This window comes from Pseudomonas jilinensis (assembly GCF_003586265.1).
Classification (GTDB): domain Bacteria; phylum Pseudomonadota; class Gammaproteobacteria; order Pseudomonadales; family Pseudomonadaceae; genus Halopseudomonas; species Halopseudomonas phragmitis.
Genome location: NZ_QJSA01000004.1, coordinates 167090 through 224760, shown reverse-complemented (window position 1 = coordinate 224760; position 57671 = coordinate 167090). Strand labels below are relative to the sequence as shown.

Below are 57671 nucleotides of genomic sequence, written 5' to 3'. Positions count from 1 at the left end.
TTGATCAGCTCAATGACCGGGTCGATATTGGACAGGGCTACCGCCTGACCTTCAAGGATATGGCCGCGCTCACGGGCCTTGCGCAGCTCGTACACGGTGCGCCGGGTCACCACTTCACGACGGTGACGGATAAAGGCTTCGAGCAGTTCCTTGAGATTCAGGATCTTTGGCTGGCCGTCGAGCAGGCCGACAATATTGATGCCGAACACGCTCTGCATCTGGGTCTGGGCGTAGAGGTTGTTGAGTACCACTTCCGGTACTTCGCCACGACGCAGCTCGATCACCACCCGGATACCGTCCTTGTCGGACTCATCACGCAGCTCGGTGATACCTTCGAGCTTCTTCTCCTTGACCAGCTCGGCGATCTTCTCGATCAGCCGCGCCTTGTTCAACTGATAGGGAAGCTCGTTGATGATGATCTGCTGACGCCCACCGACCTTGTCGATATCTTCGATTTCACAGCGCGCCCGCACATAAATGCGCCCGCGACCAGTGCGATAGGCCTCGACGATACCGGCGCGGCCATTGATGATGCCGGCGGTGGGGAAGTCGGGGCCTGGAATGTACTCCATTAGCTCGTCAACACCCAGATCGGGGTTGGCAATCAGCGCCAGACAGCCATTGATCACTTCGGTCAGGTTGTGCGGCGGAATATTGGTAGCCATGCCCACGGCAATCCCGCTGGAACCGTTGACCAGCAAATTGGGGACCTTGGTCGGCAAAACCTCGGGGATCTGTTCAGTGCCGTCATAGTTGGGCACCCAGTCGACGGTTTCCTTGTCCAGATCGGCCAGCAGCTCATGTGCCAGCTTGGCCATCCGCACTTCGGTATAACGCATGGCGGCGGCATTATCACCGTCGATCGAGCCGAAGTTGCCCTGCCCGTCAACCAGCGGGTAACGCATGGAGAAGTCCTGCGCCATCCGCACGATGGTGTCATAAACGGCCGAGTCGCCGTGCGGGTGGTATTTACCGATCACGTCACCGACCACACGGGCGGACTTCTTGTATGCCTTGTTCCAGTCGTTGCCCAGCTCGCTCATGGCGAACAGCACGCGCCGGTGTACGGGCTTGAGGCCGTCACGCACGTCCGGCAGTGCCCGGCCGACGATGACGCTCATAGCGTAATCGAGGTAGGACTGTTTCAGCTCGTCTTCGATATTGACTGGAAGGATTTCTTTGGCCAGTTCACCCATGAAACGGCATTCCTTTATTAGTCGGCAACCTGCTGATGCCTATAGCTTTGGTTCAGTGCGCGAAGGGGCTCTCGGCGCCCGGCGAAACTCTGTGTCGAGCGATCCGGACCACGCCCGATCAAAGCCCAGCAGCATACCACAGACGAGGTAAGGGAGGGAGCGCGAAAGCGCCCGGCGCCAAGAACCAGTCAGTGCAGGCGTCGGGTACTCATAAGCTCGGCCAGCTTGCGGGCGTCGGGGCGCTCGACAATGCCCTTTTCGGTCACAATCACGTCAATCAGGTCGGCCGGCGTAACATCGAACACCGGATTGAACACCTCGGCACCAGTTGTCAGATCCTGCCCACCGACCTGCAACAACTCATCACCCGAGCGCTCTTCCAACGGAATCAGCTCACCCTCTTCCAGACTCATGTCGATGGTCGAGGTTGGCGCCACCACCATGAACCGCACCCCATGATGCATGGCCAATACAGCCAGCGAATAGGTGCCGATCTTGTTGGCCACATCGCCATTGGCCGCGATCCGGTCAGCACCCACGATGACCCAACTGATCGCTTCGGTCTTCATCAGATGGGCTGCAGTGACATCCGCCAGCAACGTGACCGGCACCCCTCCGCGTACCAGCTCCCAGGCCGTCAGCCTGGCACCCTGCAGCCAGGGCCGGGTTTCATCGGCATAGACCCGCTCAAGCACTCCGGCCGCATGAGCAGCCCGGATAACCCCAAGCGCTGTACCGTAACCGCCAGTGGCCAGGGCTCCGGCATTGCAGTGGGTCAGCACTTTCTGTTTGCCACGCCCATGCCGGCGCAGCACCTGCAAGCCCAAGCGCGCCATGCTGAGATTGGCTTCACGATCACCGGCATGGATTTCCTCGGCAGCTTGCAGCAAGCGGGCAGGCACATCGGCATCAGCCGGCAGGCGTCGCAACTGTTCTCGCATCATGCGCAACGCCCAGGTCAGATTTACCGCAGTTGGCCGAGCCACCTCCAGACAGGCAAAGTCGTCCGCCAGGGCAGATTCCCAATCGTCAGCCTGAGCAATCCGCCGGGCCGCCAGCGCAATACCATAAGCAGCAGCCACACCAATCGCCGGCGCACCACGCACCACCATGTCACGGATCGCCGCCGCAACCTGTGACGCATCGTCGCAATCCTGATACAACTCCTGCCCAGGCAAATGCCGCTGATCCAGTAAACGCAGGCAGTCAGAGCACCACTCAACCGCCTTGAACGTCTCGGGCAACAACGTGAAATCCGGTGACATGCACATCTCCAGCCACTGCCGACAGGAGGCCGGCATGATCAAAGTCGCTGATTATACCCTGCATACACACCTCACCGGGCAGCAATAACACCTTGTCGGAGGGTATACTGCGCCACACCGCAACCCAGGCAGGTATTGTGCCCATGTTCCAGATACCCAACGAATTCGACCTGCTGATCAGCGCACGCTGGATCGCTCCGGTAGTACCTGCCGGCCAACTTCTGACGGATCACGCACTGGCCATTCATCAGGGCAACATTCTCGCCATTGTGCCGCAAAGCGCCTGCGGCGACCTACGCCCACGCGAGTGGCGCGAGCTCGGCAATCATCTGCTAATACCGGGCCTGGTAAATGCCCACGGTCATGCCGCCATGAGCCTGCTGCGCGGCCTGGCCGACGATCTGCCCCTGATGACCTGGCTGCAGGAGCATATCTGGCCAGCCGAAGGCCGCTGGGTCGACGAACAGTTCGTGCGTATCGGTACCGAACTGGCCGTAGCGGAGATGCTGCTGGGCGGCACCACCTGCTTTGCCGACATGTACTTCTATCCAGCAGTGGCCGCCCAGGTCGCGCAGGAGCGCGGAATCCGCGCACAAATTGCCTTTCCGGTCGTCGACAGCCCGATCCCCGGGGCCCGCGACGCCAACGACGCCATCAGTCAAGGCCTGCGCCTGCATGACGAACTACGCCACAGTGCACTGGTCAGCATTGCCTTCGGCCCACACGCACCCTATACGGTTGGCGATGATACCCTGACCCGAATCCGCACTTTGGCCGACGAACTGGATCTGCCTGTCCACATGCATGTGCACGAAACCGCAACCGAAGTCGATCAGGCCCTGCAACAGGATGGACGACGCCCGCTTCAGCGCCTGCGTGATCTGGGGCTACTTAGCCCGCGTCTGCAAGCCGTGCACATGACCCAGGTGGACGACAATGATCTTGAATTGCTTCAGGCCTTCGATGTGCAGGTGATCCACTGCCCGGAATCCAACCTCAAACTGGCCAGCGGTTTCTGCCCGACCCAACGCCTGCTGGAGGCAGGTATCAACGTTGCGCTCGGTACCGACGGTGCAGCCAGCAACAACGATCTGGATATGCTTGGCGAGTTGCGCACAGCCGCCCTGCTGGCCAAGGGTGTCAGCGGTCAACCTACTGCCCTGGATGCCCACGCCGCCCTGCATATGGCTACCCTGGCTGGCGCCAAGGCCTTGGGCCTGAGCGAGCGCATCGGCTCACTGGAACCCGGCAAGGCCGCCGACCTGATCGCCGTAGAACTCGAGGGCCCCGGCCGCCAACCGGTGTATCATGCATTATCACAACTGCTTTATACCTGCAGCGCCAGCCAGGTGAGTGACGTATGGGTTGCCGGCCGGGAAAGGGTCCGCGACCGACAACTGACTCACTTCGAACTGGAGCCACTGCTTGCCCAGGCCCGGGACTGGGCTCAACGTATTCAACAAGGGGATACCCAGGATGCTTAATGTCGATCGCGCTGAAATCGCCAAATTCGAGGCGCTGGCCAGCCGCTGGTGGGACCGCAACAGCGAATTCCGCCCACTGCATGAAATCAACCCACTGCGCACCAATTGGATCGACCAGCGCGCCGGCCTGGCCGGCAAGACCGTACTTGACGTTGGCTGCGGCGGCGGCATCCTGGCCGAAGCCATGGCCCAGCGTGGCGCCAAGGTTACCGGCATCGATATGGGCGAAGCGCCGCTTGGCGTAGCCCGGCTGCACCAGCTCGAATCCGGCGTCGAGATCAATTATCGCCAGTGCACTGCTGAAGAGTTGGCCGAAGAGCTCCCCGGCCAGTTCGACGTGGTGACCTGCATGGAAATGCTCGAGCACGTACCCGACCCCTCATCGGTGATCCGTGCCTGCGCCACACTGGTCAAACCCGGCGGCCAGGTGTTCTTCTCGACCATCAATCGCAACCCCAAGTCATTCCTGTTCGCCATCGTCGGAGCTGAATACGTACTGCGCATGTTGCCGCGCGGCACTCACGAATTCGCCAAATTCATCCGTCCTGCTGAACTGGGCGCCTGGAGCCGCGAAGCCGGTCTGGACCTGCAGGACATCACTGGCCTGACCTACAACCCGCTGACCAAGATCTACCGCCTGGAGCAGGATGTTGACGTCAACTACATGATTCACTGCCAGCGGAGCCTGTAGTCATGATCACCAGCGTCCTGTTCGATCTCGATGGAACCCTGTTGGATACCGCAGGCGACTTCGTCGACATCATCCAGGTCATGCGCGCCGAACGCGGCCTGCCGCCAGCGCCCGAAGATCAGGTGCGCAGCCGGGTATCGGACGGCTCGATCGGCATGCTCTGCGCCGCCTTCGAACTGAACCCGCAGGCACCCGGCTTCCATGAGCTTCGCGAAGACTTTCTGCAACGCTATGACCGCCAGCTGGCAGTACATACCCGCTTCTACCCGGGCATCGAAGCTCTGCTCGACTGGCTCGATAGCGAAGGCCTGCCCTGGGGCGTGGTTACCAACAAGCTAAGTCGCTTCAGTGTGCCATTACTGGACGCCATGGGGATTGGTCAGCGTTGCGCCAGCCTGGTCTGCCCAGACCAGGTCAGCCAGTCAAAACCTCACCCGGAACCCTTGCTCAAAGCCTGTGTCGAGATGGGAGTAGAGCCGCGCGATTCGGTATTCATTGGTGACCACCTGCGCGACATTCAGGCCGGACGCGCCGCCGGCATGCTGACCGTTGCAGCGCTGTACGGCTATCTGCCGCCCGGCGACGACCCCAGTACCTGGCAGGCTGACCATAGTATTCACGAGGCAGCGGCATTGCATCCCTGGCTGATGCAGTTACGCCAACAGGAGAAGTAACATGTTCGACTATCATGCCCCGACCGACCTGCTCAAGGATCGGGTCATCCTCATCACCGGCGCCAGCGACGGAATTGGCAAGGCCTGCGCCCTGAGCTGCGCAGCTCACGGCGCCACCGTAGTACTGATCGGCCGCAGCCTGAGCAAACTGGAAGCGGTATACGATCAGATCGAGGCCGCGGGCCAGCCGCAACCGGCCATTTGCGTACTCAACCTGGAAACCGCAACTGAAAAGGACTACGAGGACCTGGCCGACCAGCTCTTCGACAGCTTCGGTCGACTCGACGGCCTGGTCCACAACGCCGCCCTGCTGGGCGGCCCGCGCACCCCGTTCGAACAGATCAAAACCGAAGACTGGCTGCAGGCCATGCAGGTCAACGTCAACGCCCCATTCCTGCTGACCAAGGCGATGATGCCATTACTGCGCGTCGCTGGTGACGCCTCGGTAGTCATGGTGTCATCCAGCGTTGGTCGCACAGGGCGCGCCTACTGGGGCCCCTATGCAGTATCCAAGTTCGCTCTGGAGGGCATGATGCAGGTTTTGGCAGACGAGCAGGACGGTACCAGCAATATCCGGGTTAACAGCGTCAACCCCGGCGCTACCCGCACCGCCATGCGGGCCAAGGCCTACCCGGCCGAAGAGCCGGAGACCAATCCCGAGCCCGCCGCCATCATGCCGGTATTTCTCTACCTGCTGGGTGCCGACAGCCGCGAAATCAATGGCCAGGCGCTGAACGCCCAATAAGACGGTTTTTCGACGCCGCTGCCGCTGGGCAGCGGCAAAAAGCCCGTGCAACGGCAATTTTTTGCCACCCTCGCCACCAAAACGCCATCAAAAAACCCCAACACATTGATAATAAAGAACTTATTTTCGATGGCACACAGCTTGCTTGAATCAAGATAATTCCAGCACCCGCTCAGGATTTGTCATGATGTCGACCCAAGGCAATACCATCGATCTCGACAGCGCCCGCAAACTGCTTCAGCCTGCCAGCAGCCAGCAGCGCTCGCTGCCGGAACTGCACCAGCGATTGCTCCAGGTGCTGCAAACCTCACTGGAAATCGACCGGGTTCTGGAACTGTTCTTCACTGAACTGCAAAGCCTGATCCCGGTCGACGGACTGGAGTACCAGAACAGCACCCACGACCTGCAACTGCAACAGGGCAACCCCAGTCTGCATCGCTGCAGCTATCGACTCAATCATGGCAACGATTTTCTCGGCGAACTGCAGTTCAGTCGCGCCAAACGCTTTCGCGAACTGGAACTGAGTAACCTGGAAACTCTGCTCAGCACTCTGCTGTATCCGCTACGCAACGCCCTGATGTACCACGAGGCAGTGTCGTGCGCCCTGCGCGACAACCTGACCGGAGCCGGCAACCGCTTGGCCATGGACCAGGCCATCAACCGTGAGGTTCAGCTTGCCATCCGCAACCGCACTCCTCTGTCGCTGCTGGTACTGGACCTGGACCGCTTCAAGCAAATCAATGATATTTATGGTCATGCCTACGGCGACCAGGCCCTGAAAACTGTGGTTGACTGCACTCGCCAGTGTTTGCGTGCAGTGGATGGGTTGTATCGTCTGGGAGGCGAGGAGTTTGTAGTAGTGCTGGGCAACACCGGTCTGGAGCCTGCCAAAAGCATTGCCGAGCGTATTCGCAGTGCAGTGGAAAACCTGCAATTCAAGATCGATGGCCAACCACTACCCATGACCGTAAGCCTGGGGGTCGCCATCCGCCATAACGACGAGACCGGCCGGGAGCTGCTCGATCGCTGCGACAAACTTATGTACGCCGCCAAACACCGCGGCCGCAATATCGTGGTCAGCGAATAAGCCAATAAACGAATGGGAGAACAGACCTAATCAGGCCTGTTCCCTCCCTCACCTAGTGGGTAGCTGCCGCTTGCTGGTGAGCGACCAAGTAGCGCTCAAACAACTGGTTGGCATTACCCAACGACATCAGATGAGCATAAACCCAGCCTAAATAGCCCTTCCGATTCAGTGTCAGGACCTGATCGTCGTCAAGCTTGAGGAAACGTTCTTCATCAACAGCCATGAAATCACGCAAGACAAAACTCTCGCCACTGATGTGGGTTAGCTTGAGCGTACGTGCCACCAGCAGATCTAATGTCTTCAAGGTTTCGACAAAATCGCGGGTACGCTGCATTTCTGCGGTAAAGCCCTGCATGAACTGAATCATTTCATTCAGATAGTCACTGTTCGAGCCATCGTCCTTGAAAAGCGCTTGCCCTTGGGTTTCATTCCAGCCCGAGTAGCCGGCATCTATGCAAACGGTGAAACCATCATCTTCCCCTTGCGCCAATACAAAGGGGTAACGCCGGATAAAAGCAGGCACATAGGCATTGGCATGCCACTGACCATCGTCCTGCACATAGCTGTTATCACCCTGCTCCAATCCCAGCAAAGCAATCGGACTGACACTATCGCCCTCACCAACGAATACAATCGGGTAACTGCGCGCGGCCTGGAAAAACTCCAGGCCTGCCAAGGGGACCAAATGGGTTTCGGAGGCAAAATAACTATCACCGCCGGCTTTGAGCTTTAACAGCTTGTGCTCATCTCGATTGAGCGCCTTGATTTCCTTGTACAACAACAGCGTTGGCATCCGTTCATTCTCCATATTGGTAATCAAGGCCGTACAATCAACCTTGTCAGCTCCGACGCGGCCGGCGACTGGTACGCGCCTGATGCATCGACGGCTTGCGCTCATGCCGTTTCAGTTTTTCCTTGTCGGCTGTTTTCATCGCCGGCAACGGGATCGGCTTCAGACCGACTTCCTCACTCAAGGTGTCGATCTCGTTCTGCTTCATTTCCCGCCAGCGCCCCATCGGCAGCTCGGCACCGAGAAATACCGGCCCGAAGCGCACCCGCTTGAGACGGCTTACCTTGACGCCCTGAGACTCCCACAGACGACGCACTTCGCGGTTGCGCCCTTCGAGCAGACAAACGTGATACCAGCGGTTGATTCCGTCACCACCGGAAGAAACCACATCGGTAAAACGCGCCGGGCCATCTTCGAGCATCACGCCGGTTTTCAGTCGCTCGATCATGGCCTCATCGACTTCACCCATGACCCGCACTGCGTATTCACGGTCCATCTGGTAAGAGGGATGCATCAGCCGATTGGCCAGTTCACCGTCGGTAGTAAACAGCAACAGGCCCGAGGTATTGATGTCCAGACGCCCAACATTGATCCAACGACCCTGCTTCAGGCGTGGCAGGCGATCGAATACGGTCGGTCGACCTTCCGGGTCATCACGGGTACAAACCTCGCCTTCAGGCTTGTTGTAGATCATCACCCGGCGGATCACTTCGGTGTTCAGATCCCGACGCAGCGGCCGGCCATCAACACTGATCTGATCAAGACTGTCGACCCGGCAACCAAGCTGGGCCACCTCGCCATTAACCTCGACCCTGCCAGCACCAATCCAGGCTTCGATTTCGCGGCGCGAGCCAAGCCCAAGTCGTGCCAGTACCTTTTGCAGCTTTTCGCCGCTGGCGGGGGGGGTAGGAGTTGAATCGTTTTCGATAATGTCGGTCATTTAGAGCACCTCCCGGTGTGTGGATAATCAAGGCGCAGGATATAACCAGCGCAGCACAAGCGCAATCGCAGTGAAGACCCTAGCTGCCCGCCTGATCCTCGTCTGGCTCGTCCGGCAACAGGTCGTCGAAGTCCGTTTTAATATTGGCCTCCATTGCCTTGAGCTCGTCCAGCAGCGCATGAAAGCCGGTTTCTTCGCCTTCCTCGCCATCCAGCGCTTTGAGCGGCTCGACCGGCATCCAGGGCGCCTGATCGGCAGCAGCATCGACACCTTCATCCTTGAACTCCAACTCCGGCTCAAGCTGATCGATATCGCGAATAGTAGCCAACGGCGGCAGTTCATTGAGGCTGCGCATATTGAAATAGTCGAGAAATTGCCGGGTGGTGGCGAACATCGCCGGGCGGCCCGGCACGTCACGGTGCCCGACTACCCGTACCCACTCGCGCTCAAGCAAAGTCTTGATGATCTGACTACTGACTGCAACACCGCGAATATCTTCAATTTCGCCACGAGTGATCGGCTGGCGATAGGCAATCAATGCCAGGGTTTCAAGCATGGCTCGCGAATAGCGCTGCGGCCGCTCCTCCCACAACCGGCTGACCCAAGGCGTGTAGTCTTCACGTACCTGCAGGCGCCAGCCGCCAGCCACCTCTCGCAGCTCAAAGGCGCGCTCGGCGTAGCTATCCCCAAGCCGAACCAGAGCCTCGCGCAGAGCTTCATTGGTCGGCGCGCGGTCTTCGTCGAACAATTCACGCAGACGCTCAAGACTCAACGGCTTGCCTGCTGCCAGCAGCGCGGCCTCGAGAATCAGTTCAAGTGCTGGTTGACTCATCCTCACCTCTGACCTTGACGTGAATGGGGGCGAACGGTTCATTCTGTACCAATTCGACCAGTTGCTCCTTGATCAGCTCCAGCACTGCCATAAAGGTAACCACCACCCCTAGCCGCCCTTCACTGACACTAAACAGACTGACAAAGGGCACGAACTGCCCACCCTTGAGGTGCTCCAGCACTTCGGCCATGCGCTCCCGGGTAGACAAGGCTTCGCGGGTAACTTGGTGACTTTCGAACATGTCGGCGCGGCGCAGCACTTCGGACAGTGCCAGCAGCAACTCCTGCAGATTAACCTCAGGATGTAGACGCCGGGTTGGCTGCTCGGGCATTTCGGCACTGGCAAGAACGATATCGCGGCCAACTCGCGGCAGCGCATCCAGGTCTTCGGCTGCCTGTTTGAAGCGCTCGTACTCCTGTAGGCGCCGGATCAACTCAGCCCGCGGATCTTCCTCATCCTCATGACCGTCATCGTGGCGCGGTAGCAGCAGGCGTGACTTAATCTCGGCCAGCATAGCCGCCATGACCAGATATTCGGCAGCCAGCTCCAGACGTACCGTCTTCATCAACTCGACATAACTCATGTACTGGCGAGTGATTTCCGCCACCGGGATGTCGAGAATATCGATGTTCTGTCGCCGAATCAGGTACAACAGCAGGTCAAGCGGCCCCTCAAAGGCTTCCAGAAAGACTTCGAGGGCTTCGGGGGGGATGTAGAGATCCTGCGGCAGCTCAGTCACCGCCTGGCCATAGACCATGGCGAACGGCAGTTCATGCTGACGTGGCGTCATGACAGACGCATCAGCCGCCGTGGCGGCCGGAGTTGGCGAATCCTGTGCCTGCTCCGGTCCGCTCATGGTTATCGACGGTACTCCAGGCCCATGACCTGGCGTACTTCGGCCAGGGTATCGCGCGCCGCTTCACGGGCCCGCTCGGTTCCTTCGTTGAGGATTAATCGAACCGCATCGGGGTTGCCCTCATAGTCACGGGCACGCTGCTGCATGGGTGCAAGCTCGGTCGCGATCGCATCAATCACCGGCTTCTTGCAGTCAATGCAGCCAATCCCGGCGCTACGGCAACCCTGCTGCACCCAGTCATGGGTTGCCTGGTCGGTATACACCTGGTGCAGTTGCCAGACCGGGCACTTGTCCGGGTCACCCGGATCGGTACGGCGGACCCGGGCCGGGTCGGTTGGCATGCGCCGGACCTTCTCGTTGACCTCGTCGCTGGTGTCACGCAGGGTGATGGTGTTGTTGTAGGACTTGGACATTTTCTGCCCGTCCAGCCCCGGCATTTTCGAATCCGGGGTCAGCAGCGCCTGGGGCTCGGGCAGGATCACCTTGCCGCCACCTTCAAGGTAGCCGAACAGTCGCTCCTTGTCGCCCAGGGTAATGTTCTGCTGTTCCTTGAGCAGTGCCCGGGCAGTTTCCAGCGCATCGGCATCGCCCTGCTCCTGATAAGCCTTGCGCAAACTGCTGTACAGCTTGGCGGCCTTCTTGCCCATTTTGTGGATCGCGGCTTCGGCCTTGTCTTCAAAGCCCGGCTCCTTGCCATACAGATGGTTGAAGCGTCGCGCCACCTCACGGGTGATCTCGACATGCGCTACCTGATCAGCCCCGACCGGCACCTGGCCGGCCCGGTAAATCAGAATATCCGCACTTTGCAGCAGTGGATAACCGAGGAACCCGTAAGTTGCCAGATCCAGATCCTTGAGTTTTTCCTGCTGGTCCTTGTAGGTCGGCACCCGCTCCAGCCAACTGACTGGAGTGACCATCGACAGCAGCAGGTGCAGCTCCGCATGCTCAGGCACCTGAGACTGGATGAACAGAGTCGCCGAGTTACCGCTGACGCCAGCCGCCAGCCAATCAATCAGCATGTCCCAGACATTCTGTTCGATATCCTGCGGGTTTTCGTAATGGGTGGTCAGCGCATGCCAGTCGGCGGCGAAGAAGAAGCACTCGTACTCATGCTGCAGCTTGACCCAGTTCTTCAGCACTCCGTGGTAGTGACCAAGATGCAGGCGCCCGGTCGGACGCATGCCGGACAGGACACGGCGCTGGGAATCAACGGAACTCAAAGGTATCTCCTGAAGGTCTCATCAGTATGTTGTGGCGCGATTATACCCGGATTGGGCCAGACGTCAGCGGCGTCAGGCTCAATCAGTGTTCACGGCTTGCGCCAAACGGCTCGGGGTCACCCAGTCCAAGCCGTTGAACCTCGATCTGACCATCCAGCAGACTGACCACGGTCGTCGGTTCGATATTGCAGGCCCCACCGTCGATGATCAAATCGAGCTGCTTGCCCAGGCGGTCACGAATCATCTGCGGATCGGTCAACGGCAGACTATCGCCCGGCAGTATCAGCGTCACACTCATCAGTGGCTCGCCCAAAGCCTCAAGCAGGTCCAGGGTGATCTGGTGGTTGGGAATCCGCAGGCCGATAGTCCGTCGCTTGGGGTGCAGCAGCCGGCGCGGGACTTCGGTGGTGGCATTGAGAATGAAGGTGTAAGGCCCGGGGGTATTGGCCTTTAGCAGGCGAAAGATGCTGTTGTCGACCTTGGCGTAAACGCTCAATTCAGAAAGATCGCGACAGACCAGGGTGAAGTTGTGCTTGTCGTCCAGTTGCCGCAATCGGCGTATGCGCTCCTGCGCGTCCTTATCACCCAGATGACAACCCAGCGCGTAGGCCGAATCGGTGGGATAGGCGATCACCCCACCCTGGCGAATGATTTCAACCGCCTGACGAATAAGACGCGCCTGCGGGTTTTCGGGGTGTATCTGAAAGTATTGGCTCACATCATCATCCGTTGCATGCATACATCAAGTGTAGTTGAACAACCTGTCGGCCCAGACTGGCTCGCAGTCTGACGGCATGGCAGTCATCACGCCCAACGCCATCCATGGCGAACCGGGATGGTGAAAGTCACTGCCACAACTGGCCAGAAACCCGAACTCGTTGCTCAGCTTGCCCAGGTAAGCTACCTGCTCTGGCGGCTGTCGGCCATTGACCACTTCAATGCCCCGCCCTCCGGCAGAGGCGAACTCACGCAGCAGACGCCGTAGCTTGCTGCGAGTAAAGCCATACTGCCAGGGGTGCGCCAACACCGCCAGACCGTCGGCGGCACGAATCTGCCCGACCACCTCGCCCAAAGCCGGCCAGTGCTGTTTGATATCGCCCAGCTTGCCAGCTCCCAACCACTTACGAAAAGCCTCGGCCCGGTCACTTACATGACCTTCACGCACCAGCCAGTCGGCAAAGTGCGGGCGCGCTGGCGGCGCATCGGCATCCGCGCCCATGGCCAACTGAACCTCCTGCGCCCCTTCCAGGGCCCCAGGCATGCGCTTGGCCGCCAGCCGCTCGGCTATTTGTTGCGCCCGCTGCCAGCGCCCTGCACGCACCTCTTCCAGGGCCTGAAGCAATGCCGGCGCAGCCGGATCAAAGCCATAACCCAAGACATGCAGTGTGTGGCCTTGCCACTGCGCCGACAGCTCTACCCCACTGACCCAACGGATGCCGGCAGCCAACGCCGCCGCCCGAGCTTCAGTCAGCCCCTCCAACGTATCGTGATCAGTCAGAGCGACCAACTCGACACCTGCCTCGGCCGCCTGGCGCATCAACTCAGCCGGAGCCAAGACTCCATCCGAGGCGGTACTGTGCATGTGCAAATCAGCAATCACGTTTATTCCAGCCCGACAAAATATTTTCACTATTATGCCTGTTGAACGCTGACAAGGCCCAGCCGATGCAATAACTTAGGCCCGCCAACTACTAAACTACTATCAAAACCTCACTATCTATCACAGATAAGGAAGCTTCATGTACTACGCCATCATGGCCAGCGACGCTCCAGACACACTGGACGCACGCCTGGCGGCGCGTCCTGATCACCTGGCTCGCCTGCAAGCTCTGCAAAACGCCGGGCGCCTGCTACTGGCCGGTCCGCATCCGGCCATAGACAGCAACGACCCAGGCCCGGCTGGTTTCACCGGCAGCCTGGTGGTCGCCGAGTTCGAGTCTCTGGAACAGGCCCGGGCCTGGGCCGATGCCGACCCCTATGTCAGCGCCGGAGTCTATGCCGAAGTACTTATCAAACCCTTTAAACCCGTGCTGCCGGCCTGAGGAGTTCAGCGATGCCCCGATTGATGATTGCGCTGCTGTGCGGCACGGCCCTGCTTTGCATCCAGGCGATAGCTGACGAGAGTGCAACCCAGCCAGAGTCGCCACCAAGCGCCAACGCACAAGATGTCGGCGTACTCCAGGCCGAACTGGCCCGGGTTGAGGCCGAACGTCAGCAACTGGCAGAACAACTGGCCGGTGGAAACGACTCCAACCTTGAACTACAGCGTTTGCGCGAAGAAAACCAAAACCTGCGTGCTCGGCAACTGGATGCGGAACTTGGCGCCCGTGCCAGGCTCGAAGAGCAACGTCAACAATGGTTCATTATTGGCGGAGCCACCGTGGCCGGCAGTTTACTGCTGGGCTTCCTGCTTGCCAGGATCGGTGGCCGCCGTAAACGTAGCGAATGGCTGAATTGAATTCACACCCGATATTGATGATCGATGACGACCAGGAGCTCTGTGAGCTCCTGGGCGACTGGCTGGCAGTTGAAGGCTTCAGCCTGACCGTACGCCACGATGGCGAAAGCGGACTTGAGGCACTGCGTGCCGAACCGTTCGAGGCGGTAATCCTCGACGTCATGATGCCCGGCATGAATGGTCTGGATGTTTTGCGCGCGTTGCGCCAGGAATTCCAGACCCCGCTACTTATGCTCAGCGCCCGAGGCGAACCGGTGGATCGGATTCTTGGCCTGGAACTGGGTGCCGATGACTACCTGGCCAAACCCTGCGACCCCCGCGAGCTGGTCGCCAGACTACGCGCGCTGCTGCGCCGCAGCCAAAACACCAGCACAGGACACCAACCACTGCAAGCCGGCGATATTCGCCTGGACCCGGACAGCCTGTTGGCCTGGCAGGGCGAACAACCACTGCCGCTGACCCAGACCGAAGCACTGATCCTGCGCTGCCTGCTGAATAACCACGGCCAACTGGTCGACCGCCAGTCACTGTCACGCGAAGCGTTAGGCAAACCCCTTGGCCCCTACGACCGCAGCCTGGACATGCACATGAGCAACCTGCGGCGCAAACTGGGCAACCATCCCGACGGCCGTAGCCGTATCCAGTCGATCCGTGGTCGCGGCTATCTTTACAGCTAATGACATACTTTGGGCAACACTGATTAATTGCACGCAAGCCCGGCAGCCCGGTTGGCGCCGGAAAAGATTTAATCAGTGTTTCCTTTGCACAGGCTCATTAAGCTTTACACTGCCTTTACCAAAGGATAGCCCTGCTTGACATGGCGATCTCTACACTCTGCAGTCAATGGCCGGACAAGCCGGCCAGCCCTGAACCAGGAGTAGAGATTATGAAGAAAGCCCTGATCGCCGGTCTGCTGGCACTGTCTACGGGTATCGCCACCGTCGCTTTCGCTGCATCGGGAGATGCCGAACCCCGCCATGAGCGCCATATGGAACGTATGGCCAAAGCTCTGGAACTAACGGCAGAGCAACAGGAGCAACTGCGAGGCATTCATGCCGAGCAACGGGAAAAACACAAAGCCCTGCGCGAAGAAAGCATCAGCCGCGTCGATGCCGTGCTGACCGATGAGCAACGCGCCAAAATGGCCGAACTGCGCGAAAAACGGCAAGAACGTATGCAGGAGCGTCGCTCCCATCGGGATGGCGATCGCCCGCGCAAACACCAACACAGAAGCTAAGGTAAACGTATATGCGGCTGTTCTGGAAAGTCTTTGCGGTACTCTGGCTGGCAACCCTGCTGGTCGGTGGATCGGGCTTTCTGGTCAGCCGCACCCTTCAACAGGACTGGCTGCTACTGCAGTTCCATCCACAGCTACGGGACTTCGCCGAACAGTTGGTCGAGCATTACGAACAGCGCGGCCCACGTGCCGCCCAGAGCTGGCTGGAACAACAACGCCGGGAATACCGGCTACGGGCCAATCTGTATGACGCCAGTGGGCAACTGCTGCTGCCTGGCACCTTGCCCACCTCCCCGCGATTTTCCGATCCCCGAGGCGAGCCAGGCAGCGAAACCCCTCGTTACGGACGCCTGTTTCAACTGGTCTGGGATTCACCCGACAGCACCTATCAATTGACTCTGCATGTCCCCAGCCCCGAGCTGTTCCGCTGGCAACGCACACCACTGGCGCTAATCGCCAATGTTCTATTGGCCATGACCGTACTGGCGCTGCTGAGCCTACTGCTCAGCCGCTACCTGACCGCACCACTGGCCAAACTCGGCCAGGCTGCCCAAGCCTTGGCCAAGGGTAACTTCGACGCAGCCAAGCTTCAGGATCTGGGCCAACGCCAGGATGAGTTCGGTGAATTGTCCAGACAGTTCGAGAGCATGGGTAACCGGGTACAGAGCCTGCTGGACAGCCAGCGCCAGTTGATGCGCGACATCTCCCACGAATTGCGCTCACCACTGGCCCGACTGCGGATCGGTCTGGCATTGGGCAGCAAACAGCAATTATCCGAGGACGACCCTCTCTGGGTTCGGCTTGACCGCGAATGCAGTCGGCTGGATGCCCTGATTGACGACATCCTGACCCTGAGCCGGCTGGATACCCAGGATCAGCCACGCCAGCCCTTCGAGCTCGACAGCCTGGTAGCCCGCGTGCTCGATGACGCCCAGTTTGCCGCCGAAGATTGTGAACTGGTGCTTGAGGGCCAGACCCAGGCCACCCTGCAAGGCTGGCCAGAACAACTCTACAGCGCCCTGGACAACCTGCTGCGCAATGCCCAGCGCTTCAGCCCGACTCAAGGATTGATCCGGGTCCGCTTGTCACGTCTGGGCCAGAACTGCCTGATTGAAGTCGACGATCAAGGCCCCGGAGTACCGCAAGACTGGCTAAGCCAGCTTGGCGAGCCCTTTGTCCGGCTACCCGGCCAGGCCACCGACAGCGGCCATGGACTGGGGCTGGCGATTGCCCGTCGGGCGGTGGAGCGCCATCAGGGCCAACTGAGCTTCGCTGCCAGCGATCTTGGCGGCCTGAAGGCGCGCATTACCTTGAAATTGGCAGCCCAGGACTATTACACCTCCTGAGTTCTAGGGAAACACTGATTAATTGCACACAAGCTCAGCAGCCCGGTTGGCGCTGACCTGTGCTGGACCGTTAGATGCCAAGGATGGCATCTAAGAGCGTACAGGGATGTATTTACAGCGTGTCCAGAACAGGTCAGCGACAATTGGGCCAGCACCGAAACTGATTTAATCAGTGTTTCCCCGCCCCCAAGTCTGGAAATAATCCTCGACCGCCAACTCCGGCAGAGCCTTGCGCGCCCCAAGCGGCTGGCCCAGATACAGAAAAGCGATGATCCGTTCGTTGTCGGCCACACCCAGCCCCTCACGCACCACCGAGTGATAGGCAAGCTCGCCGGTGCGCCAGACCGCGCCCAGCCCCAGCGCATGGGCAGCCAGCAGCATATTGCCAACCGCCACGCCACAGGCCAGATCCTGTTCGATTTCAGGAACCTTGGGGTGCGCCTGATGGCAACTGATGGCAATCACCATCATCGGTGCCCGCAGTGGCAAACCCTGATAGCGGGCCAGAGTTTCCGCCGTGATATCGGCGCAGTCACTCAAGGCCGCCCGACCGAACAACTCTCCCAGCCGCTCCAGCCCGTCGCCCTCCACTACCAGAAAACGCCAGGGTCGCAGATAGGCATGATCCGGCGCCCGCAAGGCCGCCCGGAATAATGCTTCGCGCTGGACCAGGGTCGGGGCTGGCCCCGTCAGGCGGGGAACAGAAACCCGTTCATGCAGCGCTTTGAGCGCATCCATCATCGATCCTCTTCGTTATTCACCATTGGCCGACGAGCCAATTGCTGTTCACGATACTGCCCGGGAGGCATGCCGAACCAGCGCTTGAAGGCCCGAAAAAAATTGCTCGGGTCGGCAAAACCGAGCAAATAGGCGATCTCCAGCAAGGTCAGTTGTCGCTGCCCCAGATACTGCAACGCCAACTCACGCCGGGTTTCATCAAGCAGCGCTTGATAGCTGGTGTTTTCGTCCTGCAGGCGCCGCTGCAAGGTTCTGGTGCTCATGCGCAGCGCACTGGCCACTGCCTCGCGCTTGGGCTCGCCCTGCGGCAACAGACGACACAGTACCTGACGGGCCTGATGAGTCACCCTGTCACGTTCGAACCGCATCAGGTAGTCGGCGGCCAACTGATCGTGTAACTGAGCCAGGGTTTCATTGCCGGTGGCCAACGGCTCTTCCATCATGCTCCGGGAGAAACTCAGGCTGTAGCTCGGCGCACCAAACACCAGTGGGCAACCGAACAAAGCCTGATAGGCGCTCAGCTCGGCTGGCGCCGGATAGGCAAAATGAGCCTCCAGGGGCATCAACACACGGCCGGTCATCCAGCGGCAGAAAGCCAGGGCATAAGCCATCGCCGCATCATGGCTCTGGGCTGGCGCTGGCAAGCGATCACCATGAATCGACATGACCAGCCGATAACAGTCCGGATGTACCTCCAGCGCCAGATCAGCCGCCTCACCGATCAGCCGCTGATAACGCACAATGCGGGCAAAGCCATCCTTTAAGGTACGGCTCGACATCAGGGCAAAGCCCACTACATTGAAATGTGCAGGACGAATCACCTGGGCCATGTTCAAACCAATGGCCGGGTCCCCCGAGCGCTCGACCGCCAATTGCCAGAGCCGGGTCATTTGATCCTGGGCAATGCGGGCATCAGGGTCGTTCAGCAGTCCAGGATCAACGCCCAGCTCGACAAACAACGCTCGGCCATCAAGACCACTCAGCTCCAGCGCCTGGACAATCGCCAGCGCCCAACTGGATGATGTGGTGCGTTCAGAATGCGGCATAGCTCTCTCGCAGCCAGGAGTCGTGCCCCTGAAGCCTGTTGTTATGGTCAATATGTAAAAGGCACGATCATAGAACAAACCGGCCAAGGGTAAAAACCGTCTACGCCACAGCTTTGGCCACCCAGGTCATGCCGGGCACCAGGGGAGCTACACTATAGTGACGGGAAAAGCCTGGAGAAACCGCCATGTCAGCACCCACGTCCCAAAACGCCAACGACACTCCGGTATTCAAGTCATTTGCCGAGTTCTACCCTTACTACCTCAGCGAACACAGCAATGACACCTGCCGCCGCCTGCACTATGTCGGCAGTTGTCTGGTACTGCTGATTCTGGCCTACGCCCTGCTTAGCCAAAACTGGTGGTGGTTGCTGGCCTTGCCGGTAGCCGGCTACGGCTTCGCCTGGGTTGGTCACTTCCTGTTCGAGAAGAACAAGCCGGCCACGTTCAAGTACCCACTGTACAGCTTCATTGGCGACTGGGTCATGCTGCGTGATGCCTTTACCGGGCGGATTCGTTTCTAGGGCTCTTGTGCCGACTGTCGGGGACGCGACAGTCCCCACCCAGGTTAGCGATTACCCTGCCTCGACAAACCAAGAACAACCGAGGAGAACCGTGATGGGCGAACAACGCGCCAGCTTCCGTGCCATGCAGGAAGGAACCGCCGAAGACTGGAATATCATTTCCGGCCACTTCCGTCCCTTCGCCAAGGAATTGCCAGAGCGTATTCTGGCCCACCTTAAACTGCTCGACGGCGACTTCGGGGGCTTCCCGATCGATCGCCTGCAGCACTCACTGCAAACTGCCACACGTGCCCACCGCGACGGTCGTGACGAGGAATACGTGGTCTGCGCCCTGCTTCACGATATTGGCGACACCCTGGGCTCGTATAACCACCCTGACATTGCCGCCGCCATTCTCAAGCCCTTCGTCTCACCGGAAAACCTGTGGATGGTGGAAAAGCACGGCGTCTTCCAGGGCTATTACTTTTTCCATCACCTGGGCATGGATCGCCATCTGCGCGACCAGTTCAAGGATCACCCGCTGTACGCCTACACCGCCGAGTTCTGCGCCAAGTACGATGCCCCGGCGTTTGATCCAGACTACCCGAACGAGCCACTGGAGTTTTTCGAACCCATGCTGCGCCGGGTGTTCGCCGCTCCACGCAACTCGATGTACGCCAAAGCTCAGGAGGCCTGAGAAGCTCCGAGCAAACCGAATCAGCGGCCCAGTGTTCCCCTGGGCCGTCTTGCATATTATGATCGGCCCGGTCAGTCCGAGCAGCCGGCCCCACGCCGCTGCGGACTCCGGACCTATCTGATCAGGGAACTGCATGAGCATCGAGCCCCGTATGCAACAGGCCAAGCCGCCTGTGGAAGGCTACCATTCGCGGATGATCGCTTACCTGTGCGTCGCCATCAGCTTCGCGGCCATGGGCTACCAGCAGGGCTATGACCTGGTTTACCTGGGCATTATTGGCTATGCCCTGCTCTACCCACTGATTATTCGCCTGATCGGCCCGCGCCTGGTTCACTCGCGCCCAAACCAGCGCCTGGGTCTGCTGGCCATCGATGCTCTGCACGTTGGCGTATTCATCACCCTGGCCCAGTTCAATCTGGTGCCCAGCCTGATGTTTCTGCTACTGATCAGCTTTGCCTGCCTGATTAGCGGAGGCCCGTTCTATCTGTTGAGTGCCTGGCTGCTGGTACTGATCGGACTGGTTGCCAGCGCCCTGCTACTGATGCCTGAACCGATGCTGCACAGCAGCCTGCTGGTATCGCTGGCCAGCCTGCTCAGTGGCGGCCTGTTCATCGGCCTGATCGCCACCTTCGTCTACCGCCAGAGCAACAGCCTGGAGCAGGCTCAGCGCGCCATCAGGGTCGAGCAGGAAAAGACCGCCCGGCTAGCCACCAATCTGTCCAAATACCTGTCACCGCAGGTCTGGGAGTCTATTTTCTCCGGCAAGCGCAGTGTCACCCTAGAGACCCGACGCAAGAAGCTCACGGTATTCTTTTCCGACATTCGCGGTTTTACCGAGCTGGCCGAGGAGATGGAAGCTGAAGCCCTGACCGACCTGCTCAATAACTATCTCAACGAAATGGCGCGCATCGCCCTGCAATATGGCGGGACCATCGACAAGTTCATCGGCGATTGCGTGATGGTGTTCTTTGGCGACCCGCTCACCCAGGGAGCCAAGCAGGACGCCGAGGCGGCGGTATCCATGGCCATTGCCATGCGCAAACATATGAAGGTACTGCGCCAGCAATGGCGCAGCCAGGGCATCACTCGTCCGCTGGAAATCCGCATGGGCCTGAGCACCGGTTATTGCACGGTCGGCAACTTCGGCGCCCACAGCCGCATGGACTACACCATCATCGGCCGCGAGGTTAATCTGGCCAGTCGCCTGGAAAGCGCCGCCGAGGCGGGTGAAATCCTGATTTCCCACGAGACCTACTCCCTGATCAAGGACACCATCATGTGCCGCGACAAGGGGCAAATCGGAGTCAAGGGCTTTTCCAAGCCAGTGCAGATCTACGAAGTGGTCGGTCTACGGCGCGACCTGGGTGCCGCGCCCAGCTTTGTCGAGCATGAGAAACCGGGCTTCTCGATGTACCTGGACACCAGCCACATCCGCAATTATGACAAGGACGATATTGTCGAGGCTCTGGAGCAGGCTGCTCGCAAGCTGCGCGACAAGGTAATTATTTAGCGACCGCTTCACCCTCGACCATCTGCAACTCAGGCTGGCTGGCTGTTTCGTGCCACTGGTACAGCTCGATCCGTCCATCCCAGTGCTCGATCAACGCGGTGCAGGATTCCACCCAGTCGCCACAGTTGTGATAGTCGATGCCGCTGACCTCACGAATCTCGGCGTGATGAATATGCCCGCAAACCACACCCTGGTAGCCACGTTTGACGCACTCGTGGGCCAGCGCATCTTCGAAGTCGCTGATAAAGTTGACGGCCTTTTTGACCCGCTGCTTGAGGTAGGCCGATAACGACCAGTAACCGTAACCGAACCGGCTGCGCCAATGGTTGAACCAGCGGTTGAGTACCAGACTGAACTCGTAGGCATGATCGCCCAGAAACGCCAGCCAGCGGTGGCAGCGAGTGATGACATCAAACTGATCGCCATGAATGACCAGCAGGCGCCGACCATCGGCTGTAACATGCTCAGCCTCGTCCACCAGCTCGATATTGCCCAGCATAAGCACCGAGTAACGGCGCAAGAACTCGTCATGGTTGCCGGTGACATAGGTGACCCGTGTTCCCCGCTTGCTCATGGTCAGCACCCGACGCACCACATTGGTGTGGCTCTGCGGCCAGTAGACGCCCTTGCGTAACCGCCAGCCATCGATGATATCGCCGACCAGATAAAGCTGGTCACAGTCGTAGCGTTTGAGAAAAGCCGTCAGCTTGTCGGCCTGACAGCCGCGGGTACCCAGATGCAAGTCGGATATCCACAGGGTGCGAACCCGCTGTTTGGCGCCGGGGCGCCGGGTTTCTACCTGGGTCATGAGGACTCTCCTCTTCAGCCTGAGTCCAAGCTAACCCCGCCTGGTGACAGCAACATGGCGAAAACATGACCGCCCAGTGACAAGGATCTGCACATGCCGCGGCTCCCAGCCTCGTATACAATAGCTGGATTTGTCGTCCGCCCATCTCAGGCTTGCATCATGTTCAAACGCCTTGTTTTCGTTCTGCTGGTTGTCCTGACGCCGCTACTGCAGGCGCAGGCAGATCAATTGCGCACTGGTCTGGTACTGTCGGGCGGCGGCGCCCGCGGCCTGGCCCACATTGGCGTCCTCAAACAGATCGAGGAACTCAACATTCCCATTCATGCGATCGCCGGCACCAGCATGGGTGCGGTGATTGGCGGTCTGTACGCCGCCGGCTACAGTGCCGATGAGCTGCAGGCCATAGCGCTGGAACTGGACTGGGTGAACACCCTCAGCGACAATCCCATGCGCGAGGACATTCCCTACCGGCGCAAACAGGATGACCGCGATTTCCTGGTCAAGCAGCGCCTGACCTTCGACCGTGGCCGTTTGGGTCTGCCTCTGGGCCTGCTGCAGGGCCAAAACCTGACCCTGGCTCTGGAGACCCTGCTGGTTCACACCAACGATGTCGAAAACTTCGACCGTTTGCCAATTCCGTTCCGGGCAGTAGCTACCGATATCGCCACCGGTGAGGCCGTGGTATTCGACCAGGGCCATCTGCCCCAGGCTATTCGCGCCAGTATCGCCCTGCCCGGCTTTTTCTCGCCGGTCAAGATCGGTGACCGGCTACTGGTCGATGGGGTGCTGAGCAAGAACGTGCCCGTGGATGTTGCCCGCAGCATGGGTGTTGACCGGGTAATCGTGGTCGACATCGGCACCCCGCTCAAATCCGCCAGCGATCTCAACTCGATCCTCGACATCATGGATCAGACCACCACTCTGCTGACCCGGGCCAATACCGAGAAACAGCTGGCGACCCTCGGCCCCAATGATCTTCTGTTGCAGCCAGCGCTGGGCGATATGGGCTTTAGCAGCTTCTCCGAAATTGCCGAAGCGATTGCCGCCGGCGAGCAGAGTCTCAGAGACAGCAACGGTCAAACCCTACTGGCACTGCGTTCTCAGGCTGAGCCAGGCGGTAATCTGGCCAGCACTCGCCCGGTCCGTACCCCAGTGATCGATGAAATTCGCATTATCAACAGTGGCAAGGTGTCCGATCAGGTCGTACGCAACCTGTTGCGCCAGAAAATTGGCGAGCCGCTCAATATCGAGCGACTGGAAAAGGACATGGGCACCATCTACGGCACCGACTATTTCAGCCGGGTCAATTATGAGATCGTCAACGAAGATGAGCGCAATGTTCTTTTGGTGCGCACCAGCGGCCGGGAAACCGGGACCGACTATCTGCGCCTGGGCCTCAACCTGGTCGATGATTTCCGTGGCGGCAGCTATTTCAATATCGGTGCCAGTTACCGGGTCAACGGCGTCAACCCCCTGGGCGCCGAATGGCTGACTCGCCTGCAAATCGGCCAGCACCAGCTCGTTTACAGCGAGTTTTACCAGCCCCTGGATTTTGGCTCACGCTATTTCGTTGCGCCCTTTATCGATGTCGAATCGCAGAACGTCGAAGTCATCATCGACAACGATCCGGTCGTCGACTACCGGCAGCTACGCTACGGCGGCGGTATCAATCTGGGCCGACAAATCGCCAACAACGGCGAGGTACGTTTCGGCCTGTCACGCTACTGGGGCGAATCGAAGGTCCGGGTTGGCGACCCCGACTCCCCGTCCTTCAGTTTCGAGGAAGCGTTCTACACCCTGCAGCTTGAGCGCGACACGCTGGACAACGTCAACTTCCCGCGCGCGGGTGACGAGGGCAAACTGGTCTGGCGTCTGTCAGAACCGGATCTGGGAGCCAACGAGCGTTACCGCCAGGCCGAGTTCAAGTACAACCGGGTGTTCAGTCTCGGAGCCAACACCTGGCAACTGGGCGCCTTCCTTGGCCGTACCGACAGCAAGGTCGATGTGGCCCAGAGCAGCTTCCTGCTCGGCGGCATCGGCAGGTTTTCCGGTTTCCGCCAGAATGGCCTGGCCGGTCAGAACTACAATATGGGTCGGGTAATCTACTACCGGCAACTGAACCCGGGCAATTTCCTGCCGGTCAGTCTGCCGCTCTATCTGGGCGGAAGCTTCGAGTACGGGCGGGTTTACAACAAGGACGACGATGGCTTCGACACCGGTTATATGGGTGCCGGCAGCCTGATGGTTGGCATGGACACCCTGCTCGGCCCGCTGTTCCTCGGTTTTGGCGCCAACCAGGAGGGTGAGCGGGCGCTGTACATGAATCTGGGGCAGACCTTCTGACGATAGTTCTGGCGCCCTGGCAAGAGCCTCAGGCGCCAGAAATCTCCAGCTCCAGAGCAGCCCGGATACAGTGCAGAATGCCTTCGTCCACCGGCTCATCCAGTTGCCGGGCCAAGGTCCGCACTCCAGGCAGCTCATCGCCGCCATCATTGAGAAAGGCATCCTGCAAGCGTTCGATTTGCTCGGCCGGCAGATCGAGCACCTGCTCCAACGCCAACTGCCCCAGACTGATCGCCTGCGCCAACTGCATCCAGACCTGCTTGACCGGCTGGCCGAGCTGGTGCGCAATCTGCTCCGCCCCCATTCCGGCCAAGGCCAGTGCTACAGCCTCGCGAGCGCTGCCCTGGGCACTCTCAGCCGCCGGATCACGGCCTTGCCCCTCAAGCAATACCTGCAAAAATTCGGCCCCGTAACGCTCCAGCTTATGGGCACCCACCCCGCTGACCAGCGCCATATCCTGCAGCGTCGCAGGCCGTTGACGCAGCATATCGACCAGGGTTGAGTCCGGGAAAATCACATAAGGCGGCACGCTGTGGGCCTCAGCCAGGCGCTTGCGCAACGCCCGCAGTCGCTCCCACAGCTCCCGATCGGCGTCGGCGATCACCGGGCGATCGCTGCTGCGGCCCGGCAACGGTGCCGAGCGACTGGGATCGCGACGCAACGCCAGCCCCTGTTCACCGCGCAGCAAAGGACGACAGCTATCGTTCAGACGCAGCCCGCCATATCCATCCAGATCGATATCCATCAGGCCGCGGGCAATCAACTGGCGAAAAACCGAGCGCCAGTCTGCCTCGCTAAGCTGCTTGCCAATCCCGTATGTAGACAGATGCTGATGACCGGCGCTGCGAATCTTGTCGTTGTCGCGTCCCAGCAAAATATCGATAAGATGCCCAACGCCATAACGCTGGCCGCTGCGGTAGGCCGTCGACAGTGCCATGCGCGCCGCCTCGCTGCCATCCCAGGTGCTTACCGGCTCCAGGCAGTTATCACAATGACCGCAAGGCTCGGCCAGCGTTTCGTCGAAATAGCCCAGCAAGGTCTGGCGCCGGCAACTGGTCAACTCGCATAGAGCCAGCATGGCATCCAGCTTGTGCCGCTCAATGCGCTTGTGCCGCTCATCACCTTCGGAGTTGGCCATGATCTGGTTGAGCATCAGAACATCCTGCAACCCATAGGCCATCCAGGCATCGGCCGGCAAGCCATCCCGACCCGCCCGGCCGGTTTCCTGGTAATAGGCCTCGACGCTCTTGGGCAGGTCCAGATGGGCAACAAAGCGCACATTGGACTTGTCGATTCCCATACCGAAGGCAATGGTAGCGACCATGATCAGCCCTTCCTCGTTGAGAAAGCGCTTCTGGTGATAGCTGCGCAGCTCCGCCGAGAGCCCGGCGTGATAGGGCAAAGCCGGCCAGCCCTGTTCACTGAGCCACTGGGCAGTGTCTTCGACCTTCTTGCGCGACATGCAATAGACAATGCCGGCATTGCCCCGGTGCTGGGCCAGGAACTGCTGCAACTGCTGGCGAGGCCGGTCCTTGGGTACGATCCGGTAGAAGATGTTCGGCCGGTCGAAACCGGATACGAAGCAGCGCGCCTGCTCCAGCTTCAAACGCTGGATCATTTCCTGACGGGTACGCTCATCGGCAGTAGCGGTCAGGGCAATGCGCGGCACCCCGGGGAACTGCTCGGCCAAGACTCCGAGCTGCAGGTATTCCGGGCGAAAATCGTGCCCCCATTGGGACACGCAGTGGGCCTCGTCAATCGCAAACAGGGCGATCTCCAGGCTCTGCAGAAAGGCCAGAGTTCGGGGCTTGACCAAGCGCTCAGGAGCCAAATAGAGAAACTCCAGCTCGCCGCGGCGCATGCTATCGGCAATCTCACGCTGAGCCTGCTCATCCAGGGTTGAATTCAAGGCTGCCGCTCGCAGGCCCAGCTCGTTGAGCGTGGCGACCTGATCGTCCATCAGCGCGATCAACGGCGACACCACGACTGTCAGCCCTGAACGCAACAGGCCGGGGATCTGGTAGCACAGCGATTTACCGCCACCGGTCGGCATCAACACCAGGGCATCGCCACCTTGGGCTACCTGATCGATAATATCGCTCTGCTGGCCACGGAACTGACTGTAGCCAAATACCTCCCGCAGCCGTTGTAACGCTTGCTCGCGCATGCTTCCCCTTGGTCAATAGCCCCTGAGCGGGCTCGGCGGTCGAAAGCCGACGATTATACCAGCCTTGCACAGCCATATAGTCAATGTTGACGGGACGCACTCAGCCTTTGGCAATTGCGCCGGCCATGCGTACAATGCCTGAATCATCGACCACGAGGTGTTCCCATGTCCTTTGCTGCCAAACTTGAACGCCTGCAACAGTTCCTCGACGCCGACGACCTGCATGACGAGGCGCTGGACTATCTTGCCGGGCATGGCTACCTGACCGCGCTGTGCATCAGCCCGGTCGAAGTTCCGGAAGACGAGTGGATCGCCGAACTGTTCGCTGAAGAGCCGAATTATCAGGACGATCAGGAGCAGGCCGACATCGAGGGGACTCTGGTCGAACTCAAGGCTCGCATCGCCCGGGAACTGGCCAGCGACGAGGATATCGAACTGCCTTGTGAACTGAGTCTGGGTGACGAGCCGGATGAGTCCGATTTGCGTAGCTGGTGTATCGGCTTCATGGAAGGCGTCTTCCTGCGCGAAGAAGACTGGTTCGACAATGAAGAAGAAGCGGTCAGCGAACTGCTGCTACCGGTCATGGTCGGCTCCGGTCTGTTCGAGGATCAGCCCGAGTTCGCCGAGATCGCCCGTGACCAGGAAATGGTCGAGGACATGCTGGCCCATATTCCGGAAGTCCTGACTCAACTGTTCCTGCTGTTCCACGCCCCGGAAGACAAGCCCAAGCCCGCCTTGCTGTCACGCCATTGAACCGCCGGCACCGGTCAGACCGGTGCCATCATTATGCAAGGACGGCATCCCTTGCCTACACTGTGGTCATCGGACTCAGGGAACCGCTGAAAACGCGTCATGGATTGCCACGGGCCTACGGCCCTCGCAATGACGAAAGCAACCCTGTTCAGAGTTTGCCTAGCGCTCCCGACCGAGTGAGAGCCCGCCACAGTGAAAGTTCGCCCCAGGTTCTGGCCCATTGTTCTGACCTGCCTGATGCTGGTATCACTGGCTGGCTACGGCTGGGACTTTTCCCGAATCATCACCCGTGCCGAGCAGCGTTATAGCCTGGATATGCAGGCCCGCTGGCGCCTGCAGGAATGGCAGGCGCTGCTTGAAAATCCGGGCAATGGCGACACCCAAAGCCTGCTGAACACCGTCAACCGCTTTTTTAACCAGCGCCTGCGTTTTGCCGACGACATCGACATCTGGGGCGAGATTGACTATTGGGCCACCCCGGTCGAATCGCTGGTCAAAGGCGCCGGTGACTGCGAAGACTACGCCATCGCCAAGTATTTCAGCCTGCGCCGACTGGGCATTCCCAATGATCATCTGCGTCTGACCTACGTCAAGGCTGTGGAGCTGAATCAGGCCCACATGGTACTGACCTATTACCGGACACCGGACAGCGAGCCGCTGGTACTGGACAACCTGATTGACGAGATCCGTCCTGCCTCGCAGCGCCCAGACCTGATCCCGGTTTACAGCTTCAACGCCGAAGGGCTCTGGCTTGCCAGCGCCGGCGGCAGTACCCAAACCGGCTCAGCCAAGCAGTTGTCACGCTGGCAGGACCTGTTGCGGAAAATGCGTGACGAAGGTTTCACCGAGTTCACGGCACCATGAGGATGAGGAGTACACCATGTCGTTGGTAAAACAGCTTCTCCTGGCCATCTGCCTGTTCCTGCTGATAGCGTTCAGCGGGAGTTTTCTGGTCAGTGTGGAAAACTCCCGAGATCAGCTCCAGACTCAGCTACGCTCGCACGCCCAGGACGCGGCCACGGCCCTCGGGCTATCGCTGACGCCCCATGTCGAAGATCCAGCCATGATTGAGCTGATGGTCAGCTCGATCTTTGATAGCGGCTATTTCGCCAGCATCCGGGTAGTCGCTATTGCCGACGGCCAGGTGCTGGTCGAGCGCACCCGCAGCCTCGACGAAACCCGCGCACCTGGCTGGTTCGTACGACTGGTCAACCTAGAGGCCCAGGGCGGCGATGCGCTGATCATGCGCGGCTGGCAACAGTTCGCCCGGGTCGAGGTGTTGAGCCACCCGCAGTTCGCCCTTAACCGGTTGTGGGACAGTGCCTTGGGCACTCTCGGCTGGCTGCTGCTGTGTGGCGTGATTAGCGCCCTGCTCGGCGCCTTGCTGCTCAAACGCCAGTTGCGCCCGCTACTGGCCATGGCCGACCAGGCCGAAGCCATTACCCGGCGCGAATATCGCACCCTGCCCCGGGTGCCACGCACACCGGAACTGCGCCATGTGGTCCTGGCCATGAACCAGATGGTTGGCAAACTCAAGAATCTGTTCGAGCAGGAAGCGGCACAGACCGAGCTTTACCGTCGCCAGGCCTACCATGACAGCCTGACCGACCTGCCCAACCGACTGGCCTTTGAGCACGGCCTGCAGGCCGCGCTGACGCCAGGCGAAACGCCCGATGGCTTTCTTCTGGCGATGCGCCTGGGCAATCTCAACCAGCTCAATCAGACCCTGGGCGCCGCTCGTACCGATGCCATCCTCCAGGCCATGGCCGTCCCATTGCAAGCTATTCAGGCAGCCCATCCGACCTGGCTATGCTGCCGTTCACGCGGGGGAGAGTTTCTGGTGTTGGCTCCCGGCAGCCAGCTGGAAGACATTCAGGCGCTGGCCGGTCAACTGGCAACCCAGGCCAGCAGCCTGGAAGACCTGATCAGCCAGGTGGAGCATCAGCCGATAGCCTTGGGAATTGCCGGTTACCGGCCAGGCGATGGTAATGCCCAGGTACTGAGCCGTATGGATCAGGCGCTGGCCGAGTCCAGCACCGCAGGCGAGAGAATCAAACCGGGCTATCGCCCGGCTGATGCCGGGCAAATAGTCGATACCGCCCACGGCTGGCGTACCCTGCTCAGCGAGGCAATCGAGCAGCGCCGTTTCGTCCTGCATTTCCAACCAGCCATGGGCGGCCAGGACCAGACCCAGGTACTGCATCACAAGCTGCTGGTACGGCTCCCCGACGCCCAGGGCCAACTGATGAGTGCCGGGCAGTTCCTGCCCTGGATCGAACGTCTGGGGCTGGCAGGAGCCTTTGATCAGTGCATGCTGAGCATGGCTTTGGCGCATCTGGACAAACACCCTGGCGCCCTGGCCCTGAGCATCACCGCCGACACCCTGCATAATCCTGAGCAGCGGCAACGACTGAGCCAGCAACTGGACAAACACAACGGCGCCCATTATCTGACTCTGGAGATCGACGCTCGCTACCTGCAAAACAGCCAGGATGTCGGCAAGTTGGCAGCCGACCTCAAAGCCAGCGGCTGCCAACTGGCCCTGCAGCACTTTGGCCGCCAACTCAGTCTGATTGGTGAACTGGCTTTGATCGGGCTGGCCTATCTCAAGATCGAAAGCAGCTTTATTCGAGACCTGGACCAGGCCCCGGAAAAACATCTGTACCTGGAAGCCCTGGTCAAAACGGCACAACGGATTGATCTGCCGCTGATCGCCGAGCAGGTACAAACCAAAGGAGAGATTCAGGCCTTGATCAGCCTGGGAATCGAAGCCATGCAGGGACGGGCCCTGGCAGAGCCGGCAAGCTGGCAGGAGCAGGCTGGCTGAGCGGCTAATCAGGCTTCCTAGATCAGCGGACCGCCTTCATCCTGATCAATCAGGTTCGCCAGTTCGCTGAGCCGGGCACGAGCCTGGGAGCGGCGATCCAGTTTGGCCACCGCCGCCTCGGGCAGATCGGTGATCCGGATTACTCCGCGCTGCAACAGCACATCGACCAGATCCTCGATCACCCGGACCAGATCCTGGTCGCTGTCACGCAGCCGCTGCAGACTGGCCAGAGCCGCCTGCTGACGCCCCCAGTCGAGCAATTCCGGATGATCATCGGCCAACTGCTCGTGGTAACCAGCCTGCGCGTCCAGTGACGCATCGATGATCCAGCCCCGTTCATCGCGTTTGACAAACATCCTCGCCCCCGGCTTTTACCGCTGGTAGTGCAGCCACTATAGAACAAGGGCCGGTCCTGGTCACCCAGGCCGGCCCTTGTTCACCTCTTACGGCTCAGACCAGAAGACTCGGGTCCGGATCTGCCAGCATGTTGCTGATGTCGGCATTGCTCCAACTGACGCCCTTGAGCAGGATCTGCTGATCCACCGCATCGGCCACATCGCCACTGCTGCTGACCTTCAGCAGGGTGCTGTTCACTCCCTCGAACACCGTCCCCTCCGCTTGCAGGTAACTGAAGATATCGCCAGCGTCGATACCGCCAAGCAACTCACTCAGATCCAGACGATCACCCTCGGCCAGGCTGAAATCCATGACGATATCAACGGCCGGGCTATCGACACTACCCTGATCACCGGACTGCCAGACGAAAGTGTCGGCCCCCAGACCGCCATACATGATGTCGTTGCCCGGGCCGCCAATCAGCACGTCATCACCGGCCCCTCCGAACAGCAGATCATTACCGGCACCGCCAATCAGCACATCGTCACCACCCAGCGGGTTGTTCGGATCGTAAAACTTCAGCGGATCGCTGCGAATCTCGGCAATCAGCTCTTCAGTGGTGGGAGCCCGGCCAAGCTGATCGGTCAAATAATTGACCAATCCCTGATAGCCCTGCCCGGCGTAGGCCGCGCCCAGCGCATCGGAGCTGATGGTGTCACCGAACAGGATGTCATCGCCATCACTGCCGATCACTATGTCATCGCCAACAAAGGGTACCAGGTCGACCGCACCGCTCAGAGCCAACTCCAGATCCTCAGCGGTATTGACGATTTCGACCTGACCGACCGGACCGGAAATATTGGTTCCGCCAATCCGTACCGTGGCATTTCCTGTCACCGAGGTATTGTCGAAGAACCGCAGGTAGTTCTCATTGATATTGGCGCCGATACCAATCGCGCTGACTGCCACATCGTGGCTGCCAACCAGCGACGCCATGGCCGATACTGCATTGGACAAATTGGCAGCGCTGGTCGTATCTCCGGCCCCTCCAGAGACCGGGTTACCACCATTATTCAAATGGTAGGTAGGATTGCCATCAGTCAGGAACAACACCTTGTTGTGGAACCCCTGTGTCGTCGGCACCTGCCCATCCAGCCACTGCTCGGTTGCCAGCAAGGCCGCGTGATAGTTGGTGCCACCCAGAGTAGCCTCCATGGCCATGATCGCAGCCAGCAACAGCGCTACTTCAGCTGGATTGCCCAGGTTGAAGGTTTGAGGCGTAGCGATATTGGTGCCAAACGGCACCAGATGAACATTGACCTGGCCGTTGTGCTGGGCCAGATCATTGACCAGCTTGGTCAGGGCCTGCTTCATCAGCTCGACCCGGGTCAGACCTGGCGTTCCTGAGTTGAACGCCATACTGCCGGACAAGTCAGCAATCAAAACTATGTTGTAGTTGTCAGGATTCTCAACACTCAGAATGCCCTTCACATCACCAATTGCGATGGCATCCCCCGTCCCAGTGGGGAGCACATCATCAGCAGAAGTACCGACCAGCAGTTGACTCATCACCGGTGTGGCTATATCGACTGTAAAGTCGAAATCATCTGCGTCAAAGTCGGCGTCAACAATCTCAACATTGAAGTTGAGCTTTTGATCCGCCGGCAGAATTTCCACCTCCGTGCTCAAGGTGCGCAGACGCATCTGGTCACCGGAAACATGCTGCACAGTCAGCTCGTAGAACCCCTGGATATTCAGGTCCTGGGCATTGACCGCCACCGGAGCGCCATGACTGATATCGACGCCATTGAGGGTCGCTATAGTCGCCCCATTTTCATCCTTGACCAGGATGTTGATCACTGCCGATCCCGAGCCTCCGGCGAAGAAGAAGCTCAGACTGGCGATGTTGATTTCCTTTTGCTCAGTCGGGTGTGTTGCGGTGTTGCCATCGCCATCAGCGACAAAGAACGCCATGTTCAGTGACTGGCCAGCGCTGATGAAGTTGTTACCAACCCCAATGCCCTGAGTACTGGAGTTGACCGAGGCCCCACCGCCTCCGGTGAAACGGATATCCGTGGAGGAATTGAAGCTGGCGCCAAAGATCTGCTCGGTCCACAACTCAGAGAAATTGCCGCCGATGTTCTTGTCGAAGGTATTAGTCTCAGACAGAGTCGGATTGGGCGTGATCAGGTCGAACTCGTAGGTGCCGTCCACCTTCATGAACAGGGTGAAGAAGGTATAGACATTATCTCCATCCTGGACCTTGACCGTCAGCTTCTCACCCAGATAGTCGCCGCCCTGATAGACATCTTCGCGCTCACTGATAAAGGTGCCGTTCAAACCAGAGCTGTCGAAGCTGAGGTTGATGCCGCTTTCCAGGTCAGCCATCTGCTGACGCAAGCCATCGGCACCGGGGTCATAGCTCCAGGTTCCGATGGTCACTCCTGCGGTATTGTCCACTACCAGATTTTCGACCGCCTCAATGACCGGCTCGGTATCGAAGACCTTGATGCTGACCTTAATCGGCTCAGACAGGTTGGTGCCATCGGAGGCCAGATAGTAGAAGCTATCAAGCAGATAGTCCTGATCCAACGGATGATTCAGCACCGGCGCCTGATAGACGAACTCGCCATTGGCGTAGACCGTCAACGTCCCTCCCAAAGCAGTCATGAACACCAGGCCGCCAGGACCTACCGCTTGTGGGTCACTGCCATCGGCATTGAGTGAAACACTGGCAACACTCAAACCTGGCTGGTCATTGAACAGCACGCCCTGGATCGCTCCGTCAGCTTCCGAATCCAGCACCTGCCCTTCGATAACTTTGTACTTGTCCGCAGTGCCTTCGGGCAGGAGGTCATTATCTTCAATCAGCCCTTTGGCCACACTGACACCCAATTGAGCCCCGACCGGATTACTGAGGGTCAGGAACAAGCTCTCAAAGGTACCTGGACCACCTTCGAACAGCAGATCATCGAAGGTGGATATCACGATATTGCCCGAGGCACTGCCAGCGGGAATGATCAGGGTACCGCTAAGGGTTAGCGGATCGGTCAAATCATCGGGGCTGGCAGTGCCAAAGGTAATGGTCCAGTCCACGCTGGTCTCAAAGGCTGACAAACCGCTGAGATTGACCTTGAACACCAGATCACCCCCCTCCTCGACCACCGCGCCAATCCCCTTGGCATTGACCTCCAAATCCAGGGTAGGCAGTTGTTCGTTGTCTTCGATCTGACCACTGACGCTGGAGACCGGGCCGAGCCCGGCACCGGTTACCCCGGTCAGGTTGAAACTCAGATCCTCGAAGGTGCCGGGGCCGCCCTCGAAAATGTCGTCATCGAAGGTGGGGACAATGACCTGGGCGCTGGTTTCACCAGCGGGGATGATCACCGAACCGCTGTAGGTCACCGGAGTGATCAGGTCGGCTTCTTCAGCCGTGCCATCGAGCACCAGTTCCCAGAACACCTCGACCGGTTCGCTGGACGGACCGCTGAGGCTGATCTGGAACACCAGATTGCCGCCTTCCACCGTCACCGCACCAACGCCTTCGGCCACTTCAACGATGTTGACCACCGGCAGTTGTTCGTTGTCTTCGATCTGGCCGCTGACGCTGGAGACCGTGCCGAGCCCGGCACCAGTTACCCCGGTCAGGTTGAAACTCAGATCCTCGAAGGTGCCGGGGCCGCCCTCGAAAATGTCGTCATCGAAGGTGGGGACAATGACCTGGGCGCTGGTTTCACCAGCGGGAATGATTACCGAACCACTGTAGGTCACCGGAGTGATCAGGTCGGCTTCTTCAGCCGTGCCATCGAGCACCAGTTCCCAGAACACCTCGACCGGCTCGCTGGACGGACCGCTGAGGCTGATCTGGAACACCAGATTGCCGCCTTCCACCGTCACCGCACCAACGCCTTCGGCTACTTCAACGATGTTGACCACCGGCAACGGATCATTGTCCTCGATCAGCCCGGTAACCTGGGTCTGCCCGGGAGTTGCGGCGATCACGTCGCTGATGGTGATAAACAGGTCCTCAAAGGTACCTGGGCCACCTTCATAGATATCGTCATCAAAAGTGGGAATCGAAATTACATAGCTGGTAACCCCCGGAGGGATGGTCACCGTATTGGTCAGCAGCACCCCGGCTTGCAGATCAGCTAATTCGGCAGTGCCAAAACTCAGGGTCCAGGTGAAGGTAATGGGTACAGAGCTGGGAGCCGACAAGGTCACCAGAAACTCCAGCACTCCGCCTTCCACTGTCACCGAAGCATCGGCACCGCCAATTGGTTGAATACTGATCACTGGCGGCTCTTGCGGCGGTAACTCCTCATCCTGCGCGAAGAACAGATCTTCATCCTGGGGAATATCGAGCGTAGCGAACTGGGGACCGGCCGTATCGTAGCCTACCTGCGGGTTGACCCGCAGATCCAGGCGGTCAAGCAATACAAAGCTGTGCCCCCCGCCTTCACCACCACCGGCTGCGCCAGCACCCGGGCCAGCGGCCGTAGCCTCAAATAGCAAGGTCGGGTCAGCACCTGCTGCAATGGCCTGTTGAATAGCCTCGATATCCATCGGCTCATCCGCCGCAGGAGGCGAGTCACTCAACAGGAACGAAGACTCTCTGCCCAGATCAAGCTCTCGACCGTCATCCAGAGCCAAAGAAACACCACCAGCCTCGCCGGTGATCACCCTTTCTCCGGCCAAAACCCGGTCTCCCTCAACCAGCAGGCGCCTTTCCCCGCCAGGACCAACCGCGAATACCTGACCGATAACCTTGATTACCACTGCATTGATGCCAGCCATGTGAATGACTCCCTTTCGCAACCGATGACAACGCCCCCGCTCACCAGAGAGTCGAGAGCCAACCTGTTTCCATTCCCGAACAGCCAATCCTGGGGTTCAACAAAGCCTTCCATCACCCAAAGCAGCGGCAAATTAATGGCGCCAGCACAGCGTCACAAAACCGTCAACAACCAACGAAAAATAGGCCTCATGCCAGATAATTGGCTTTTGCTCAAAAAATATACTACACAGATCTGGCATGTGCCTGGAAAGCATTAGATGCATTGGAAATATCGGGGCGTTCAGCCACTTCCTTTTGATATCAGAATGCTTTCGAAACAGCGTTGTGCCATCACCAGCCCCATCTAAACTGGGATTAGGCGCATGAGGCACTGCAGTGCATGGACACAACAGAAACTGGCATTCAACGGAGGATTTATGCGCACGATCACGACCTGGCAATACTTGATCATGCCGCTGGCGCTGTCAGTCAGCCTTGCAGCTCAGGGGCAATCCCTGCCGCAGGCGATTCAGACAGCTCTTGATACCCACCCGCAAATTAGGGCCACCGCCAACAGCCGGCTGGCGGCCAATGAGGATCTCAAGGGAGCGAGGGCCGGCTACCTACCAACCATTGACCTGAGTGCCGGTTATGGCCGCGAAGGTACCGATAGCCCTGCCACACGGGCTGGAGGAGATCACTGGAGGCGTCTGACCCGTGGCGAGGGACAGGTGAGACTGGGTCAGATGCTGTTCGACGGCTTTGCCACACCCAATGATGTGCGACGCAACGAAGCCACGGTAAATTCAAGAGCCTACCGCGTGTTGAGTACCGCCGAGCAGATCGCTTTGGCCACAGTGGAGGCCTACCACGAAGTGCTGATGCGCCGGGAAATGGTTAGACTGGCCGAAGACAATCTGAGTAGCCACCAACGTGTGCATGATCAGATTCGGCTGCGCAGTGAGCGCGGCGTCGGCCGTACAGCCGACCTTGATCAGGCCGAGGCCCGTCTGGCCCTGGCCCGCAACAACCTGGTCACCGAACAGGCCAACCTGATCGATGCCGAAGCGGTCTACTACAGCGTGGTCAGTCAGCTTCCCGGCGACCTGAGCCTGCCGGGGCCGATTGCCCACCACCTCCCTGGCTCTCTGGAGTCGGCCCTGGCCAATATCACCAACAACCCGCTGATAAAGGTCGCCGAAGCTGATCATCAGGCCGCCCAAAAGCAATATGAAACAGCCAAGGCTCCGTTCTACCCGCGCTTCGATCTGGAACTGTCGCGCAACGTCGACAATAACCTCGACGGCAGCCCAGGCCATTACAACGAATGGCAGGCAATGCTGCGGATGCGCTACAACCTCTACAGCGGCGGGCGTGACCAAGCACGTATGCACTCCAGCGCCCACCAGATGAACGAAGCCCTGGAGATACGCAACAACGCTTACCGGCAACTGACCGAAGAGCTGCGTCTGGCCTGGAACGCGATGGACAGCGCGAGCCAGCAGGTGCCGATCGCTCAACAGTATGTCGACTACAGTGTCAGGGTCCGTGAAGCCTATCGACAGCAATTCAACATTGGCGAACGCACTCTGCTCGACCTGCTCGACAGTGAAAACGAACTGTTCACCGCCCAGCGTCGCCTGACCGAAACCCGCTTTGTCGAGTACTTTTCCCAGTACCGGCTCCTGGCGGTAACCGGTGACCTGCTGCGTAGCCAGTCGATTGTCGCACCAGCCGAAGCAATGGCACTGTCCGAGGTGCACAGCACACTCCTGCCAGCCGGACAGTAAATCTTGAGCATGCCTGACGTATTGTCGGGGCCGCCGAGCCCCGACCAAGAGGCAAAAACCGGCACCCGCGATGATCCACGCGGGCGCTTCGATGATCCTTTGCTGGATACCCTGCTGGCCTTGTGTGACTGCCTGCAGGTCAAAACCAGTAAAGGCCAGTTGACCGCCGGCCTGCCCCTGCTGGACCAACGCATGGTCCCCGAACTGCTGCCCCGTGCGGTGGCACGTGCCGGCCTGCAAGGGCGTATTCTGAGCCGCTCGCTGGAGGCTATCGACGACATAGCACTCCCGGCCCTGCTGTTTCTGAACAATGGCCGCTATGTTGTTCTCGAGGCCTGGATCGATACCAACCAGGCTCGGATACTGACAGGCGAATCCGCCGGCGGCGCCAAGCAGATCGAACGCACCAAGCTAGCCAAGCTGTATTCTGGACAGGCCTTCTTCGCCCAACCACGGCATCGTTCGGAGCTGCCGCACAGCTCGCCCATACCCCGTACCCGGCACTGGTTCCGCGATACCCTGCGTCTGTCGCGCAGGCTCTATGCCGATTCCATGGTCGCCAGCTTTCTGATCAACCTGATTGCCCTGAGTACCCCGCTGTTCGTCATGAACGTCTACGACCGGGTCGTGCCAAACCTGGCGCTGACCACCCTCTGGGTCCTGGCCATCGGCATTTCCCTGGCGCTGCTGTTCGACCTGATTCTGCGTACCCTGCGCAGCTACTTCCTTGATCTGGCCGGCAAGAAAACCGACCTGATCCTGTCCGCCACCCTGTTTGAACGCATCACCGGCATGAATCTCAAGGCCCGCCCCGAGCGGGTCGGCAGCTTTGCCCAACACATTCACGAATTCCAGAGCCTGCGCGACTTTCTCACCTCGCTGACCCTGACCAGCCTGATCGACCTGCCCTTCGCCTTACTGATCCTGTTGGTTATCGGCCTGATCGGCGGCCCACTGGTACTGATCCCGCTACTGGCGTTCCCCCTGACCCTGTTGCTGGGGTGGTTGATTCAGGGCCCGCTATCACGCGCGATCCAGCAAAGCCTGCAATTGGCCAGCGAACGTCAGGCCATGCTGATCGAAACCCTGGGCGGTATCGACCTGATCAAGGTGACCGGCGCCGAAAGCGAGCGCCAGCGGCAGTGGGAAACCACCATTGGTAGCCTCAGTCGACTGGAAATGAAGGCCCGCAAGCTATCGACTCTGGCCGTCAACGGCACCCTGTTCATTCAGCAACTGTCGGGAGTGGCAGTCATTGTCGGCGGTGTTTACCTGATCATGCAGGGCAATTTGAGCATGGGAGGCCTGATCGCCTGCTACCTGCTCAATAGCCGGGCACTGGCGCCGCTGTCACAGATCGCCAGCCTGTTGACCCGTTACCAGCAGGCCAAACTGACCGTCTCGACCACCGACCAGATGATGACCATGCCCCAGGAACGTCAGGCCAACAGCCTGCCAACCCACCGGCAAAACCTGCACGGCGCGATTGAAGTCCGCAACCTGAGCTTTACCTACCCTCAGCAGCAGTATCCGGCGCTGGACCATATCAGTCTGAAGATCATGCCCGGCGAGCATGTTGGCATTATCGGCCGCAGCGGCTCGGGCAAGAGCACCCTGGAAAAACTGCTGCTCAATCTCTATCAACCCGACAGCGGCCACCTGCTGATCGACGGCCTGGACATCCACCAGCTTGATGTCGCTGACCTGCGCCACAATATCGGCTACGTCCCCCAGGATATCCAACTGTTCAGCGGCAGCCTGCGCGACAACCTGACTATGGGTGCCCGCTATGTCGATGACGAGCGCCTGCAACAGGTCTGCAACCTGGCCGGGGTCAGCGAGTTTGCCCGCCAGCATCCCCAGGGCCTGAACCTGGAGGTTGGTGAGCGCGGCCAGAACCTCTCTGGGGGCCAACGCCAGGCAGTGGCGGTTGCCCGTGCCCTGCTGCTGGACCCACCGATACTGCTCCTTGATGAACCCACCAGCGCGCTGGATAACAGCAGCGAGGAACGCCTCAAGCGTCAGTTGGCTCAGGTAATTGCACAAAAAACCCTGATTCTGGTTACCCACCGGGCCTCGATGCTGGCTCTGGTCAGCCGCCTGGTTGTTATCGACGCAGGAAAAATCGTCGCCGACGGACCCAAGGAGCAGGTCCTGGAAGCCTTGCGCAAGGGGCAAGTCAATGTCGCCCGCCCCTGAAAACAACGGCAAAACTACCGCCAAACCAACGGCCAGGACCATCACCGAGGCCCCACTTCCAGACTTGGCCCACGCAATCCTGGAAGACTCACCCCGTTCGGCGAGGATGATGCTCTGGGCTCTGGTCGCGTTCATCGTGACCGGCCTGACCTGGGCTCACTTTGCCGAAGTCGAAGAGCTGACCCGCGGCCAGGGCAAGGCGATACCCTCCGGCAAGCTGCAGCGCATCCAGAACCTGGAAGGCGGAATCGTAGCCGAAATCCTGGTCCGTGAAGGCCAGATCATCAACCGTGGCGACCCCTTGCTGCGGCTGGACGACACTCGGTTTGCCTCGAACGTGCAGGAAACCCGGGCCGAACGTCTGGGCAAGCAGGCCAAACTGGCCAGGCTCACCGCCGAAACCGAAGGTATAGATCTGGTGTTGCCGGAGAATGTCTTGAAAGAGGCACCCGAGTTGGCCGCTGCCGAACTGGCATTGCACGACAGCCGACAACGGCGCCTGAATGATGAACTGGCCATTCTTGAGGAGCAACGCCGCCAGCGCGCCCAGGAATTGAGTGAGCTGCGCTCCAAGCAGAGCCAGTTCCGTAACAGCCTGGCTCTGCTACGCCAGGAGATCAACATGTCGGCGCCACTGGTGGCCGATGGAGCAATTTCTGAAGTGGAAGTGTTGCGCCTGCGCCGTGCCGAAGTAGAAACCCGGGGCAACCTGGACGGCACCACCCTGGCCATTCCTCGAGCCGAATCGGCCCTGCGGGAAGTCGAACGCAAAATCGAGGAAGCCCGCAACCGGTTCCGCAGCGAAGCATTGGGCGAACTGAATCAGACCCGCGTGGAACTTGAAAAAACCCAGGCCTCAGGCCTGGCACTGGAAGACCGGGTGCGCCGCACTCTGGTGACCTCACCGGTCAATGGCATCGTCCAGCAGTTGCTGGTCAACACCGTGGGCGGGGTCATCCAGCCGGGCGATGATCTGGTGGAAATCATTCCGCTGGATGACAGCCTGCTGTTTGAGGCCAGGATTCGTCCGCAGGACATCGCCTTCCTGCATCCCGGCCAGGAAGCCATGATCAAGATTACCGCCTATGACTTCACCATCTACGGCGGGCTCAAGGGTGAACTGGAGCACATCAGCGCTGACACCGTGACCGATGAACAGGGCGAAAGCTATTACCTGATCCGCCTGCGTACCGAACGCAACTACCTGGGCGACAGCGACCACCCGCTATTGATCATCCCCGGAATGATCGCCAGCGTGGACATCATCACCGGCCAGAAAAGCATTCTCAGCTATCTACTCAAGCCGGTGCTGAGGGCGCGTGCCGAGGCCTTGCGCGAACGCTAAGCCATTTTATGGCAATGGAAAACCAGCCATGCGCCAGCAATCACTGGCATCCACCAGCATGTGAATCAGCAGCCCCAGGCCCACCAAGCGGGTCGGCTGCCAAAGCGACATCAGCAGATAGAAGGTGATCGCGGTATAGCTGTGCAGCGGATGAAAGCCGATCGAGCAACGATTGGGATCGAATAGCGGGTCGGCCAGCAGATGATCAAGATCCACCAGCATGGTCGCCAACATGATCAGCCAGGCCTTGCGCCACCGACTGCGAAAAAACACCCAAGCCACCAGCAGCGGCACCAGTGCATGCAACGCCAGGTGAATCAGGGTACTCAGACTGACCATCATGACGCCGATGCTGCCTGTCCAGCCTCGCACCAACGTGACAACAGCGCCAGCACCTGATCAGCAGACTGATAACCGTTGGTCAGCAATGCCAACTGGCCGTCGCGCTGGGCCAGCAACGTCGGAAAACCTGCAATCCCCAGGTCCCGGGTCCAGGAAAAATCGGCCGCCAGTGCCGCACGGGTAGATTCAGCATCGTAACTGGCGGCAAACGCCGTTCGCGAATAGCCACAGCTCTCTGCCAAATCGACCAGCACCCCAGGTTGGGTCACATCTGCCAGGCTGGCGTAAAACGCCTGTTGAATCGCCTTGACCAGATTCCAGACCAGTTGATTGTCCAGCTCGCGCCCGGCAACCAGAGCCCGACAAGCCGGCTCGGTGTTGTAGACGAAACCATCCGGCAGTTGCTGCGGCTGAAGAAAGGGCTGCCCTGACGCTTGTTCAACCGCCTGCCAGTGCTCAGCCAGAACCTGGCGGGTGGCAGTATCGACAGGTTCACGTTGCCCTGGTCGCAAGCCACCGGCAACCAGATGAATAGTCAGCTCGGGATAACGAGCCTGGATAGCATCGATCACCGGAGCAAAGCCCCAGCACCAGGAACACATAGGGTCCATCACATAGATCAGGCGCTGGGTCATTAGTGTCAGTCTCCGTCAGCGTTTGGCGTTGGGTGAAGCCAGTTCCTGCGGCAGGCCGATAGGGTGCGGCTGGTTGCGCAGCTTGGCCAACTGGATCTGCCGCTGCCGCTCCTCCGCCCGCTGGCGGGTCTTCTCTGGCAGGCTGTCGTAACAGTGCGGGCAACTGACACCTTCCTCATACTGCGGCGATGCCATATCTTCGGCGCAAACCGGATGACGACAGGCGTGACATTGACCAAAGGATCCGGGAGCCAGATCGTGGCGCACGGTAACCCGGTTGTCGAACACAAAGCACTCGCCATCCCACAGACTCTGCTCTGCCGGCACGTCCTCGAAATATTGCAGAATGCCGCCCTTGAGGTGATAGACCTCCTCAAAACCTTCCTTGAGCATATAGCTGGAGGCCTTTTCGCAGCGGATGCCACCAGTGCAGAACATCGCAACCTTCTTGTGCCTGGCCGGATCGAAATGCTGCTTCACATACTCGGGGAATTCACGAAAGGTCTTGGTTTTTGGGTCAATGGCACCCTTGAAGCTACCAATCGACACCTCATAGTCATTGCGGGTGTCGATCAGCAGCACCTCAGGATCGCTGATCAGCGCATTCCAATCCTGGGGCTCAACATAGGTACCCACCTTCTCGTTGGGACTGATGCCCGGCACACCCAGGGTAACGATTTCCTTTTTCAGCTTGACCTTGGTCCGGTAGAACGGCTGCTCATCGCACAGCGACTCTTTCCAGTCCAGATCGGCCAGGCGGGCATCGTTGCGCAACCAGGCCAGCACTTGATCCAACCCGGCCCGCGGGCCGGAAATGGTCCCGTTGATTCCTTCCCGGGCCAGCAGCAACGTACCCTTGACGTCATTATCGACCATGACATCCAGCAACGGCTGACGCAGAGCCTCGAAATCTTCCAGCGTGACGAACTTGTACAACGCCACCACTACAATCTTGGACATGCCTACCTCGTACATTCAGTTATCGCCCGCGTAAAGGGCGCACCAATTAGGGAAACACTGATTAATTGCACACAAGCTCAACAGCCCGGTTGGCGCTGACCTGTTCTGGACTGTCGATGCCCCGGACGGGCATCGCCAAGCCCCCATGGATGGGTTCACGGCGTGTCCAGAACAGGTCAGCACCAACCGGGCCAGCACCGAAACTGATTTAATCAGTGTTTCCTTAGGGCGCGCAGTGTATCAAACAGCAGGAGATGACTGAACGTTCAGTGGTCAGCTTTACTACCGCCCATGCAATTGGGCGAATCCGGTGCCTGCTGGCGGGCCTGCCACTCATCCGGGGTGTAGGTATGCAATGCCAGCGCATGAATGCGCTGCATCAACTCACCCAGCGCCGCATAGACCGCCTGATGACGACGGACCTTGCTCAGATCGTTGAACCGCGCACTGACTACCACGGCCTTGAAATGCGACTCCGAGCCAGGCGGTACGCTGTGCATGTGGCTTTCATTGACCAGCTCCAGATGAACCGGCTCCAGCGCTTGCAGGGCCTGATTCAAGGCTACTTGGGTGCTACTCATGGGATTACTCCAGTTAAGGGAACACTGATTAATAACACAAAAGCCAAGCAGCCCAGTTGGCGCTGACCTGTTCTGGACTGTCGATGCCCTGGACGGGCATCGTCAAGCCCCCAGGGATGGGTTCACGGCGTGTCCAGAACAGGTCAGCGACAATTGGGCTAACACTAAAACTCAATTAATCAGCGTTTTATTCGGCAAATAATGGGCTATTGACTCTAGCGCAGGCCACCCTGGCGATCCTCCAGATCGGCGGCCAGTTGCTCCACCAACTCTTCGATCTGGGGCGCCAGGCGTTCCTCCCAGCGTGTTCGGGTAATGGCCAGCGAACTCTGGGTCAGCTCTGGCAGATTGTCCATCAGCTTGCGCCCAACCGGCGACTGGTAGAATTCGGCCAACTGCTCGAACTCAGCCTCGCTGAACAGCGGTACATACAAATCGATCAACTCGTCACGCATCGCTTCCCAGGCCAGCTCTGTGTCAAGCAGCGCACGGGCCTGGCGTTGATAGTCACGCAGCAGATCCTCGTGCTGCATCGAGCCACCCATCTGGGCGAACTGCAATGTCAGCGCCCGCCCGACCTGCTCGTAAACCGTTGCGGTCATACCCTCGGCCTTGGCCAGTTTGAGAAATCGCTCGGCACTGGCCCGATGACTGGCCTCATCAGCCTGGACCAGCATCACCCAACTGCCCAGCACCAGTCCCAGCAGAAAAACCCGCATACCCCTCTCCCAACTCGATATCAGTGACCACCAGCCCCTATACTGACAGTCCCACCCCCACATCGCCAGTCAAGGGAGGTCCGACCATGGACACTCGTCGCGAAACCGACAGCATGGGCCCGATAGAGGTGCCCGCCGAGCGTTACTGGGGAGCCCAGACCCAACGATCCCTGCACCACTTCGCCATCGGCGAAGAACGTATCCCACTGGCAGTCGTGCATGCCCTGGCCCTGATCAAGAAAGCCGCAGCTCGGGTCAACCGGCAATTGGACAACCTGCCGGACGACATAGCCAGCCTGATCGAACAGGCTGCCGACGACATCCTCAGCGGCAGCCTGGATCAGCACTTCCCACTGTCAGTCTGGCAGACCGGTAGCGGCACCCAAAGCAACATGAACGTCAACGAGGTCATCGCCAACCGCGCCAACCAACTGGCCGGGCAACCCCTGGGTGGCAAACAGCCGGTCCATCCCAATGATCACGTCAACCGCGCCCAAAGCTCCAACGACACCTTTCCCAGCGCCATGCACGTGGCGGCCGTCAAGGAAACCCACGCCCGCCTGCTACCGGCCGTGCAGGCACTACGCACAGCACTGGCCAAACAGGCCGAACAGCACAAAGCACTGATCAAGATTGGCCGCACCCATCTGATGGACGCCACCCCGGTAACCTTCGGTCAGGAACTCTCGGCCTTCGTCAACCAGTTGGATATGGGGCTTGAAGCGGTGGAACAGGCGCTGCCCAAAGTCTGCGCTCTGGCTCAGGGCGGCACTGCAGTGGGTACCGGACTCAATGCCCCACCCCGCTTTGCCAGCCTGCTAGCCGCCGAAGTGGCCCAACTGACCGGCCTGCCTTTCACCAGCGCCGACAACAAGTTTGCAGCGCTTAGCGGGCATGAACCTCTGGTGCAACTGCATGGTGCCTTCAGGCAACTGGCGCTGACATTAATGAAACTGGCCAACGATCTGCGACTGCTCGGCAGTGGCCCGCGTGCGGGCCTAGCGGAAGTCCGGCTACCGGCCAACGAGCCCGGCAGTTCGATCATGCCCGGCAAGGTCAACCCGACCCAGTGCGAGGCACTGTCGATGATTGCCTGCCAGGTGCTGGGCAACGACGTCACCCTTGGCGTTGCCACCAGCCATGGTCACCTGCAGCTCAACGTGTTCAAGCCGGTGATCATTCACAACCTGCTGCAATCGATCCGGCTATTGGCCGATGGCTGCACCAGTTTCCGCGAACACTGCATCGAAGGCTTGGAACCGGATACTGCAAAGATGCGCGAGCATCTGGACAACAGCCTGATGCTGGTCACCGCACTGAATCCGGTCATTGGTTACGACAAGGCCGCAGACATCGCCAAGAAAGCCTACGCCGAAGGCACCACCCTGAAACAGGCGGCGCTGGCATTGGGGTATCTGGATGAGGCGCAGTTCGATGCAGCGGTCAGGCCAGAGGGAATGTTAGGGAGCGCTGATTAATCGAGATCACTGCCAGCCCGGTTTGTCGTTGACCTGTTCTGGACACGCCGTAAACCCATCCCTGGGGGCTCGTAGATGCCATCCCTGGCATCTAACGGTCCAGAACAGGTCAACAACAAACCGGGCTACTGCGCTTTTGTGCTGCCAATCAAGAACCGGCCGGTGGCGGCGTGACACTTAGCCGCCGCAGGCGGCGATTGCGCAGGTTCTGGATCAGACTTGGAGCCAGGGCAATCAGAGCCGAACCGCCCACCACCAGCAGCGCCCCGATATAGGCCAGGCTGTTAAGCAGTTCAGGTTCGACCACGCTCGGCCACAACAGCGCACCCAGCGCCACCATGCTGAAGGTCAGCAGCGGTGTGGTCGCCACCGTAGCACTGACCCGCGAAGCCTCCCAGTGAACCAGTGCCTCGGCAAAGGCACCATAGGCCACCAGGGTATTCAGGCAACAACCAGCCAGCAGCCACAACTGCAGATGGGACAGTCTGAGAATCTGGGCCGGCTCGGCCAGCGGCAACAACAGTACCGAACTGCCCAGATAAATCACCATCATCACCGTGACCGATGACCAGACCGTCAGCAACTGCTTTTGCGCCAAACCGTACAGCGTCCAGGAAAACGCCGCTGCCAGAGCAATCAGAATACCCAGGGTGTAACCGCTCAGTTGGGTAAACAGCTCACCCAGGCGCTGATTGAAAAACAGTCCGAACCCCAGCATCAGGACCGCCAACCCCAACACCTGACCAAGCCCAAAGCGTTCACGAAACACCAGCATGCTGCCAATCATCAGCATGATCGGCGCAACCTGAATGATCAGTTGCATGGTACCCGGGGTCAGCCGGTTAAGCGCCATCAGATACAGTACGTAATTACAGGCCAACCCCAACACTGCCACAGCCAACAGGACTTTGTTGGTGGACGACAACGCGCGAATCGAAGGCAGCCGGCGCCGCGCTGCCAGCCAGATGAACAGAACCAGACCAGCACTGATCATCCGATACCAGGTCACGGTAAAGGGGTCCATGTCCTTGAGCACTTCTTTAAGCAGAATCGGCAATACCCCCCACAGCGTGGCGGTGGTCATTGCCAATAGAAAACCGTGCAGCCAGCGGCCGGATGCGACGTGCATGGAAAGACCCGAAAATGAACGCAGGAGGGAAACAGACTTGCACTATTCTAGGGCGCGTCCAGACGGTCAAACAGTTACAGCTGAGCCGACAGAATGCGGCAAACTGTTATGGTCCTTAAGGGAACACTGATTAATTGCACGAAAGCCTAATAGCCCGGTCGGCAACAGACCCTAACCACCACTGGCATTCATAAAGCGCACTACCTGCACCTCATTCACATCAAACTCGTGGCGGGCCGGTTTGCGCAGCAGTGCCTGTTGCAGCGCCTTGAGAATCGGCGCATCACTGGTTGGGTGACGGCGAACCAGAGCTCGCAGATCAAGAGAGTTTTCGTGCCCAAGGCACAGCAGCAGCCGCCCTTCAGCGGTCAGGCGCACCCGATTGCAGGTAGCGCAAAAATTGTTTGAGTGGGGTGAAATGAAACCAATACGCGACTCGGGATAGCCTTCAACGCGTACATAGCGCGCCGGACCACCCGAGCTTTCGGTGCTGTCGAGCAGCGCATAACGCTCGGCGATCAGCGCCCGCACTTCGTCGCTGCTGCACAGGGTCTCGGCCCGTGAACGACCAACATGCCCGAGCGGCATTTCCTCGATGAAACTGATGTCCAGCCCTCGAGCCAGGGCATAGTCAACCAGCGCAGGTAGTTCATCGGCGTTGCGGCCCTTGAGCGCCACCACATTGAGCTTGATCCGGGCAAAACCGGCCTCGCGAGCGGCCTCAATACCAGCCAGCACTTGCTGCAGCTCCCCGGTACGAGTCAACGCCTTGAAGCGCTGCGGATCAAGGCTGTCGAGGCTGATGTTCAGGCGCTTGACCCCGGCGGTGGCCAGCGGCCCGGCCAGTTTGGCCAGTTGCGAGCCATTGGTGGTCATAACCAGTTCGCGCAGTCCGGGCAAGCCGCTGATCCGCTCACACAGTTCAACCACACCACGCCGCACCAGCGGCTCACCGCCGGTAATCCGGATCTTGCTTACCCCCTGGGCAACAAACAGCCGAGCCAGACGCTCGATCTCTTCCAGGCTCAAGACCTGCTGCCGAGGCAGAAAGGTCATATCCTCGGCCATACAGTAAACGCAACGAAAATCACAGCGGTCAGTCACAGACAGGCGCAGATAATCAATGCGCCGGCCCAGGCCGTCTGTCAAAGTTGCGTCTGTCATGATCTGTCTCCACCGCCGACAGGCTGGTTGCTGCAAAACGACACTCTAGCATGTCTGCCGGCGCCCGGGCCAAGCAAGGCGATAAAGCACCAAACAGGTACAGCGCACGCCCAACTTTGGGGCGCCCCTGACAGCCTCAGCCGTTGCGCAGAGCTCTCGCCTCCTCAGCCTGTGACTGACAAGCAGCATCCGTACCAGCCCGATGCTGCACAGCCTTGCCCATCTGCTGAAGCAAAGCCCATAGCCTTGGCGGCAACTCTTCAGGGTCCAGGCTGTCCATCAGGTTTTTCACTGCCAGCCCCAGGTCGGTGTCGCCCTCAATCACCAACCGGCGCCGGAAAAACAGGGTATCGGGGTCTTCCAGCCGGCTGGCCAGCAGCAGAAATTCACGCCAGTTGCCCTTGATCAACACATCTGCTGGCGAGCGGTCGGCCAAACGCAGGCCATGCCGGTCCCGGGTCAGGTTCCAGGCCAGCCCCAAATCGTTGACCTCCAGCCGCAACCAGCGTCCGGCTAACAGATCGAACTCGCCTTCCTCCAGCGGTCTGGCCAGCCAGCGCCGCAACAGCGCTTCCAGTACCCACTGCTGGAGCAGAAACGGCACATGCCGACTCAACGGCAGCAGCGGTTCGCTGAGTCGTAAAAGCACAGGGCCCAGGTTCAACATAACCCGGCCTCCTCAACCCGTAGCATGCCCGGTTGACCATGCCAGTAGCCATTGCAGCCATCCACCAGCACTGGCGGCTGCTGGCCTTGGCGCACAGCCTGAAATTGCGCGATGACCTCGCCCATATCGGTCGCCCGCGGGCTCAGGCGCAAGGCATCGACCCCCATGGCGCGCATTTTCGGATACTCGGCCAACAGATTGCAGACCCCGGCCGACATGGTCTGGATGCCATTGAGGGTAAACAGCGGCTGGCCCTCCTGGGTCAACAGCGGAATACCTTCGGGGTAGTGCTGGCAGATGAAACCGCAATCGTCCTTGGGCCGGTTTTCCGCGCGGGCGGTAAAACAGCGCGCCGAATAAGCCAGCGGCAGGTAGCCCCAGGCAAACACTTCCAGTTCCGGCAAGCTCAGCGCCTGGTCACGGGCCTGCTGCTGAAGATGCTCGAGCAGGGCCTGCGAGCACTCGACCGGCGGCACCCAGCGCAGCATGCCGGCGCTCATCAGCTCGGCCACGGCAAAGGCGTTATACAGATTCAGCGATGGACCACCGACAAAAGGCAGTTTTCGCTCGCTGAGAAACTGCACCGCGGCCATATCGTTGGCCTCGACCAGCAGATCGCCGTTGTCGCATAACCGCCGCAAACTCGACAACTCCGAAGCCGCTTCGATCAAGGCCAGCCCGGACACCACAACCTCAGCATCGCAGGCCTCACGCAGATCACGCGCCAGGCCCAGCCAGTCATCCAGCGACAAAGCTCGGCGCTTGGCACATACGGTTTCACCCAGGTAGATAACGTCCAGCGGCTGGGTAGCCATATCGGCATAAAAGTCGATGATCGCCTCACGACTCCAGTAGAACAGGATCGGCCCCAATGTCAGTTTCATCGTCATTTCTCTCGATTATTGCCAGGCCCGGTGATAGGCCCCCAGAGTGGTCTGGCTGCCCTCTGACACCGAGGCCAGCGCCTGATTCCAGCCAGCCTCGACCGCGAACCGATCTGGCGCCCGGGCATAACTGTCCAGCGCCTGACGCCAAACCCTGGCCACCTGCTCAACATAGGCCGGACTGCGCTGCCGGCCCTCGACCTTGACTGCTACCACTCCGACTGCATCCAGCTCCGGAATAAGTGCCAAGGTGTTGAGACTGGTCGGCTCCTCCAACGCGTGAAAACGCTTGCCATTGACCATGAACCGACCCTTGCACAGGGTGGGATAACCGGCAGCTTCACCTTCGACATAGCGATCGATCAGCACCTCATTAAGTCGTGAGCTGAGCGCCTCGGGCTCCTGGGTCCAGCGCACCGCACTGGCCGGCGAGCAGACGCCGCACAAGTTCGGCGACTGGCCAGTGACATAGGAAGACAGATGGCAGCGCCCCTCAGCCATGATGCACAGGCTGCCGAAGGCGAATACCTCGATCGGTACCGGACTGCCCGCCGCCACTTGGCGCACCTGAGCCAACGACAGCACCCGTGGCAAGACCGCCCGCTGAATGCCATAGCGCTCGTGATAAAACGTCAGCGCCGCGGCATTGGTCGCCGAACCCTGGACCGACAGATGCAGCCGCAGCGCCGGATGACGCCGGCTGGCATAAGCCAGCACCCCGGGGTCAGCCGCGATCAGCGCATCGACCCCAAGATCCGCGGCCTGGTCTACTGCTCGCTGCCAACGCGGCCAGCCATCGGGCAAGGCATAGGTATTGACCGCGATATACAGCTGTCGCCCTTCCCGGCGAATCAGCTCCAGGCCACTTTGCAATTGCTTTTCGGTAAAATTCAGTCCAGCGAAGTGCCGGGCATTGGTATCATCGCGAAAACCGGTATAGACGGCATCGGCACCCTGGCGCACCGCAGCCTTGAGCGCCGGCAGGCTGCCAGCAGGACACACCAGTTGCATAATTCCTCCCATGTGGAACACATCTGGCCGCTACTCTGCCCGATGGCTGAACCCGGGGACTTGACGCCGGTCAATTGATGCAGGCATTGACCAGCAGTCTGTCACTGCAATGACACGCCATCGTGCCAGGCTGCCATGTAGTGCAGAGACCCAATGGGAAGCTTGAAAGCCCCCTTGAAAAAATCAACAATGACCATAGATAGAGAAAGACTATCCAAGATTTAGTTGAAATTTATTTTAAGTATCCATGACAGAGCCCTAACATACGCTCCGTCTTCACAACCCACTGACTAATTTACTCAGACAAGGAGTTGCAATGTCCGTTATCAACACTCAGATCAAGCCGTTTACCGCTCAAGCGTTCAAAAACGGTGAGTTCGTCCAGGTCAGCGAAGCCGACATGAAAGGCAAGTGGTCGGTATTCTTCTTCTACCCGGCTGACTTCACCTTCGTTTGCCCGACCGAACTGGGCGACGTGGCTGATCACTACGAAGAGTTCCAGAAGCTGGGCGTTGAGATCTATTCGGTCTCCACCGACACCCACTTCACTCACAAAGCCTGGCACGACAGCTCCGAAACCATCGGCAAGATCCAGTACACCATGATCGGCGACCCGACCATGCAGATCAGCCGCAACTTCGAAGTACTGCGTGAAGATCAGGGCCTGGCCAACCGCGGCACCTTCATCGTTGACCCGGAAGGCGTCATCCAAGCCGTTGAAATCACTGCTGAAGGCATCGGCCGCGACGCCAGCGACCTGCTGCGCAAGGTCAAGGCCGCTCAGTACGTTGCCGCCCACCCGGGTGAAGTCTGCCCGGCCAAGTGGAAAGAAGGCGAAGCCACTCTGGCTCCCTCGCTGGATCTGGTCGGCAAGATCTAAGACCCGTCCTGCCAACCCGGCCCGTTGCAGCGCTGTGTCGCTGCCTCCGGCGGGCCGGGTTTTTTACGCCTGAAATTTATGCTTTGTCACAAGGGACACGCACATGTTGGACGCCAATCTGAAGAAACAACTGGACACGTACCTGCAGCATATCGTTAACCCGATTGAAATCAGCGTGTCCGTCGATGACAGCCCCAAGGGCAAAGAATTGCACGAACTGGCCAACGAAATTGCCGAAATGTCGGGCAAGATCGGCTTGGTTGACGCCGCCAATCCGCGCACTCCGAGCATGTCGGTAGGGCGCACTGGCGAGCAGCCACGAGTCACCTTTGCCGGCCTGCCGATGGGCCACGAGTTCACCTCGCTGGTCCTGGCCCTGCTGCAAACCGGTGGCCACCCGTCCAAGGCCGACCCAGCTCTGCTTGAGCAGATCCGCAGCCTCGATGGCGAGTTCCACTTCGAAACCTATATTTCCCTGTCGTGCCAGAACTGCCCGGACGTGGTCCAGGCACTGAACCTGATGGCCACGCTGAACCCGAACATCACCCATGCAATGGTCGATGGCGCCCTGTTCCAGGATGAAGTCGAACAGCGCCAGATCATGGCCGTACCTTCGGTGTTCCTCAATGGTCAGCCGTTCGGCCAGGGCCGCATGAGCCTGGCGGAAATCGTCAACAAGGTCGACAGTGGTGCAGCCAAGCGCAAGGCCGCCGAACTGAACGAGAAAGCCCCGTACGATGTACTGATCGTTGGTGGTGGCCCGGCTGGCGCGGCAGCGGCCATCTATGCCGCACGCAAAGGCATCCGTACCGGCCTCGTCGCTGATCGCTTCGGTGGCCAGGTAATGGATACCGTAGGTATCGAAAACTTCATCTCGGTTCCCTACACCGAGGGTCCGAAGCTGGTGGCGCACCTGGAACAACACGTCAAGGAATATGATGTTGAGGTGATCACCGAGCAGAAGGCCGCCAGCCTGACCCAGGGCGACTACCTCCAGATCGGCCTGGAAAGCGGCGCCACTCTGTCCAGCCGCAGCGTCATTCTGGCCACCGGTGCTCGCTGGCGGGAAATGAACGTACCCGGCGAACAACAATACCGGGGCAAAGGCGTAGCCTACTGCCCACACTGCGACGGCCCGCTGTTCAAGGGCAAGCGCGTGGCCGTGATCGGCGGCGGCAACTCCGGTATCGAGGCGGCGATTGACCTGGCAGGTATCGTCGAACACGTCACCGTACTGGAGTTCGGTGACAGCCTGCGCGCCGATGAAGTTCTGCAGCGCAAGGCGCGTTCGCTGGCGAATGTCGAGATCATCATGAATGCCCAGACCACCGAAGTACGTGGTGATGGCAGCAAGGTGGTAGGTCTGACCTACACCGACCGCACCAACGGCGAAAGCAAGCAGGTCGATGTGGCTGGCATCTTCGTCCAGATCGGTCTGGTGCCGAACTCCGAGTGGCTCAAGGATTCAGGGCTGAACCTGACCCGCTTTGGCGAGATCGAGATCGACAGCCGTGGTGCAACCAACATCCCCGGCGTGTTCGGCGCTGGCGATGTCACTACCGTCCCGTTCAAGCAGATCATCATCGCCATGGGTGCCGGCTCCACCGCAGCTCTGGGTGCCTTTGATCATCTGATCCGCACTCCGGCTCCAGAAACGGCCAAACTGATGCAGTCCAGCTCGGCTACCGAAACCGTCTGAGCAGTACTCTGAACGCTGCCCGGGTCACCCCGGGTAGCACTTTGCCAGACAGCTCCCTCAGCATGCCTCCCAGTGCATTTCACGCCAATCTGGCGCTCACCACGCCCGCCCCCTTTGCGCAACAAAAAATCAATAACTGAAAAATGAAGGCAATAATCCTTCAACAATAAGGGTTTGAATGCCTGTCCAAGTCACTCCACAAGCAAAAACTGAAAACCACACCAGATTCACCCATCAGCCGCCTCAATTGACAGCTTCCAGCCCGCTTTGGAGAGTGGGCAGGCTTCACCCAATTGGGTGAGCACAGGTCGACTTCCCCCGTCGACCACCCCTAATAACAACGTAAAACAAAAGGATGTGACAATGCATAAGAAGCTGGCCGGCACTCTGGTTGCCGGCACCGTCATTTTGTCAGGCTGCCTCAGCAGCGGCGGCTCCTCCAGCAGCTCTCCGGCCCCCAGCCCAAGCGCCGATGTAACCATCACCTACACCACCCATGGCGTGCCCCATGTCAAAGCCAATGACTACTTCGGTCTCGGCTATGGCGTCGCCCACGCCCAGGCCGAGCATAACCTCTGCACCCTGGCCGAACAGGTAGTGACACTGCAAGGCGAAAAGGCCAAATTCTTCGGGCCCGGTACGAACAACGCCAATCTGCTGTCGGATGTCGCCTACAAGGCCATCGATTTTGAAAGCATGGCCGAGGAACGCTTTTCACTGCTATCCGACGATGCCCAGGCCCTAATCAACGGCTATGCTGAGGGCTACAACAACGCACTGGCCGAGCGCCACAGCCCGCAGGACTACCCTACACCCTGTCGCGGCGCCGAATGGGTCCAACCAATCACTGCCAATACCCTGCTGGCCACCTATCTGGACATGGCCACCCTGGCCAGTACCCGCAATTTCCTCCAGGCCATGGCCGCAGCCCAGCCGCCAGGCGGAATCACTCAGCTCAAGAACAACAGCGAGCAACAATCTCAACTGGCCAAGGCCGACGACCAGCCCAAACCGCTGGCCAGCGCCTTTGACCTGACTGCCCAGCTTGATCCGGAGCTGGTGCTGAAAAATGAAGGCATCGGCAGTAATGGCTGGGCCCTAGGTACGGACCGGGTCCGCGACGCCAACAGCCTGCTGCTTGGCAATCCGCACTTTCCCTGGGACGGTGCTTCGCGTTTCTATGAAATCCATCTGAACATTCCCGGTGAACTGCAGGCCCACGGTGCCAACATGACCGGCATTCCGATCGTGACCCTGGGCTTCAACCAGCATCTGGGCTGGACCCATACGGTCTCCCAGGCCAAGCGTTTCACCCTGTACCAGCTGCAACTGGACCCATCCAATGCCCAGCGCTACTTCTATGACGGCGAACTGCGCGACATCACTTACAAAGACGTCATAGTCGAGGTCAAGCTGCCCGATGACTCGCTGGCACCGTTCACTCGCCGGGTATTCTTCAGTCATTACGGCCCGATGATCGACCTGTCTTCCGTGAACCCGGCACTCGGTTGGAGCACTACGACGGCAATCACCTACCGCGACGCCAACCTCGGCAACCACCGGATGCTCGATCAGTGGCTGGCGATGAACAAGGCCACCAGCACTGCTGAGCTGGAAACCGCACTGGCTGAGATCCAGGGCCTACCCTGGGTCAACACCATCATGATCGATAAGGATGGCAACGCCTCTTATATCGACGCCTCAGTCACCCCTCTGCTGTCAGCGCAGGCCGAAGGATTCTGGCGCAACGCAATAGCTAACGATCCTGCGGCCCAGGCACTGTGGCAGGACGGTGCCGGCCAAATTCTGCTGCCAGGACACCTGTCGCAGTTCGAGTGGGTCAACCACCCCGAGGCCGTAGCGCCGGGCATCGTGCCTTACAGCCTGGCACCCAAGGTGACCCGCCGCGACTATGCCTACAATGCCAACAGCAGTCACTGGCTGTCGCATGTCGAGGAGCCACTGGAAGGCTACAGCATTGCCTTCGGCCCTGAGCAGGTGGTGCGCAGTCCGCGGACCCGCTACAACGCCCAACTGATCAGCGACCCTCACGCTTTTGGCCTGACACTGGCCGATCAGGTGTTCGATATCGAGGCCCTGAAACTGGCCCTGGACCACAACGGCTCGCTGTTTGGTGGCAGCTTCCGCCAGCAACTGGTCCAGCGCTGCCAGGCTAACCCGCAGGTTGAAGTCGACGGTCAACTGGAAAGCCTGGCAACGCCCTGTAACGTGCTGGCCAACTGGGATGGACTCTACAACCTGGACAGTCGTGGCGCCGCCCTGATGCGTGAGTTTCTTCAGGAGTTCCGAGTCAGCGCTCACCGCGATCTGCACAACAACCTGTTCGCAGTACCTTTCGACCCGGACAGTCCGGCTGACACCCCACGCGACCTGGCGCCGCTGGCGGCCGACCCGCTGACCGATCCGGTACTCCAGGCCCTGCATAAGGCTGCCAAGCGCCTGAGCGACAATAACGTTGCCCTGGACGTGGCACTGGGTGATGTGCAGTACGTGCTGAAATCGTCCGACCCGAACCATCGCTTCCCTATTCATGGCGGGCAGTCGTTCGAGGGGATCTTTAACATGATCAGCAAGAATGCCCGCAGCCTTGCCCAGACCGGGACCATTCTGACCGGTCAGGACATTGCCGGTAGCGCCAGCCTGGATTTGCTGGACGAGGGTAACGGACCGGTTGCCGCCTACCGGATCAACTACGGTACCAGTTTTGCCCTGGCGCTGAGTTACGACGAGCAAGGCCCCAAGGCTCAGGTCTACGTGACCTACGGCCAGGCTCACGATCCGGAGTCTGAGTTCTTCGCCGACCAGACCGAGCTGTTCAGCAACAAGCAGTGGCGTTCGATGCCACTGACCGACAGTGAAATCGACGCCGCCACCCTGCGGGTGGTGGAGCTGACCCTGCCCTGAATCAAGACGGCGCCCTTGGGCGCCGTTCATTCAGCCTCTTCCGGCCCCTTTCGGGGGCCGGACCTGCCTAGACCTTGAAGCGCGTTACCAGGTCATTCAGCTCTACCGCCAGACGCGACAGCTCGCGGCTGGAGCTGCTGGTCTGCTCGGCACCGGCTGCAGACTGGGTAGACAGGTCTCGAATATTGACCAGATTGCGGTCAACCTCACGCGCCACCTGGGCCTGCTCCTCAGCTGCACTGGCGATCACCAGATTGCGCTCGTTGATCTGGCCGATTGCCTCACTGATGCTACGCAATGCCTGCCCCGCCGCATCGGCCAAGGCCTGGGTATTGCCGGACATGGTACGACTGATACCCATGGCCTCTACCGCTCTCTCACTGCCCTGCTGAATCGAGGAAATCATCTCTTCGATCTCGCTGGTTGACTGTTGGGTTCGATGGGCCAGCGCCCGCACCTCATCGGCAACCACGGCAAAGCCGCGCCCGGCCTCGCCGGCACGAGCCGCTTCGATCGCTGCATTGAGTGCCAGCAAATTGGTTTGCTCGGCGATTGCCCGGATCACATCAAGCACCTGGCTGATACTCTGAGCCCGAGCGGCCAGATCCTGTACTTCATCTGCCGAAGCACCGATGGTTTCAGTCAGTTTTCCTATGCTGGTCAGGGTATTGCCGACCTGTTGACGCCCTTCTTCGGTAATCCGGGTAGCCTGCTGTGAGAGATCCGAGGTGGACGCAGCATTGCTGGCCACTTCCTCGACAGCGGTAGTCATCTCGTTGACCGCCGTAGCCGCCTGCTGAACTTCATCATCCTGGCGCTGCAGGCCACGGGTGGCATCCTCGGTCACGGCGTTCAACTCTTCGGCCGCCGAAGCCAGTTGGGTCGAGGAGTTGGAAATGCCCACAATAGTGTCGCGCAACTGCTCCTGCATGCTCGCCAGCGCCCGCAACAGGCGGGCCGGTTCATCCCGACCCTGAACCTGGATCAAGCGGGTCAGATCCCCCTTGGCCACAGTTTCACTGACCTGCACGGCCTGGCGAATTGGACCGATAATGCTCTGGGTCAGGGTCCAGGCCAGCAAAACCGTAAGCAGAGCCGCCAGAATGACCGCAACTATCACCATGCTGCGCGCACTGGAGTAGCTCGCCGCAGACTCATCGGCGGCAGCGCCCACCCTCTCAACCGTATAACGCTCCAAGGCCAGCAGTGCCTGGGTCACCTGATCGGCCTGCGGATTCAATACCTGGTCAACATGCTGTAGGGCCAGATCAAAACGATTGTTCAATGCCAGATCCAATGCCTCACGCTGGGCCGCCAGGTAACCCTCGTAGCCGCGGTTGAATTGTTCGAACAAGCGTTGCTCATCCGGATAACTTATGAGAGCTGCATAGCGCTGCCGGTCGGCATCGACCTGCCGAGTCATTTCGTTGATCTGCGTGTTGAGCCTGGCCGCATCGCTGCCGTCCTCATCCAGCATGATGCGCAGGGTAAAAATCCGTACCCGCATAAAGCTCTGACCAAAACTGTTGATCAACTGCATGCCGGGCACCCAGTGGCTGTCCACCTCCTCAGCCTGCTGGCGCATCTGTCCCATCTCACGCATGCCCAGCATACCTAACAACAAAACAATTACTGCCATCACGGCAAAACCCGCCGCCAGCCGGGCAGCGATGGAATAGTTTCTCAACAGCATAAGAATCCCTAATCGATGAACGAGCGCCCGAATGATCGCGCTCACGGTTATAATGCGAACCCTTTGTCGGTTAACTGAAACCGACTCGCCGCCAATGATAGCTTAGCGCCATCACCAGACATCTGACTGGGGCAAAAAAAACAACACTGCGTTCCCCCTGATTAAAGTTTTTGGCCGCCTGGACGTTATCAAGGTGATGCTTTCCTATTCTGTTTTAACGAGACTTGCGCCCCATGCCCAACCAACT

The 57671-nt window shown here is 59.5% G+C and carries 50 protein-coding genes and 1 pseudogene (2 of these 51 running past the window's edge); 25 read left to right on the top strand and 26 right to left on the bottom strand.

Annotated elements, in window-relative coordinates; translation table 11 throughout:
- Both gyrA and mtnA read right to left on the bottom strand, forming a co-directional pair.
- Positions 1 to 1196 carry the 5' portion of a DNA gyrase subunit A gene (gyrA, locus tag C2846_RS06170; protein WP_119700972.1) on the bottom strand. 1441 nt of this gene lie to the left of the window's left edge, so 1196 of the gene's 2637 nt are visible here — the first part of the coding sequence; it begins with the start codon at positions 1194 to 1196; the stop codon falls past the left edge of the window.
- 188 nt (positions 1197 to 1384) lie between these two features.
- Positions 1385 to 2461 (bottom strand): S-methyl-5-thioribose-1-phosphate isomerase, encoded by a 1077-nt coding sequence (gene mtnA, locus C2846_RS06165; protein ID WP_119700971.1) that lies wholly within the window; start codon positions 2459 to 2461, stop codon positions 1385 to 1387.
- Between the two features lie 143 nt (positions 2462 to 2604).
- Here mtnA and C2846_RS06160 point away from each other — a divergent pair, with 143 nt between their 5' ends.
- The 5 genes from C2846_RS06160 to C2846_RS06140 all read left to right on the top strand — a co-directional run bounded on the left by C2846_RS06160 (position 2605) and on the right by C2846_RS06140 (position 7142).
- Positions 2605 to 3945 (top strand): TRZ/ATZ family hydrolase, encoded by a 1341-nt coding sequence (locus C2846_RS06160; protein WP_080050069.1) that lies wholly within the window; start codon positions 2605 to 2607, stop codon positions 3943 to 3945.
- On the top strand, positions 3938 to 4636 hold the full coding sequence (gene ubiG / locus C2846_RS06155) for a bifunctional 2-polyprenyl-6-hydroxyphenol methylase/3-demethylubiquinol 3-O-methyltransferase UbiG (RefSeq protein WP_119700970.1): 699 nt from the start codon (positions 3938 to 3940) through the stop codon (positions 4634 to 4636). The genes C2846_RS06160 and ubiG overlap by 8 nt, the downstream gene beginning before the upstream one ends.
- A gap of 2 nt (positions 4637 to 4638) precedes the next feature.
- Positions 4639 to 5310 (top strand): phosphoglycolate phosphatase, encoded by a 672-nt coding sequence (gene gph / locus C2846_RS06150; RefSeq protein WP_080050067.1) that lies wholly within the window; start codon positions 4639 to 4641, stop codon positions 5308 to 5310.
- 1 nt (position 5311) lies between these two features.
- Complete coding sequence (locus tag C2846_RS06145) at positions 5312 to 6055, top strand: YciK family oxidoreductase (RefSeq protein ID WP_080050066.1); 744 nt, start codon at positions 5312 to 5314, stop codon at positions 6053 to 6055.
- 184 nt (positions 6056 to 6239) lie between these two features.
- Complete coding sequence (locus C2846_RS06140) at positions 6240 to 7142, top strand: GGDEF domain-containing protein (RefSeq protein ID WP_080050065.1); 903 nt, start codon at positions 6240 to 6242, stop codon at positions 7140 to 7142.
- Between the two features lie 52 nt (positions 7143 to 7194).
- Here the strand turns inward: C2846_RS06140 and C2846_RS06135 are convergent, their stop codons facing one another.
- The 7 genes and pseudogenes from C2846_RS06135 to C2846_RS06105 form a co-directional block, all read right to left on the bottom strand.
- A complete protein-coding gene (locus C2846_RS06135; protein ID WP_119700969.1) occupies positions 7195 to 7935 on the bottom strand; it encodes a SapC family protein in 741 nt (246 codons plus the stop codon).
- Between the two features lie 55 nt (positions 7936 to 7990).
- Positions 7991 to 8863, bottom strand: a pseudogene (gene rluB / locus C2846_RS06130) (23S rRNA pseudouridine(2605) synthase RluB); the annotation flags it as partial.
- Between the two features lie 88 nt (positions 8864 to 8951).
- Complete coding sequence (scpB, locus tag C2846_RS06125; RefSeq protein ID WP_119700968.1) at positions 8952 to 9704, bottom strand: SMC-Scp complex subunit ScpB; 753 nt, start codon at positions 9702 to 9704, stop codon at positions 8952 to 8954.
- Complete coding sequence (locus tag C2846_RS06120) at positions 9685 to 10461, bottom strand: segregation and condensation protein A (RefSeq protein ID WP_177344572.1); 777 nt, start codon at positions 10459 to 10461, stop codon at positions 9685 to 9687. The genes scpB and C2846_RS06120 overlap by 20 nt, the downstream gene beginning before the upstream one ends.
- 101 nt (positions 10462 to 10562) lie before the next feature.
- A complete protein-coding gene (locus C2846_RS06115) occupies positions 10563 to 11780 on the bottom strand; it encodes a tryptophan--tRNA ligase (protein ID WP_080050061.1) in 1218 nt (405 codons plus the stop codon).
- An 82-nt stretch (positions 11781 to 11862) separates the two neighbouring features.
- Positions 11863 to 12498 (bottom strand): L-threonylcarbamoyladenylate synthase, encoded by a 636-nt coding sequence (locus C2846_RS06110; RefSeq protein ID WP_119700967.1) that lies wholly within the window; start codon positions 12496 to 12498, stop codon positions 11863 to 11865.
- Positions 12499 to 12522: 24 nt separating this feature from the next.
- On the bottom strand, positions 12523 to 13380 hold the full coding sequence (locus tag C2846_RS06105; protein ID WP_119700966.1) for a PHP domain-containing protein: 858 nt from the start codon (positions 13378 to 13380) through the stop codon (positions 12523 to 12525).
- 139 nt (positions 13381 to 13519) lie between these two features.
- Here C2846_RS06105 and C2846_RS06100 point away from each other — a divergent pair, with 139 nt between their 5' ends.
- From C2846_RS06100 to C2846_RS06080, 5 genes are all read left to right on the top strand, one after another.
- Complete coding sequence (locus C2846_RS06100; protein ID WP_080050058.1) at positions 13520 to 13822, top strand: YciI family protein; 303 nt, start codon at positions 13520 to 13522, stop codon at positions 13820 to 13822.
- 11 nt (positions 13823 to 13833) lie between these two features.
- Positions 13834 to 14238 carry an SH3 domain-containing protein gene (locus C2846_RS06095; RefSeq protein WP_080050057.1) on the top strand — a complete coding sequence of 135 codons (405 nt, stop codon included), beginning with the start codon at positions 13834 to 13836 and terminating at the stop codon, positions 14236 to 14238.
- Complete coding sequence (locus C2846_RS06090; protein WP_080050056.1) at positions 14226 to 14915, top strand: response regulator; 690 nt, start codon at positions 14226 to 14228, stop codon at positions 14913 to 14915. The genes C2846_RS06095 and C2846_RS06090 overlap by 13 nt, the downstream gene beginning before the upstream one ends.
- Before the next feature lie 209 nt (positions 14916 to 15124).
- Complete coding sequence (locus C2846_RS06085) at positions 15125 to 15475, top strand: Spy/CpxP family protein refolding chaperone (RefSeq protein WP_119700965.1); 351 nt, start codon at positions 15125 to 15127, stop codon at positions 15473 to 15475.
- A gap of 11 nt (positions 15476 to 15486) precedes the next feature.
- Positions 15487 to 16821, top strand: a complete 1335-nt coding sequence (locus C2846_RS06080) for a sensor histidine kinase (RefSeq protein WP_119700964.1) — start codon at positions 15487 to 15489, stop codon at positions 16819 to 16821.
- A 165-nt stretch (positions 16822 to 16986) separates the two neighbouring features.
- Here the strand turns inward: C2846_RS06080 and C2846_RS06075 are convergent, their stop codons facing one another.
- Entirely contained in the window at positions 16987 to 17559 is a 573-nt protein-coding gene (locus tag C2846_RS06075; protein ID WP_119700963.1) for a nitroreductase family protein, read from the bottom strand.
- Positions 17559 to 18605, bottom strand: coding sequence for an AraC family transcriptional regulator (locus C2846_RS06070; RefSeq protein WP_119700962.1), 1047 nt, complete (start codon positions 18603 to 18605; stop codon positions 17559 to 17561). The genes C2846_RS06075 and C2846_RS06070 overlap by 1 nt, the downstream gene beginning before the upstream one ends.
- A 185-nt stretch (positions 18606 to 18790) precedes the next feature.
- On the opposite strand from C2846_RS06070, the gene C2846_RS06065 reads away from it, so the two are divergent.
- The 3 genes from C2846_RS06065 (at position 18791) to C2846_RS06055 (ending at position 21312) form a co-directional block, all read left to right on the top strand.
- On the top strand, positions 18791 to 19126 hold the full coding sequence (locus tag C2846_RS06065) for an Mpo1-like protein (protein WP_080050051.1): 336 nt from the start codon (positions 18791 to 18793) through the stop codon (positions 19124 to 19126).
- A gap of 94 nt (positions 19127 to 19220) precedes the next feature.
- Complete coding sequence (locus C2846_RS06060; protein WP_119700961.1) at positions 19221 to 19802, top strand: HD domain-containing protein; 582 nt, start codon at positions 19221 to 19223, stop codon at positions 19800 to 19802.
- A gap of 133 nt (positions 19803 to 19935) precedes the next feature.
- Positions 19936 to 21312: an adenylate/guanylate cyclase domain-containing protein gene (locus C2846_RS06055; protein ID WP_119700960.1), complete on the top strand. Its 1377-nt coding sequence runs from the start codon at positions 19936 to 19938 to the stop codon at positions 21310 to 21312.
- Here the strand turns inward: C2846_RS06055 and C2846_RS06050 are convergent.
- Entirely contained in the window at positions 21305 to 22120 is an 816-nt protein-coding gene (locus C2846_RS06050) for a UDP-2,3-diacylglucosamine diphosphatase (RefSeq protein ID WP_080050048.1), read from the bottom strand. The two genes, C2846_RS06055 and C2846_RS06050, sit on opposite strands and share 8 nt — an antisense overlap.
- 159 nt (positions 22121 to 22279) lie before the next feature.
- Between C2846_RS06050 and C2846_RS06045 the strand changes: the two genes are divergently transcribed.
- Positions 22280 to 24463: a patatin-like phospholipase family protein gene (locus C2846_RS06045; protein ID WP_119700959.1), complete on the top strand. Its 2184-nt coding sequence runs from the start codon at positions 22280 to 22282 to the stop codon at positions 24461 to 24463.
- 28 nt (positions 24464 to 24491) lie between these two features.
- Here C2846_RS06045 and recQ read toward each other — a convergent pair whose 3' ends face one another.
- Positions 24492 to 26630 (bottom strand): DNA helicase RecQ, encoded by a 2139-nt coding sequence (gene recQ / locus C2846_RS06040; protein WP_080050046.1) that lies wholly within the window; start codon positions 26628 to 26630, stop codon positions 24492 to 24494.
- 165 nt (positions 26631 to 26795) lie between these two features.
- Here recQ and C2846_RS06035 point away from each other — a divergent pair, with 165 nt between their 5' ends.
- The 3 genes from C2846_RS06035 (at position 26796) to C2846_RS06025 (ending at position 30210) form a co-directional block, all read left to right on the top strand.
- Positions 26796 to 27383, top strand: a complete 588-nt coding sequence (locus C2846_RS06035; RefSeq protein WP_080050045.1) for a YecA/YgfB family protein — start codon at positions 26796 to 26798, stop codon at positions 27381 to 27383.
- A 234-nt stretch (positions 27384 to 27617) separates the two neighbouring features.
- A complete protein-coding gene (lapG, locus tag C2846_RS06030) occupies positions 27618 to 28247 on the top strand; it encodes a cysteine protease LapG (protein WP_338067858.1) in 630 nt (209 codons plus the stop codon).
- A gap of 16 nt (positions 28248 to 28263) precedes the next feature.
- Positions 28264 to 30210: an EAL domain-containing protein gene (locus C2846_RS06025; RefSeq protein WP_119700958.1), complete on the top strand. Its 1947-nt coding sequence runs from the start codon at positions 28264 to 28266 to the stop codon at positions 30208 to 30210.
- A gap of 17 nt (positions 30211 to 30227) precedes the next feature.
- Here the strand turns inward: C2846_RS06025 and C2846_RS06020 are convergent, their stop codons facing one another.
- A complete protein-coding gene (locus tag C2846_RS06020) occupies positions 30228 to 30566 on the bottom strand; it encodes a hypothetical protein (protein ID WP_080050042.1) in 339 nt (112 codons plus the stop codon).
- Positions 30567 to 30660: 94 nt separating this feature from the next.
- Positions 30661 to 35343 carry a retention module-containing protein gene (locus C2846_RS06015; RefSeq protein ID WP_119700957.1) on the bottom strand — a complete coding sequence of 1561 codons (4683 nt, stop codon included), beginning with the start codon at positions 35341 to 35343 and terminating at the stop codon, positions 30661 to 30663.
- A 417-nt stretch (positions 35344 to 35760) separates the two neighbouring features.
- Between C2846_RS06015 and C2846_RS06010 the strand changes: the two genes are divergently transcribed.
- From C2846_RS06010 to C2846_RS06000, 3 genes are read left to right on the top strand one after another with little or no spacing between them, the layout of a single operon-like run.
- A complete protein-coding gene (locus C2846_RS06010; RefSeq protein ID WP_080050040.1) occupies positions 35761 to 37113 on the top strand; it encodes a TolC family outer membrane protein in 1353 nt (450 codons plus the stop codon).
- Positions 37114 to 37122: 9 nt separating this feature from the next.
- Complete coding sequence (locus tag C2846_RS06005) at positions 37123 to 39312, top strand: type I secretion system permease/ATPase (protein WP_080050039.1); 2190 nt, start codon at positions 37123 to 37125, stop codon at positions 39310 to 39312.
- Positions 39296 to 40657, top strand: a complete 1362-nt coding sequence (locus C2846_RS06000) for an HlyD family type I secretion periplasmic adaptor subunit (RefSeq protein WP_080050038.1) — start codon at positions 39296 to 39298, stop codon at positions 40655 to 40657. Before C2846_RS06005 ends, C2846_RS06000 begins: the two co-directional genes overlap by 17 nt.
- Before the next feature lie 6 nt (positions 40658 to 40663).
- On the opposite strand, the gene C2846_RS05995 is transcribed toward C2846_RS06000, so the two are convergent.
- The 5 genes from C2846_RS05995 to C2846_RS05975 all read right to left on the bottom strand — a co-directional run bounded on the left by C2846_RS05995 (position 40664) and on the right by C2846_RS05975 (position 43894).
- Complete coding sequence (locus C2846_RS05995) at positions 40664 to 40999, bottom strand: DUF6122 family protein (RefSeq protein ID WP_080050037.1); 336 nt, start codon at positions 40997 to 40999, stop codon at positions 40664 to 40666.
- Positions 40996 to 41634 carry a DsbA family protein gene (locus C2846_RS05990; protein ID WP_080050036.1) on the bottom strand — a complete coding sequence of 213 codons (639 nt, stop codon included), beginning with the start codon at positions 41632 to 41634 and terminating at the stop codon, positions 40996 to 40998. Before C2846_RS05990 ends, C2846_RS05995 begins: the two co-directional genes overlap by 4 nt.
- Positions 41635 to 41649: 15 nt before the next feature.
- Complete coding sequence (gene trhO, locus C2846_RS05985; RefSeq protein ID WP_080051700.1) at positions 41650 to 42594, bottom strand: oxygen-dependent tRNA uridine(34) hydroxylase TrhO; 945 nt, start codon at positions 42592 to 42594, stop codon at positions 41650 to 41652.
- Positions 42595 to 42860: 266 nt separating this feature from the next.
- Positions 42861 to 43175 carry a BolA family protein gene (locus C2846_RS05980; protein ID WP_080050035.1) on the bottom strand — a complete coding sequence of 105 codons (315 nt, stop codon included), beginning with the start codon at positions 43173 to 43175 and terminating at the stop codon, positions 42861 to 42863.
- A 215-nt stretch (positions 43176 to 43390) separates the two neighbouring features.
- Entirely contained in the window at positions 43391 to 43894 is a 504-nt protein-coding gene (locus C2846_RS05975) for a DUF2059 domain-containing protein (RefSeq protein ID WP_165443777.1), read from the bottom strand.
- An 86-nt stretch (positions 43895 to 43980) separates the two neighbouring features.
- On the opposite strand from C2846_RS05975, the gene fumC reads away from it, so the two are divergent.
- Complete coding sequence (gene fumC, locus C2846_RS05970; RefSeq protein WP_119700956.1) at positions 43981 to 45372, top strand: class II fumarate hydratase; 1392 nt, start codon at positions 43981 to 43983, stop codon at positions 45370 to 45372.
- A gap of 148 nt (positions 45373 to 45520) precedes the next feature.
- On the opposite strand, the gene C2846_RS05965 is transcribed toward fumC, so the two are convergent.
- The 5 genes from C2846_RS05965 to ubiU all read right to left on the bottom strand — a co-directional run bounded on the left by C2846_RS05965 (position 45521) and on the right by ubiU (position 50227).
- Positions 45521 to 46501, bottom strand: a complete 981-nt coding sequence (locus C2846_RS05965; RefSeq protein WP_119700955.1) for a DMT family transporter — start codon at positions 46499 to 46501, stop codon at positions 45521 to 45523.
- Between the two features lie 171 nt (positions 46502 to 46672).
- The gene (gene moaA / locus C2846_RS05960) at positions 46673 to 47665 is read right to left on the bottom strand and encodes a GTP 3',8-cyclase MoaA (RefSeq protein WP_119700954.1); all 993 of its coding nucleotides are present in this window, start codon (positions 47663 to 47665) and stop codon (positions 46673 to 46675) included.
- A 136-nt stretch (positions 47666 to 47801) separates the two neighbouring features.
- Positions 47802 to 48332, bottom strand: a complete 531-nt coding sequence (ubiT, locus tag C2846_RS05955; protein WP_119700953.1) for a ubiquinone anaerobic biosynthesis accessory factor UbiT — start codon at positions 48330 to 48332, stop codon at positions 47802 to 47804.
- Positions 48326 to 49216 carry a U32 family peptidase gene (locus C2846_RS05950; RefSeq protein WP_119700952.1) on the bottom strand — a complete coding sequence of 297 codons (891 nt, stop codon included), beginning with the start codon at positions 49214 to 49216 and terminating at the stop codon, positions 48326 to 48328. The genes ubiT and C2846_RS05950 overlap by 7 nt, the downstream gene beginning before the upstream one ends.
- Before the next feature lie 15 nt (positions 49217 to 49231).
- Positions 49232 to 50227 carry a ubiquinone anaerobic biosynthesis protein UbiU gene (ubiU, locus tag C2846_RS05945; protein ID WP_080050028.1) on the bottom strand — a complete coding sequence of 332 codons (996 nt, stop codon included), beginning with the start codon at positions 50225 to 50227 and terminating at the stop codon, positions 49232 to 49234.
- Between the two features lie 316 nt (positions 50228 to 50543).
- On the opposite strand from ubiU, the gene ahpC reads away from it, so the two are divergent.
- From ahpC to C2846_RS05930, 3 genes are all read left to right on the top strand, one after another.
- Entirely contained in the window at positions 50544 to 51107 is a 564-nt protein-coding gene (gene ahpC, locus C2846_RS05940; protein WP_080050027.1) for an alkyl hydroperoxide reductase subunit C, read from the top strand.
- 103 nt (positions 51108 to 51210) lie between these two features.
- Positions 51211 to 52806, top strand: a complete 1596-nt coding sequence (gene ahpF / locus C2846_RS05935; RefSeq protein WP_119700951.1) for an alkyl hydroperoxide reductase subunit F — start codon at positions 51211 to 51213, stop codon at positions 52804 to 52806.
- 363 nt (positions 52807 to 53169) lie between these two features.
- Complete coding sequence (locus tag C2846_RS05930; RefSeq protein WP_119700950.1) at positions 53170 to 55731, top strand: penicillin acylase family protein; 2562 nt, start codon at positions 53170 to 53172, stop codon at positions 55729 to 55731.
- A gap of 67 nt (positions 55732 to 55798) precedes the next feature.
- On the opposite strand, the gene C2846_RS05925 is transcribed toward C2846_RS05930, so the two are convergent.
- Positions 55799 to 57424 (bottom strand): methyl-accepting chemotaxis protein, encoded by a 1626-nt coding sequence (locus tag C2846_RS05925; RefSeq protein ID WP_119700949.1) that lies wholly within the window; start codon positions 57422 to 57424, stop codon positions 55799 to 55801.
- A 233-nt stretch (positions 57425 to 57657) separates the two neighbouring features.
- Here C2846_RS05925 and C2846_RS05920 point away from each other — a divergent pair, with 233 nt between their 5' ends.
- Positions 57658 to 57671, top strand: the 5' portion of a protein-coding gene (locus C2846_RS05920; protein WP_119700948.1) for a methyl-accepting chemotaxis protein. The gene runs 1858 nt beyond the window's last position; only the first 14 of its 1872 coding nucleotides appear in the window; it begins with the start codon at positions 57658 to 57660; the stop codon falls past the right edge of the window.

What these genes read in the sequence shown, in the direction of transcription:
- mtnA (WP_119700971.1), bottom strand. Translation starts at nt 2,461, where the DNA reads ATGTCACCGGATTTCACGTTGTTGCCCGAGACGTTCAAGGCGGTTGAG.
- C2846_RS06160 (WP_080050069.1), top strand. Translation starts at nt 2,605, where the DNA reads ATGTTCCAGATACCCAACGAATTCGACCTGCTGATCAGCGCACGCTGG.
- ubiG (WP_119700970.1), top strand. Translation starts at nt 3,938, where the DNA reads ATGCTTAATGTCGATCGCGCTGAAATCGCCAAATTCGAGGCGCTGGCC.
- gph (WP_080050067.1), top strand. Translation starts at nt 4,639, where the DNA reads ATGATCACCAGCGTCCTGTTCGATCTCGATGGAACCCTGTTGGATACC.
- C2846_RS06145 (WP_080050066.1), top strand. Translation starts at nt 5,312, where the DNA reads ATGTTCGACTATCATGCCCCGACCGACCTGCTCAAGGATCGGGTCATC.
- C2846_RS06140 (WP_080050065.1), top strand. Translation starts at nt 6,240, where the DNA reads ATGATGTCGACCCAAGGCAATACCATCGATCTCGACAGCGCCCGCAAA.
- C2846_RS06135 (WP_119700969.1), bottom strand. Translation starts at nt 7,935, where the DNA reads ATGCCAACGCTGTTGTTGTACAAGGAAATCAAGGCGCTCAATCGAGAT.
- scpB (WP_119700968.1), bottom strand. Translation starts at nt 9,704, where the DNA reads ATGAGTCAACCAGCACTTGAACTGATTCTCGAGGCCGCGCTGCTGGCA.
- C2846_RS06120 (WP_177344572.1), bottom strand. Translation starts at nt 10,461, where the DNA reads ATGGTCTATGGCCAGGCGGTGACTGAGCTGCCGCAGGATCTCTACATC.
- C2846_RS06100 (WP_080050058.1), top strand. Translation starts at nt 13,520, where the DNA reads ATGTACTACGCCATCATGGCCAGCGACGCTCCAGACACACTGGACGCA.
- C2846_RS06095 (WP_080050057.1), top strand. Translation starts at nt 13,834, where the DNA reads ATGCCCCGATTGATGATTGCGCTGCTGTGCGGCACGGCCCTGCTTTGC.
- C2846_RS06090 (WP_080050056.1), top strand. Translation starts at nt 14,226, where the DNA reads ATGGCTGAATTGAATTCACACCCGATATTGATGATCGATGACGACCAG.
- C2846_RS06085 (WP_119700965.1), top strand. Translation starts at nt 15,125, where the DNA reads ATGAAGAAAGCCCTGATCGCCGGTCTGCTGGCACTGTCTACGGGTATC.
- C2846_RS06080 (WP_119700964.1), top strand. Translation starts at nt 15,487, where the DNA reads ATGCGGCTGTTCTGGAAAGTCTTTGCGGTACTCTGGCTGGCAACCCTG.
- C2846_RS06075 (WP_119700963.1), bottom strand. Translation starts at nt 17,559, where the DNA reads ATGGATGCGCTCAAAGCGCTGCATGAACGGGTTTCTGTTCCCCGCCTG.
- C2846_RS06070 (WP_119700962.1), bottom strand. Translation starts at nt 18,605, where the DNA reads ATGCCGCATTCTGAACGCACCACATCATCCAGTTGGGCGCTGGCGATT.
- C2846_RS06065 (WP_080050051.1), top strand. Translation starts at nt 18,791, where the DNA reads ATGTCAGCACCCACGTCCCAAAACGCCAACGACACTCCGGTATTCAAG.
- C2846_RS06060 (WP_119700961.1), top strand. Translation starts at nt 19,221, where the DNA reads ATGGGCGAACAACGCGCCAGCTTCCGTGCCATGCAGGAAGGAACCGCC.
- C2846_RS06055 (WP_119700960.1), top strand. Translation starts at nt 19,936, where the DNA reads ATGAGCATCGAGCCCCGTATGCAACAGGCCAAGCCGCCTGTGGAAGGC.
- C2846_RS06050 (WP_080050048.1), bottom strand. Translation starts at nt 22,120, where the DNA reads ATGACCCAGGTAGAAACCCGGCGCCCCGGCGCCAAACAGCGGGTTCGC.
- C2846_RS06045 (WP_119700959.1), top strand. Translation starts at nt 22,280, where the DNA reads ATGTTCAAACGCCTTGTTTTCGTTCTGCTGGTTGTCCTGACGCCGCTA.
- recQ (WP_080050046.1), bottom strand. Translation starts at nt 26,630, where the DNA reads ATGCGCGAGCAAGCGTTACAACGGCTGCGGGAGGTATTTGGCTACAGT.
- C2846_RS06035 (WP_080050045.1), top strand. Translation starts at nt 26,796, where the DNA reads ATGTCCTTTGCTGCCAAACTTGAACGCCTGCAACAGTTCCTCGACGCC.
- C2846_RS06025 (WP_119700958.1), top strand. Translation starts at nt 28,264, where the DNA reads ATGTCGTTGGTAAAACAGCTTCTCCTGGCCATCTGCCTGTTCCTGCTG.
- C2846_RS06020 (WP_080050042.1), bottom strand. Translation starts at nt 30,566, where the DNA reads ATGTTTGTCAAACGCGATGAACGGGGCTGGATCATCGATGCGTCACTG.
- C2846_RS06015 (WP_119700957.1), bottom strand. Translation starts at nt 35,343, where the DNA reads ATGGCTGGCATCAATGCAGTGGTAATCAAGGTTATCGGTCAGGTATTC.
- C2846_RS06010 (WP_080050040.1), top strand. Translation starts at nt 35,761, where the DNA reads ATGCGCACGATCACGACCTGGCAATACTTGATCATGCCGCTGGCGCTG.
- C2846_RS06005 (WP_080050039.1), top strand. Translation starts at nt 37,123, where the DNA reads ATGCCTGACGTATTGTCGGGGCCGCCGAGCCCCGACCAAGAGGCAAAA.
- C2846_RS06000 (WP_080050038.1), top strand. Translation starts at nt 39,296, where the DNA reads ATGTCGCCCGCCCCTGAAAACAACGGCAAAACTACCGCCAAACCAACG.
- C2846_RS05995 (WP_080050037.1), bottom strand. Translation starts at nt 40,999, where the DNA reads ATGATGGTCAGTCTGAGTACCCTGATTCACCTGGCGTTGCATGCACTG.
- C2846_RS05990 (WP_080050036.1), bottom strand. Translation starts at nt 41,634, where the DNA reads ATGACCCAGCGCCTGATCTATGTGATGGACCCTATGTGTTCCTGGTGC.
- trhO (WP_080051700.1), bottom strand. Translation starts at nt 42,594, where the DNA reads ATGTCCAAGATTGTAGTGGTGGCGTTGTACAAGTTCGTCACGCTGGAA.
- C2846_RS05980 (WP_080050035.1), bottom strand. Translation starts at nt 43,175, where the DNA reads ATGAGTAGCACCCAAGTAGCCTTGAATCAGGCCCTGCAAGCGCTGGAG.
- C2846_RS05975 (WP_165443777.1), bottom strand. Translation starts at nt 43,894, where the DNA reads ATGCGGGTTTTTCTGCTGGGACTGGTGCTGGGCAGTTGGGTGATGCTG.
- fumC (WP_119700956.1), top strand. Translation starts at nt 43,981, where the DNA reads ATGGACACTCGTCGCGAAACCGACAGCATGGGCCCGATAGAGGTGCCC.
- C2846_RS05965 (WP_119700955.1), bottom strand. Translation starts at nt 46,501, where the DNA reads ATGCACGTCGCATCCGGCCGCTGGCTGCACGGTTTTCTATTGGCAATG.
- moaA (WP_119700954.1), bottom strand. Translation starts at nt 47,665, where the DNA reads ATGACAGACGCAACTTTGACAGACGGCCTGGGCCGGCGCATTGATTAT.
- ubiT (WP_119700953.1), bottom strand. Translation starts at nt 48,332, where the DNA reads ATGTTGAACCTGGGCCCTGTGCTTTTACGACTCAGCGAACCGCTGCTG.
- C2846_RS05950 (WP_119700952.1), bottom strand. Translation starts at nt 49,216, where the DNA reads ATGAAACTGACATTGGGGCCGATCCTGTTCTACTGGAGTCGTGAGGCG.
- ubiU (WP_080050028.1), bottom strand. Translation starts at nt 50,227, where the DNA reads ATGCAACTGGTGTGTCCTGCTGGCAGCCTGCCGGCGCTCAAGGCTGCG.
- ahpC (WP_080050027.1), top strand. Translation starts at nt 50,544, where the DNA reads ATGTCCGTTATCAACACTCAGATCAAGCCGTTTACCGCTCAAGCGTTC.
- ahpF (WP_119700951.1), top strand. Translation starts at nt 51,211, where the DNA reads ATGTTGGACGCCAATCTGAAGAAACAACTGGACACGTACCTGCAGCAT.
- C2846_RS05930 (WP_119700950.1), top strand. Translation starts at nt 53,170, where the DNA reads ATGCATAAGAAGCTGGCCGGCACTCTGGTTGCCGGCACCGTCATTTTG.
- C2846_RS05925 (WP_119700949.1), bottom strand. Translation starts at nt 57,424, where the DNA reads ATGCTGTTGAGAAACTATTCCATCGCTGCCCGGCTGGCGGCGGGTTTT.